This window comes from Kineococcus sp. AC630, assembly GCF_979255925.1.
Map to the genome: position 1 here is coordinate 1 of NZ_CEEDMJ010000028.1, position 51,084 is coordinate 51,084.

Genomic DNA, 51,084 nt, shown 5'->3' on the forward strand with positions numbered 1-51,084 from the left:
CCGGTCCTGCGGCTGGGCCCTCGTCTCGGCCGTGGGGGCGGGGTTCGGCGTCCTGACGATCCTCGTCTGGCTGGTCGACCTGCGCCTCGAGCGGGCCGGGCGGCCGGCTGCGGTCAGCGCTGCCGGCGCCGGTAGCCGATGATCCCGCCCGCGCCGGCCCCCACGACGACGATCGCCGCCGCGATGGCGATGAGGGCGCCGTTTCCGCTACCGGAGTCGGGCTTGGAGGGGTCGACGGTCCCGGCCGTCGAGGTGCCCGGGCTCGGGGCGGCCGTGGGCACGGGTTCCAGGGTCGTGGTGCCCGTCGGGGTCGCCGCCCCCGTCGCGGTGAAGGTGAAGCTGCCCGAGATCGGGTGCCCGTCCGAGGACGTGACCCGCCACTGCACCTCGTAGCTGCCCGCGGGGAGGTCGCCGGTCAGGGGCTCGGTGATCGTCTCGTCCACGATCCGGGGTTCGCCGGAGGAGACCACGCCGGCCGGGCCCGTGACCTGGACCTGGGTCCCGAGGGCCAGCGGCGCGGACGACATCGTCAGCACGACCGCGTCGGGCGCCACGTCGACCGTCGAACCGTCGGCGGGGTCGGTCGACTCGAGGCGGTCGTGGGCGGCGGCGGGGCCGGCGGTGAGCACGGGCAGGACGGGGGTCAGCAGCCCGACCAGGAGCAGCACCCCGGCGCGGCGCCGGCCCGGGCGCTGGGTGGCGTGGCCCGTCGTGGCGCGGGCGGTCCGTCGGTCGCTGAACGTCTGCACGGGGACAGACTACGGAGCGTCGTTGCGGAGCTCGGACGGTCCGGCGGAGCGAACGAGTGCCCCGGGACACCTTGACGCCACGCGCTGTAGCCGGTTGGCTGCACCCCGTCGTCACTGAATCACCGAACGTCACTCGATGCACACGACACGTCAACCGTCGCTCCTGTTCCACCCTGGAGGCCGTCATGGTCGTCCCCCGTCCGCACCCAGCCGCAGGACCGGAGGGCGGCCGGCGCGGCCCCGTCCGGCTCGCCCTCAGCCTGGGGACCGGCCTCGTCCTGGCCCTCGTCCCGACGCTGACCGCGAACGCCGCCCCCACGCCCACCCCGGCCGCCTCGGCCTTCCGGGACGGCGACTACGTCGTCACCCTCGCCCAGGACCCCATCGCGAAGTACGACGGTTCCCTCCCCGGCCTGCCGCAGCTGAAGTCGGCCGGTGGCGACCTGGACATGACCCGGTCGACGACCCAGCGTTACCGCGACCTGCTGCTGTCCGCCCAGACCAAGGTCGCCGACAGCGTCGGGGTCGCCCCGCTGCAGCGCTACACGGTGGCCCTCAACGGGTTCTCCGCCAAGCTCACCGGCGCGCAGGCGACCAAGCTCGCGGCCACCGCGGGGGTCGTCTCGGTCGCTCCCGACGTCGAGCGGCACCTGGTCACGAGCAGCGCCGAGGCCTCGGCCGCGGCGAGCAGCGTGACCACCACGACCAGCGCTGCGACCGGCGCCACCAGCACGGCCGCCGCCCCCGCCCGCACGACCGCGGACTACCTCGGCCTCACCGGGGCCGACGGGGTCTGGAGCCGGCTCGGCGGTGTGCAGCAGGCGGGCCGGGGCGTCGTCGTCGCCGACCTGGACACCGGGCTCTGGCCCGAGCACCCCTCCGTCGCCGGCGCGGCCCTGCCCACGGGGGCCCCCGCGGGTGACCCCTACGGCGCCTACCGCAGCGGCGGCACGATCCGGATGGCGAAGGCCGACGGCGGCACCTACACCGGGACCTGCGAGACCGGCCAGCGGTGGACCGCCGCCTCCTGCACGACGAAGGTCGTGGGTGCCCGGGCGTTCTCCGACGGGTACACCGCGGTGCACGCCCTCGGTGACGGCGAGTTCACCTCCGCCCGCGACAGCGACGGCCACGGCACCCACACGGCCACGACGGCCGTGGGCCGCAACGGCGTCCCCGCCACCATCGACGGCGACTCCTACGGGGACGTCACCGGGATCGCCCCCGCCGCCGCGCTGGCCGTCTACAAGGTCTGCTGGACCGGCGACGACGGGACGAACGGCTGCCAGACCTCCGACCTGATCGCCGCGATCGACCAGGCCGTCGCCGACAACGTCGACGTCATCAACTACTCGATCGGTTCCGGCGCGTCGACGACGGCGGCCGACCCCGTCGAGATCGCGTTCATGGTCGCCGCCTCCGCCGGGATCTTCGTCTCCGCCTCGGCCGGGAACTCCGGCCCGGCCGTCTCCACCACCGACCACGCCAGCCCGTGGGTGACGACCGTCGCGGCCGCCACCTCGGTGCTGCGCGAGGGCACCGTCGTGCTCGGCGACGGCCGCAAGTTCGTCGGGGCCCGGTTGACCCAGGAACCGCTGCCCACGACCCGCCTCGTGCTGGGTTCCGACGTGGCCGCCGCGGGGAAGACCGCCAACGACGCCGCGATCTGCCTCGCCGGGTCGCTGGACCCGGTGAAGACGAAGGGCAAGGTCGTCTTCTGCCAGCGGGCGGTGACGGCCCGCGTCGACAAGTCCGCCGAGGTCGCCCGCGCCGGTGGGGTGGGGATGGTCCTCTACAACCCGACGCCGAACTCGCTGGAACCCGACGCGCACGCGGTGCCGACGGTCCACCTGGACGCCGGGGCGGGCAAGACCCTCCTCGGGTACCTGCGGACGCACCGCACCAACGCGACGGTGTCCTTCCAGCCCGGCAACACCACCCGCACCCCGACGCCGGCCCCGCAGATCTCCGCGTTCTCCTCGCGCGGGCCCGCACTGGTCGACGGCGGCGACGTCCTCAAGCCCGACCTCACCGCCCCGGGTTCCGGCGTCGTGGCGGGGTACTCGCCCGTCGCGGACGGCGCGCGCGGCAACCTGTTCGCCCCCGAGTCGGGAACCTCGATGTCGGCCCCGCACGTCACGGGCCTGGCGGCGCTGTACTACGCCGCGCACCCGGAGTTCACGCCCATGATGGTGAAGTCGGCCCTCATGACGACCGCGCGGAACCTGCTCGGCCCCGACGGCACCCCGGCCCGCGACCCGTTCGCCGGGGGCGCGGGTTTCGTCGACCCGACGAAGATGCTGACCCCGGGTCTGGTCTACGACTCGACCCCGGTCGACTGGTTGCGCTACCTCGAGGGTTCCGGCGTCGCGACCGGGACCGGCGTGGGTGCGATCGACCCGAGCGAGCTGAACCAGGCCTCGATCGCGGACGGCGACCTCGCGGGGGCCCGCACCGTGACGCGCACGGTGACGGCCACCACGGGCGGGTACTACTACGCCACGGCCGAACTCGCCGGGTTCGACGTCCAGGTCCAGCCCAGCGTCCTGAAGCTGGACGCCGGGCAGAGCGCGCAGTTCCGGGTGACCGTGACCCGCACGACCGCGGCGCTGAACACCTGGGCCTCGGGTTCGCTGACGTGGAAGGGCGGCGACGACCTCACCGTCCGCTCGCCGATCGCGGTGCGACCGATCCCGCTGGCGGCTCCGGCCGAGGTCGCGGGGACCGGCGCGAAGGGTTCCGTCCAGGTCGGTGTCACCTCCGGTTTCACCGGTGACCTCGACCTGACCACGACCGGCCTCGTGGCCGGGAAGCGGAGCGCGGGCTCCGTCGCCGTCGGGGACAGCGTCGAGTTCCCCGTGACGATCCCGAAGGGCACCACGTTCAGCCGTTTCGACCTGCGCGGGGAGGCCGGGTCCGACGTCGACCTCTACCTCTACTCCGCCGCCGGGAAGCTGCTCGACCTGTCGGCCTCCGCGTCCACCGACGAACGGATCGACGACTTCGTCGATCCGGGGAACTACGTCCTCGTCGTCGACGGCTACGCCCCGGCCCCGGGGAAGTCGTCCATCGGGTTCACGTTCACCTCCTTCGTCCTCGGGCCGGACGCGAAGGCGGGTTCGCTGACCGCCACGCCGGACCCGTTGCCGGTGCGCACCGGTCGCCAGGCCACGTACACGCTGTCCTGGTCGGGGCTGGCCGCCTCGACGCCGTACCTGGGGACGGTCGGCTACGGCGACACCACGCGGTCGACGGTCCTGACCGTCGGCTGACCCTCCGCGGTGACGAGACCGCCGTCCCCACCCGGGGCGGCGGTCTCGTGCGTTCACGTCGAGGGTGTCTGCCCGCGCGTGCCGCCGTCGTGATGGAGCAGGACCGGTGCCGTCGGGTCGAGCGCGGGTGGCAGAGTGGGGCCGTGCAGCAGCAGAAGGCCGAGCCGACCAACACCGGGGCGATCGCTGGCGTCGTCGCCTCCGTCGCGGGGCTCGTCGTCTCGCTCGCGTTCGCCCCGCTGGGACTGGTCATGGGGGTCGTGGTGGTGGTGCTGGGAGTGCGCGCGCTGCGCTCCGGACACCCCGACCGCGGCTGGTGGACCGTCGCGCTGGCGCTCGCCGTGCTCTGCACGGCGTCGGGAGTCTTCGGGACGGTCGTCGGGTTGGCCAACGTCCGCGGATGAGGCCGCTCATCGTCACGGCGACGTTCGACGTCGCGACCCAGGCGAGCTTCGACCGGCTGCGTGAGCGGTGGTTCCCGCCGGAGCGCAACCAGCTCGCGGCCCACCTGACCCTCTTCCACGCCCTGCCGGGGGAGGCCCTCGACGACGTGTGCGCCGCCGTGGACCGCGAGTGCGCGGGTGCCGCGCCCCGGGCCGAGGTGACCGGGGTGCGGTCGCTGGGGCGCGGCGCGGCCCTCGTCCTGGACTCACCCGGGCTGGCCCGGGTCCGGGCCGGGCTGGCCGCGGAGTTCGCGGACCGCCTGACCCGGCAGGACGGCCAGGGGTTCCGCCCGCACGTCACGGTGCAGAACTTCGTGACCCCCGAGGTGGCCCGTTCGACGGTCGAGGAACTCAGCCGGGACCTCGTGCCCTGGACGGTGCGGGTGAGCGGTCTCGCGGTGCACCGCTACCTCGGCGGCCCGTGGGAACTCCTCCGGGAGTCCCGCTTCACCGCGGTGTGATCAGACCTCCCGCGAGGACGCCAGGGGTTTCGTGCACAGGACGTCGGGACAGCTGAGGTAGCCGAGCCGGGCCCAGAACCGCAGTCCCGCCTCGTTCTCGGGCATCACCAGCAGGTTCACCCGGGGCAGGCCGCGCTGGGCGAAACGCCCCTCGAGCTCCGCGACCAGGGCGGCGGCGAGTCCCCGCCGGCGGTGGGTGGGGAGCACGGCGAGGCGGTGGATCCAGCCGCGGCGGGCGTCCGTGGTGCCGACCACGACTCCGACGATCCGGTCCTCCACCTCGGCGACGAGCAGCAGTTCCGGCGCGTTCGCGCGGATCGCTGCGAGTTCGTCGGCGGGGAGGGGTTCCCGACCGCAGGCGGCCCAGACCGCCTGGACCCCGGGCAGGTCCGCGGGCGCGAAGGTGCGGATCACCGGCCGGCGAGCTGGACGGCGGAGGGCAGGGCGGCCAGCACCGCGTCGATCTCGTCGGCGGTGCTCGTCGGGCCGAGGGTGAAGCGCACGGCGGTGCGGGCGAGGTCGGCGTCGATCCCGGTGGCCAGCAGCACGTGCGAGGCGTCGTCGGAGTCGGCGGCGCAGGCCGACCCGCTGGAGCAGACGATCCCGACCTGCTCGAGTTCCGCGAGGACGGTCTCGCCGCCGACGCCCGCGAAGCAGAAGGAGGCGTGGCCGGGCAGGCGCCGGGTGCGGTGACCGGTGAGGCGGGCCCCCGGGACCGTGGCCAGGACACCCTCGATCAGCCTGTCCCGCAACGAGGTCAGCCGGGCGACCTCGGCCTCCCGGGCGGTCGCGGCGGCGTGCAGGGCGACGGCGGTCCCCACCGCGGAGGCGACGTCGGAGGTGCCCGAGCGTCGGCCACGTTCCTGCCCGCCCCCGTGCAGGACGGGCGCCAACGGGACGACGCCGCGGACCCAGAGGAACCCGGCGCCGCGCAACCCGCCGAACTTGTGCGCCGACGCGGACAACGCGTCGACGCCGAGTTCCGCGACGTCCAAGGGCAGGTGCCCGGCGGCCTGCACCGCGTCGGTGTGGAACGGGATCCCGAACGCGCGGCAGCGGGTCGCGATCTCGGCCAGCGGCTGCACGGTCCCGATCTCGTTGTTGGCGTACATCACCGACACGAGCGTCGTGTCCGGGCGCAGCACGGCGTCGAGCGCGGCCAGGTCGAGCAGGCCGTCCCCGTCGACTCCGACCACGTCGACCTCGAACCCGCTCTCCCGCAGGGCGGACGCCGTCTCCAGGACGGCGGGGTGCTCGATCGCGGAGACCACGACGTGACGGCCACGGGGATTCGCCGTGGCGATCCCCGTGATGGCCAGGTTGTCGGCCTCGGTGCCGCCGGAGGTGAACACGACCTCCCCGGGACGGGCCCCGAGGACCTCGGCGACGGCGTGGCGCGCCGCGTCCAGCCCCGCCTTCGCGGCCCGGCCGACCTCGTGGCTGCTGGAGGGGTTCCCGGTGACCTGGGTCAGGTACGGCCAGACGGCCTCGAGCACCTCCCGGCGCGGCGGTGAGGTCGCGGCGTGGTCGAGGTAGATCACGCGCTGACCGTGGTGTCGAGCCCCAGGTCCAGGGTGCGGGAGTTCTGGGTGAGCGCGCCCACCGAGATCAGGTCGACCCCCGTCTCGGCGATGGCGCGGACGGTGTCGGCCCGCACGCCGCCGCTGGCCTCCACGAGGGCCCGCGAGCGCTCCCGGACCAGGCGGACCCCCTCGGCCAGGTCGGCCAGGGAGAAGTTGTCCAGCAGGACGACGTCGACGTCGGCGGCGAGGACCGCCTCGAGCTGGTCGAGACGGTCGACCTCCACCTCGATGGTCGTCGTGTGCGGGACCTGCGCCCGGACGCCCTTGAGTGCGGTGGTGACGTCGATGCCCTGCGCGAGCAGCACCGCGAGGTGGTTGTCCTTGACCAGCACGGCGTCGGAGAGCGACCAGCGGTGGTTGTGCCCGCCCCCGGCCCGCACGGCCGCGCGTTCGAGCGCGCGCATCCCCGGGGTCGTCTTGCGGGTGTCGACGACGCGGGCGTTCGTCCCGGCGACGAGGTCGACGAACGTCGCGGTGTGGGTCGCGATCCCGGACAGGTGCTGCAGCAGGTTCAGGGCGACGCGTTCGGCGCGCAGGACGCCCCGGGCGGTTCCCCGGACCCGGCCCAGCACGTCCCCGGCTCCGAACCGGGTGCCGTCCCCGGCGAGTTCCAGGAGTTCCAGCGAACCGCCGGTGAGGTCCGCGGTCCGGGTGAAGGCCGCGCGGGCGCAGGCCGCACCGGCCAGGACGCCGGGTTCGCGGGCCACCAGTTGCGCGTCGGCGAGCGCGTCGGGCGGCAGCAGGGATTCGCTGGTGACGTCGCCCCAGGGGGCGTCCTCGGCCAGTGCGAGGGCGACGACGGAGTCAGGGGTGTTCACGGGATCCTCCGGAAGGACCGGCGCCGGGCGTGCCCCGGTGCGGTGGGGTGGTCGCTGCGGAAGTGCGCGCCGAGGCTCTCCTCCCGCGCGGTCGCCGCGGCGACCAGCAGGTGGGCGGCGAGCACGAGGTTGGCGTCCTCGCGGGTGTGGCGGGGCACGTCGAGGTCCTCGGACAGGATCTCGACGGGGTCCTCCTGCGGGGTGAGCAGTTTCATCGCCACGGCGAGACCGGCGTCGTCGCGCACGACACCCGCGTGCTCCCACATGGCCGACTGCAGGTCACGGCGGCCGACGTGGGACGCGACGGGCAGCGCGGCCCCGGGCATCTCGACGACCTCGTCCTCGGGGAACTCCGCCGCGGCGACGCCGTTCTCGCGGATGTCGCGCACGACCTGACCACCGGTGACGAGCGCCTCGAGCAGGGAGTTCGACGCGAGCCGGTTCGCGCCGTGGACCCCGGAGCAGGCGACCTCGCCCGCGGCCCACAACCCGGGCAGCGTGGTGCGCCCGACGGCGTCGGTGCGGATCCCGCCCATCCAGTAGTGCGCGGCGGGGGTGACGGGGATCGGTGTCGTCTCGGGGTCGATGCCGGACTCCCGGCACAACTGCGCGATCCCGGGGAACCGCTGCGCGAAGGGCTTCCCCAGGGCCGCGGCGACACCGGTGGCGTCGAGGACGACGGGTTTCCCGCCGTGCTCGGCCATCGCGGCGGCGATGGCCCGGGCGACGACGTCGCGCGGGGCGAGTTCGGCCCGCGGGTCCACCCGGAGGGTGAACCGTTCACCGGCGGCGTCGAGCAGCACGGCGCCCTCACCGCGCACGGCCTCCGACACCAGGAACGGGTGCGCGACGGCGGCGACCGTGGGGTGGAACTGGAAGAACTCCAGGTCCGCGACCGCCGCACCGGCGCGGAACGCGGCGGCCAGGCCGTCGGCCGTCGCGACCGGCGGGTTCGTGGTGTGGCTGAACAACTGTCCCGCCCCGCCGGTGGCCAGCACGACGGCACCGGCGTGGACGCGCAGGACGTGGGTGGCCCCGTCCTCCTCCGCGCCGGAGACGAGGTCGGCACCCACGACGCGGCCCCCGGAGGTCCGCAACCCGGCGAGGAAGGTCTGCTCGCGGATCGTCACGTCGCTGCGGCGCACGGCCGCGGCGAGCGCGGCGGAGATCGCCGCGCCGGTCCGGTCGCCGCCCGCGTGCAGGATGCGCGAGGTCGAGTGCGCGGCCTCCAGACCGAGCGCCCAGCCCCCGGAGGCGCCGCGGTCGAACTCCACCCCGCGCTCGGCGAGGACCCGCACGGCGGCCGGGCCGGCCTCGCACAACGCCTGCACCGCAGCGGGGGAGGACAACCCGGCGCCGGCGGCCAGGGTGTCGGCGACGTGCGCGGGGACGTCCTGCGGCCCGACGGCCGAGGCGATCCCGCCCTGGGCGTAGTGCGTGCTGCCGTCGCCGAGCTCCGTCTTCGTGGCCAGCACGACGCTGCCGTGGTGGGCGGCCTCGAGGGCGGCAGTGAGTCCGGCGATCCCGGCGCCGACGACCAGGACGTCGACGTGGAGCTCTTCCACGAGTTCGCGACGGCGGTTCACGGGTGGACGGCCAGCATGCGTTCCACCGCCGTGCGCGCGTGGCCCGCGACGTCGGCGGCGACGCTGACCTGGTTCACGACCCGGCCCTCGACGAGGGACTCCAGCACCCAGGCGAGGTAGGCCGGGTGGATGCGGTACATCGTCGAGCAGGGGCAGACGACCGGGTCGAGGCACTCGATCGTCAGGTCGGGCCGGGTGTCGGCGAGGCGACGGACCATGTTGACCTCGGTCCCGATCGCGAACGCGGTCCCGGCCGGGGCGGCGTCGACCGCCTTCTGGATGTACTGCGTGGAACCCGCCTCGTCGGCGGCGTCGACGACCTCCATCGGGCACTCGGGGTGGACGACGACGCGGACGTCGGGGTTCTTCGCCCGGGCCTGCGCGATCTGGTCGACGGTGAACCGCTGGTGCACCGAGCACCACCCGCGCCAGAGCACGACCCGGGCGTCCTCGAGGGTCTCCGCGGAGTTTCCGCCGTGGGGTTTGCGCGGGTCCCACACGGGCATCCGCGCGACGTCGACGCCCATGGCCTTGGCGGTGTTGCGGCCCAGGTGCTGGTCGGGGAAGAACAGCACGCGCTGTCCCCGCTCGAAGGCCCACTCCAGGACCTCGCGGGCGTTGGAACTGGTGCAGACGATCCCGCCGTGGGCGCCGCAGAAACCCTTGAGCGCGGCCGCGGAGTTCATGTAGGTCACCGGGATGACCGGCACCCGGCCGTCGGCGTCGGCCTCGGTGCCGTAGAGCGCCTCGAGCTGCTCCCAGCAGGCCTGCACGGAGTCGATGTCGGCCATGTCGGCCATCGAGCACCCCGCGGCGAGGTTCGGCAGGATGACCGGCTGGTCCGGGGTGGTCAGCAGGTCGGCCGTCTCGGCCATGAAGTGCACCCCGCAGAAGACGACGAACTCCGCCTCCGGGTGCCGCTGCGACTGCTGCGCGAGCTGGAAGGAGTCCCCGACGAAGTCGGCGTAGCGGACGATCTCGTCGCGCTGGTAGGCGTGGCCGAGGATCGACACGCGCGGTCCCAGGGTCGCCTTCGCCGCCAGGATCCGGCGGTCCAGCTCCTCGGCCGGCAGCAGCCGGTACTCGGCCGGGATCTGCTGCTGCACCGGGGAGTCGGCCGGGGCCGGGTCCTGGCGGGAGGCTCCCGCGCCGTAGGTCGGCAACGGCAGGGGCCGGCCGGGGACCGCGTCGAACTGCCACGGGGCGGTGGGCAGGTCGGGGTCGCAGGTGCTGTCCGCGCCACCGGGGGCGCGGGTGAGCAGGGCGATCTGCGTGGGGACGGACGCCATCGTGACGGGCCTGTTTCTCGAGGAGTTCCTGTGAACGTTGCCGGAGCGCTACGCGAGCGGACCGGCGGTCATCAGCGGGCCGGCGACCCCGTCCGGGACCACCGCCCGGTACAACGTCGGCGGCCGGTGCCGGCCGCCCGTCTGGCGTTCCCCGGTGGACACGACGGTTCCCGAGCTCTCGACCTGGCGACGGAAGTTCGCCGGGTCGAGGGGGCGCTGCAGGATCGCCTCGTGGACCTCGCGCAGCTGCGCCAGGGAGAACTGCTCGCCCAGGAAGTGCAGGGCGACGTGCGCGTGCTGGACCTTGGTGCGCAACCGCCACAGCGCGTACTGCACGACCTCGTCGTGGTCGAAGGCGAGGCCCGTGCAGTCGTCGGCGGAGGTCCAGCGGACGTTCTCGCCCTCGACCGCGGCCGCGGCCTCGTGGTTCCTGACCAGGGCGGAGTAGACGACGGAGACGACGCGCTGACCGGGGGAGCGGTCCGGCTGCCCGAACGTGTACAGCTGCTCCAGGTAGCTCGGGCGCAGTCCCGTCGTCTCGGCCAGGGTGCGCCGTCCGGCGTCGCTGAGGCTCTCCGTCGTGCGCACCCAGCCGCCCGGGAGCGCCCACTGGTCGGCGAAGGGGGCGCGGGTGCGGCGCACCAGCGGCAGGTGCACCCGGACGTTCCCCTCCCGGTCGGGCAGCAACGCGAAGATCACCGTCGACACCGCGACGAGGATCGCCTGCTGCTCGGTGGTGCTCATGGAACACGGCCCCGGTCTCAGTAAGGGTGGTTCTGACAGTAACTCTGCCGGGTCGAACTGTAGGACACGGGTGGGGCACGCCACAAGCCGCCCCGTCGCCCGGGTCCGCTCCGGCGCGCCGGCGGTCGAGAACTTCTTCGGAATTCGGCGTGACAACGGCGCGGGAGCGGTCTTACCGTTGACCTACACGGGAGAGGAGGTGGTCCGAAGAATGGTTTCTCTTGGGACGCGTGAGGTGGCTGCCCGCTAGCAGCTGCGTGAACGGACGCGGACCGCTCTGGTCGCCCCGCGCAGCGCGGCGAGATCACGGCAGTCACCGGGTCCCCGGGCGCCGGTCTGTCCAACCGGCCCGTACCGTGACGGCGAGCGCCGTCAGGGGGGCGGAAGCGCCCGGGGACTTCCCACGTCCCCGTCCGCTGCGCTGAAGTAGCCCCGGGACACGACCTATCCTGACCGGGTGAGTCCACCGCCGGCGCGATCCGGCCCCCCGAGTCCCGGCCCCGCACCGACCCGCCGCCGGTTCCTCGTCGACACGACGCCCCTGCGCGAGGTCCCCGCGTTCCGCCGGCTGTGGGTCGGCCAGTCGCTCGCCGCCATCGGCACCCAGCTCACCGTCGTGACCGTCGGGTTGCAGGTCTACTCGCTGACCTCCTCGACCTTCGCCGTGGGACTCGTCGGGATCTTCGCCCTCGTCCCCCTCGTCGGGCTGGGGCTCTACGGCGGTTCCCTCGTCGACGCCCACGACCGCCGGCGGGTGGCGCTGTTCGCCTCCGTCGGGCTCTGGCTCCTCTCCATCGCCATCGCGGCCCAGGCCTGGGCGCACCTGGATTCCGTCGGTCTGCTCTACGGCCTCGTGGCGCTGCAGAGCGCGGCGTTCGCGATCAACAACCCGGCCCGGTCGGCGATCGTCCCCGGCATCGTCCCGCGGGCGGTGCTGCCCGCGGCCAACGCGCTGTCCGGGATGACGAACGCCATCGCCCTGACGATCGGGCCGCTGCTGGCGGGACTCCTCGTGGGGGCGTGGGGTTTCCAGGCCGCCTACACCGTGGACGCGGTCACGTTCGTCGCCGCGCTGGCCGGGGTCCACGGGTTGCCCGCCATGCCTCCCGAGGTCCTCGGGGGGTCGCAACGCCCGGGACTCCGGTCGGTGCTGGAGGGGATCCGGTTCCTGGGGACCCGCCCGAACATCCGCATGACCTTCCTCGCCGACCTCTGCGCCATGGTCTTCGCCATGCCCCGCGTCCTCTACCCCGCGCTGGGGGCGGCGGAGCTCGGCGGCGGGGCGCGGACGGTCGGGATCCTCGGTGCGGGGTTCGCGCTGGGTTCGGTGCTGGCCGGGTTGTTCTCCGGGCCGCTGGGGTCGGTGCGCCGCCAGGGTGCGGTCGTCATCGGCTGCGTCGCCGTCTACGGCGTCTCGGTCGCCGCGTTCGGAGCGGTGCTCGTCCTGGTCCCGCAGGGGGTCTCCGCGAAGCTCGTCCTCTGCGTCCTGCTGCTCGCCGTCTCCGGTGCCGCCGACGCCGTCAGCTCGATCTTCCGCGGCACGATCCTGCAGGTCGCCACCCCCGACGCGCTCCGCGGGCGGTTGCAGGGGGTGTTCATCGTCGTCGTCGCGGGCGGACCGCGCCTGGGGGACCTCGTCCTCGGGTCGACCGCCTCCGGCGTCGGTGAGGGTTTCGCGGCGCTCGCCGGGGGGACGGCCTGCGTCGTCGCGGTGCTCTCCCTCGCCCGCTGGCAACGGCGCTTCCTGCACTACGACGCCCGGAACCCCCGACCCTGAGCCCCGACCCTGAGCCCCGACCCTGAGCCCCGACCCTGAGTCCCGGTCGTTCAGCCCTTGACGCGGGCGTAGTCCTCGAGGGCGACCTGGCGTTCGTGGGCGTGGTCGACGATGCGCTCGGGGTACCCGTGCTCGTAGCCGCCGGGCGCGTCCCAGGGGGTGTGCGCGGACTTCCCCGCGAGGTGGCGCAGCTCCGGCACCCAGCGGCGGACGTAGCTGCCGTCGGGGTCGAACTTCTGGCCCTGGGTGATCGGGTTGAAGATCCGGAAGAACGGCGAGGCGTCGGTCCCCGACCCCGCGACCCACTGCCAGCCGTGGTTGTTGCTGGCGAGGTCCCCGTCGCGCAACCAGTGCATGAACTCCCGCGCCCCGGAGCGCCAGTCGACGTGCAGGTCCTTGACGAGGAAGCTCGCGACGATCATCCGGACCCGGTTGTGGACCCACCCGACGGAGCGCAGCTGGCGCATCCCGGCGTCGACGACGGGGAACCCCGTGCGCCCTTCGGCCCAGGCCGTGAACGACTCACCCACGGGTTCGTAGTTCATGGCCGCCAGTTGCGGTCGGTAGTACTCCCGGGCGGACTCCGGGCGGTTCCAGAGCACGTCGGCGTAGAACTCCCGCCAGCACAGTTCCGTCCGGTAGGTCTCCGCCCCCACCGACCGCTTCGCGCGCAACGCGGCCAGCAGGGTCCGGGGGTGCAGCTCACCCCACTTCAGGGCGTGCGAGAGCTGGGAGGTGCCGTCGTGGTCGGGGCGGTTCCGTTCGCCGTCGTAGTCGGCCAGGGCGCCGTCGAGGAAGTCGTGCCAGCGCGCGAAGGCGGCGTCCTCGCCGGCCTCGGGGAGCTCCAGGTCGCCCAGGTCCGGTTCGGCCGGCCAGTGGGAGCCGTCGACCCCCGCACCGTCGTGCACCCAGTCGACGTCACCGGGATCGGCGGCGGGCGCGGGCCAGCCGTGCTCGTTCCAGGCGCGTGAGAACGGGGTGAAGACCTGGAACGGCTTGCCGGAGCCGTTGAGGATGGTCCCGGGCCCGATGGCGTAGGGCGTCCCGGTGCGGACCAGTTCACGGTCGTGACCCGCCAGGGCCGTCGCGACCGCGTCGTCGCGCCGACGGCCGTAGGGGCCGGCGTCGGCGCTGACGTGCACCCGGCGGGCCCCGACCCGTGCGGCGACGTCGTTCACGACCTGCGCCGGGTCGCCCGCTTCGACCACGAGGTTGCCGTCCAGGGACACGTCGAGCGCCCGCAGCGAGCGGAGCAGGTAGGCGCGGCGGACGTCCCCGGAGGGCTTCCAGAGCGCGGGGTCGATGACGAAGAGCGGGAGCACCGACCCTTCCGCCGCCGCGGCGAGCAACGCCGGGTGGTCGCTGAGGCGGAGGTCCCGACGGAACCAGAGCACGCTGGTCCTCGGGTCACGGTCCTGTTCGCGGGCGGCCACGCCGGGACGCTATCCGCGCGTCCGCCGCCCCGCCCGGTGGAGGCCCGGTGGAGGTGGCGCCCCGACCCGTCGGACGCTCTGCGCGAACACGCCCCGAACGCCCCGGGGTCAAGGGTGCGACCACCGGTCGCGATGAACGATGATGGGCACCGTGAGCGATCTCATCGACACCACCGAGATGTACCTCAAGACGGTCTTCGAACTGGAAGAGGAAGGCATCGTGCCGATGCGCGCTCGCATCGCCGAGCGGTTGCACCACTCCGGCCCGACGGTCTCCCAGACCGTGGCGCGGATGGAACGCGACGGGTTGCTGCACGTGGGCACCGACCGACGGCTGGAGCTGACCGACGCCGGCAAGCAGAAGGCGATGCGGGTCATGCGCAAGCACCGCCTCACCGAGCGCCTGCTGACCGACGTCATCGGACTGGAGTGGAGCCTCGTCCACGAGGAGGCCTGCCGCTGGGAGCACGTCGTCTCCGAGGAGGTCGAGAAGCGCCTCGTGGCGATCCTGGACCACCCGCACTCCTCGCCCTACGGCAACCCGATCCCCGGCCTGGACGAGCTGGGGGAGGAGTGCTCTACCGAGGACTTCCGCTCCGGCGTGCAGTCGCTGAGCAGCCCCGAGCTCGAAGGACGCTCCGTCGTCGTCCGGCGCCTCGGCGAACCGCTGCAGACCGACGTCCCGCTGCTGGCCCGCTTCCACGCCGCCGGCCTGGTCCCCGGGGTCGAGGTCGTCGCGAAGTCGTCGGCCTCCGGCGTCGAGGTCGCGGTGGGCGAGGGTGTGGTGGACCTCACGTCGGCCGAGGCGTCGCACATCTTCGTCGCGCTCAGCTGACCCCGCCCCGACCCGGGACCCCCCGACGACGCGGGGTTCCGGGCCCGGGAACAGCCCGGACAGCCGCCTGCCCGCCCTCCCGCGGGTGATCTGTGACGGAGGGTGAAGGCCGACGTCACCCGTTCGGCCCCCGGCGTCGTCCGCTTCTCGTTCCCAGTCGTCACTCTCCGTAGATCAAGCCCGACGCGTCGTCACGTCCCCGGCACCAGTTCGTCACCGGGTCGTGACATTCGACCGTGGATCGGGTTATGGTCCACCCGCATCCTCGACAGCGCACGCGGATGCCCTCACGTGGACGCCGAGCCCTGCCACCACGCCGAGGTCCCCCGAGACATTTCATGGCAGGGGTGGGGGAACCACGTTTCCCGGGCGGAGCACGACCACCTGGTCGCGCCGAGTCCTTGGGGTGAAGCCGGTGCGAACCGGCCGGGGGATACTCCCTCCCGAACCCGACAGCTCACCTCGCAGGCGTCGGAGAGGCCACCACCTTGACGACTCGCGTCCAGGCGCGCCACCGCGCCGCCGTTCGTGCCCGTACCCCCCTGACCGACCTGTCCGACAGCGTCGCCCGCACCGCCGGCGGTGCCGTCCGCACAGGTGCGGTCGCCGCCGCCGCCGGTGGTCTGCTCGTCTCCGTCGCTCTCCCCGCGAGCGCCGTGACCAGTGCAGCCCCGGCCGCCGTCGGCTCGAGCGTCGCCTCGGTGGCGACCGCCGTCCCCGCCGCCTTCGGCGCCACCGCCGTCGGCGTCGTGTCGGCCCCCGCCACGGTGAGCACCCTGTCGAGCACCGCGACGTTCGCTGCCGCCCCGGCCGCTGCGCCCGTCATCGTCGCCGCCCCGGTCCTCACCCGGGCCACCCGCACCGCGGACGCCGTCCCGGTCGTGGCCTCCAGCGTCGCGGAGAACGCGATCGTGCCGGAGCCCGCGCCCGTCGTGGCGGCTCCGGTCGCGGCGCCGGCCCCGGCTCCCGCGCCCGCCCCGGTCCAGGCCTCGCTGGGTGCGCGCATCCTCGACGTGGCCGACGACTACGCCGGTGTCCCCTACGTCTACGGCGGTACCACCCCCGCCGGCTTCGACTGCTCGGGCTACACCAGCTACGTCTACCGCCAGGTCGGCGTCGAGATCCCCCGGACCGCCGCCGCCCAGAAGTCGGCCGCGGCCACGATCTCCCGCGGCGACGCCGTCCCCGGCGACCTCGTCTTCTTCAGCAACGGTTCCGGCCGTGCCTTCCACGTGGGCATCTACGCGGGCGGCGGGATGATGTGGGACGCGCCGCGGACCGGCAAGCCCGTCCAGCTCCGCGCGATCTGGAGCGACGCCGTCACCTTCGGTCGCCTCGCCGCCACCGTCTGATCGAGGTACGTCACCGATCGGCGAGTGATCGGCGCTCGGGCACGCAGGAACGGCGCTCGTCGCGTCCACCGTGAGAGGCTCCCGCCTCCGACGGTGGTGCGGCGGGCGCCGTTCTCGCGTTCGCGACCCGGCCGATCCGGGTCACCTCCCCGGTTCCGGCGCGCCCGGTGGGATTCACGGGAAAGTTGCTGACTCCACCACCCCTCGCGACGTAGGGTGCCGTCAACGACGACGGCACCCACGGAGGTCCGATGACCAGGCGTCACGGCGGCACAGCCACCGTGGTGCCCCACGCCCTCCAGCAGCACGCGGAGCACCACCACCACGTGCACCACCACCATGTGCACGTCGTCGCTCTCAGAGGCGCCCTCCCCACCGGGGACGGCGCCTCTCGTCGTCCCAGGAGGTGGATGTGCGCACGCTCGTGCTGAACGCCGGCTTCGAACCGCTGGCGGTGGTGTCCTTCCGCAGGGCACTCGTCCTCGTGCTCGCCGGGAAGGCGTCGGTGGTCCTCGCCGACGCCGACCCCGTCGTCGGCGCGACGATGAGCCTCGAACGGCCCTCCGTCATCCTGCTCACGCGTTACGTCCGCGTCCCGCGCGGCCAGGTCGTCCCGGTCAGCCGGCGTGGCGTCCTGCGACGCGACCACCAGCGCTGCGCCTACTGCCGCGGCCACGCGAGCACCGTCGACCACGTCCTGCCGCGCAGCCGCCGCGGCCCGGACAGCTGGGAGAACCTCGTCGCCTGCTGCGTGCGCTGCAACAACGCCAAGGGTGACCGCACACCCGAGGAGATGGGGTGGAGCATGCCGTTCCGGCCCGCCGCCCCGCGGGGCGCGTCCTGGGCCGTGCGGGGGGCCGAGACCCCCGACCCCCGCTGGGACGAGTTCCTCGCCACCGCCGCCTGACCTCGCCACCGCCGCCTGACCTCGGCCCCGCCGGCAGGACGACGGACGGCGTCCGGGGTTCCGCCCTGCGGATGACGAGGACGGCGCGGGTGGGTGCGACGCTGGGGGCATGGACGAGAACAAGAGGCAGGGCGAGTCGATCGACGCGGTGCTGCGGGGTCTGCTGAAGCAGGGCCGGCTGGACCCGGGGGCCGAACGCCTCGCAGAACAGGGCATCGACCGGCTGAAGGCGTTCCTCGGCTCGACCCCGGGGGCTCGGACCACGACCGGGACCGAGGTTCCCGAGGACGCCGAGGTGGTCGTCCCCGGCGGGCGGGAGATGCTGATGCACACGATCCCGCTGCCCGACGGCACCCGGGTCGAGGTCCTGGTGCCGGAGCGCCTCACCCGGGCCGAGGCCGATCGGGTCGCCGGTGTCCTCACCGCGCTGGCCGTCGATGAGTGAGGTGGCGGTGGAGACGATCGACGTCGAGGTGACCGGGATCGTGCGCCTCGGGCAGTTCCTCAAGCTCGCCGGCGCCGTCGACTCCGGGGGGGAGGCTCGCGAGGTCCTCCAGGCCGGGGAGGTGACGGTCAACGAGGAGCCCGAGGACCGCCGGGGTCGTCAGCTCTCCGACGGTGACGTCGTCGCCCTCGGCGAGGGGTCCTGGCGGGTCCTCGTCAACTGAGGGTCAACTGAGGGTCAACTGAGGGTCAACTGAAGCTCAGCCGAGCACCCGCACCGGGCGGCCCGCCCGCCACGCCGTGACGTCCTCGACGGCGTCGAGGTACATCCGGCGGTAGGAGTCCTGCGTCACGTACCCCGTGTGCGGGGTCAGGACGGTGTTCGGGGCCTCGCGCAGCGGGTGGTCGAGGGGCAGGGGTTCGACGTCGTACACGTCGAGCCCCGCCCCGGCGATCGTCCCCGCGTGCAGGGCCGCCACGAGCGCGTCGGTGTCCACGACCGGGCCCCGCGAGGTGTTCACCAGGAACGCCGTGGGCTTCATCGCGGACAGTTCCGCCGCACCCAGGAGACCGCGGGTGCGCTCGGAGAGCCGGGTGTGGACCGAGACGACGTCGCTGCGGCGCAGCAGGTCCGCCTTCGAGACGGGTTCCACGCCGAGCTCCCGGGCCTGCGACGGGTCGAGGTGCTCCGACCACGCGAGGACCTCCATGTCGAAGGCCTGCGCGATCCGCGCGACCCGGCGGCCGAGGTTGCCCAGCCCGATCGTGCCGAAGGTCAGCCCGGCCAGGTCCAGCCCCACGCCCAGCTGCCAGTGCCCCGCCCGGAGGCCCGCGTCCTCGGCCGGGACCCGCCGGGCCAGGGCCAGCACGAGGGCCCACGTGAGTTCGGCCGTCGGCGTCGCGGTCGTCGGTGTGCCGGCCATCCCCGTCCCGCAGACCAGGACCCCGTGGCCCGCGGCCGCGGGCAGGTCGATCGCGGCGTTGACCATCCCTGTCGTCACCAGCAGGCGGAGGTCGGGCAGACCGGCGAACTCCGCCGCTCCGAACGGTGTCCGCTCGCGCATGGCGACGACGACCTCCGCGCCGGCCAGGCGTGCGCGCAGGGCGTCTCCCGCGAGGTGCTCGTGGACGAAGTCCACCTCGCCCAGACCCGAGAAGTCGGCGAACCCCGCGGCCACCCGCTGGTAGTCGTCGAGGACCACCACGCGCCGGTTCACCCGCGCCCCAGCCCGTCGATCGCGGTGACCTCGTCGTCGGTGAGGGCGAAGCCGCCGACGTCGAGGTTGGTGGCCTGCCGGCCGGGATCACCCGACTTGGGGATCACGACCACCCCGTGCTGCACGTGCCAGCGCACGACGACCTGCTCGGCGCTCACGCCGTGCGCCTGCGCGACGGCGGTGAGGACCGGGTCCTGCAGGCTGGTCGCCTTGAACGGGGAGTACCCCTCCAGGACGATCCCGCGGTCGAGGTGACCCTGGAGCAGGTCCGCGTCGAAGAGCCGCGGACCCCACTTCACCTGGTTCACCGCGGGGGTCACCCCGGTGGCCGCGGTGAGCTCGTCGATCTGGGCGAGGGAGTGGTTGCTGACGCCGATGGCGCGGACCTGCCCGCGCTGCTGCGCCGCGACGAACCGTTCCCAGACGTCGGGACGGGCCCGGCCCTCCGGCGGCCAGTGGATGAGCCACAGGTCGAGGACGTCGCGGCCCAGCAGTTCGAGGCTGCGGGCGAGGAACTCGTCCTCCCGGCCGGCGTGGTCCTGGCGCAGCTTGGTGGTGACGACCACGTCGTCACCGTCGTCGTGGCCCGCGATCGCCCGGCCGACCTCGGCCTCGTTCTCGTACATCGTCGCGGTGTCCAGCAGGCGGTACCCGAGGTCGAGGGCGCTGCGCAGCGACCGCTCACCCGCGGCACCGCGCAGGCCGTAGGTGCCGAGCCCCACGAGGGGCAGGTCGAGCGTGCCGTCGAGGGTCCGGACGGGAGTGCGGGGAGTGCTCACGCGGGGACGCTACGACCCGCGGGAGCCTCCCGCACCCCGCTCAGTCCTTGAGGCCGGCGTTCATGTCGGCGTTCATGACGTAGCGCTGGAACACCAGGTAGATGACGACGAGCGGCACGATCGAGATGACCGAGGCGCCGAGCAGGACCGACCAGTTGACGTTCTGCGCCCCGACGATGCTCTGGATCCCGATCTGGAGCGTGAACTTGCTCGGGTCGTTGAGGACGATGAGCGGCCAGATGTAGTCGTTCCAGCGCCACTGGAAGGAGAAGATCGCCAGGGTGATCATGATGGGGCGGGCGATCGGCAGCATGACGCGGACGAAGGTCGTCAGCTCGCTAGAGCCGTCGATGCGGGCCGCTTCGAGCAGCTCGTTCGGCACCGTGGAGAAGAACTGCCGGAACATGAAGCAGCCGGTGGCGGTGATGATCGAGGGGACGACGATCCCGGCCAGGTGGTTGTAGAGCCCCAGGTCGCGGATGACGAGGAACGACGGCGACAGGATGACCTCGGTCGGCAGCATCGTCGTGGCGAGGATGCACATGAAGAACGCCTTGAGCCACCAGTTCTGGTACTTGGCCAGGGCGTAGCCCGTCATCGCGCTCGCCAGCACCGTGAGGACGGTGGTGCTGACCGCCACGATGAGGGTGTTGGTGAAGTAGCCCGCGAAGTTGAAGCTCGTCCAGGCCTGCTCGTAGCCGGCGAACGTGGGGTTCTTCGGCAGCAGCGTCAGCGGGTAGGAGAAGAGGTCCCCCGCCGGCTTGAACGAGGACAGGACGAACCACAGCACCGGGAAGCCGTAGAGCACGGCGAGCAGCCACAGCAGGACGGTGGCCCCGACGGTGCGGCCCGGCGAGCCGCCCTCGCGGATCCGGGTGCTGCGGCGCAGAGCCGGTGCCTTGGGGCGCGGCAGCGAGGAGAGAGCCATCTCACGCCTCCCGGCGTCGGTTGACGAGGACCTGGAGCAGGGCGATGCCCATGAGGACGGCCATGAGGACGAACGAGGCGGCGCTGGCGTAGCCGATCTGGCCCTGCTGGAAGCCCGTCCGGAAGATGTACTGGACGACGAGGTTGTTCTCCGTGCCCGGTCCACCGCCGTTCAGGGACTGCAGCAGCGCGTACTCCTTCATGGCCCCGAGGCTGCCGAGCAGGATGACGATGAACGACGTCGGGGCGATGCTGGGCAGCGTGATGTAGCGGAACCGCTGCCAGGACGTGGCCCCGTCGATCGAGGCGGCCTCGTAGTAGGAGGTCGGGACGTTGCGCAGCGCCGCGACGAACAGCAGCATGTTGAAGGCCGTCCCGCCCCAGGCGCCGGCGATGGCGACGATGACCAGCGACAGGTTCGCGTTGGACTGCCACGGGACGGCCGAGCCGCCGAGGGAGGTGATGAGGAAGTTCACCAGCCCGAAGTTCTCGCCGAAGATCCACCGCCAGATGACCCCGGCGACGATGGGGGAGATGAGCCAGGGGATGAAGAACAGCACGCGCGCGACGGTCTTGCCCTTGGCGTGCGGGCTGGTCAGCAGCGTCGCCATGGTCAGCGACAGCACGTAGTTCAGCGGCACCGACATGACGGCGAACAGGACCGTCCGGCCGAACGCCGAGTAGAACCCGGCGTCCCCGAGCAGTTTCTGGTAGTTGGCCAGGCCCACCCAGGGGGCCGAGCCGACCCCGGTGTAGCTGGTGAAGGAGTAGTACAGCCCCGTCAGCGCCGGCCAGACGAAGAACAGGAAGAACAGGACGACGTTGACGCCGACGAACAGCAGGGGCGCCAGGCGGTAGCGCGCCGCCCGTCGGCGGTTGGAGCGGCCCGCGGAGGGTCGCGGAGCCCGCACGAGGGCGGCGGGGTCGGTCCCGACGGCGGCGGGGACCGGACCCGGTGCGCTGGGGGTCATGGAACCTCCTGGGGGATGGTCCCGGACCCGGGTGCGAGCCCGGGCCCGGTCGGGTGACGTCAGGCGATCTGCTCGTTCAGCAGCTTGACGATGTTGTCCGCGGTCTGCTGCACGGTCTGCTGACCGTTGATGGCCTTGCCCATCTCGTCCTTGGTGGGGTCGGTCGTGATGGCCTTGCCCGCCAGGGTCAGCTTCTCACCCGCGTCGCTGCCGGAGGTGGAGATCGCGTCGGCGAGCTCGATCTCCTTCTGGTAGAGCGCGTAACCGTCGAGAGCGGCCTGGTTGGTGCCGGGGTAGGTGATGGCGAGGTCGTTCTCCACCGGCAGCCAGCCGTTGGTGGCGGCCACCTTGGCGTAGTTCGTCGGGTCGAAGAGGAATTCGACGAACTTCATCGCCGCGTCCTTGGTGTCGCCGTTGTCGAAGGCGACGATCTTGCCGCCGCTGTTGATGTCGGTCGCCTGCGTCGGCTGGGCGGGGGTCGGCACCGAGGCCCACTCGAACTGGGTGATGCTCTCGGCGAAGTCGGCGACCTGCCAGACGCCGGAGAAGTAGGCGACGACCTGGCCGCTCTTGAACAGCGCGTTCGGGTCCGCTCCGGAGGTCCAGACCGACTTGGGCATGACCACGTCGTCGTTGATGTCGACGAACTTCTGCAGGACCTGGACCGTCGCGTCGTCGACGCTGTACTCGGTGCCCTTGGAGTTGAGCTGGAAGCCCTTGGCCCCGTGCTCGTAGACGAAGGCACGGATGCGGGCGGGGGAGGCGTCGTAGACGAGGTCGTACTTGGCGCCGGTGGCGGTGCGGACCTGGGTGGCGGCGGCCAGGAAGGCGTCCCACGTCCACGTGCTCGCCGGATCCGTCGGGTAGGCGACACCCGCCTTCTGGAACAGCGAGGCGTTGATGAACAGCCCGGCGGCGGTGATGTCGGACGGGATCGTGAGGATCTTGCCGTCGTCCGTCTTCTGGTAGAGCTTGGTGTCGATCTTGTTCGTCGAGCTGGTCGCGATGGACGTCAGGTCCTGCAGCTTGTTGGTCCAGATCGGGTCCAGCGACGGGGCGCTCGCGACGTCGGGCAGCGAGTCGGCCTGCGCGGCCTGGCGCAGCTTGGTCTGGTAGCCGTCGTAGGGGACGTTGACGATCTCGACCGTGATGCCCTGCTTGGTCTTGAACTCGTCCGCGAGGTCGTAGTAGCCCTTGGCCTGGGCGTCGCTGGCCGACAGCCAGAAGGTGATCTTCTTGGCGTCCCCGCCGCCGCCCGACGCGGAGTCCCCTCCGCCGCAGGCGGTCAGAGCCGAGCCCGCGGTGGCCGCGGCCAGCGAGCCGAGGAGGATGGAACGACGACTGGTGGTGAACTCGCGCATGGTTGGACGTCCTCGTCTCCGGTCACGAACCGTCCCCTCGACTCCGGCGGTGGAGCCCGGCCCCGGGGACCGGGGGAGGTGACGGCGCTGCCCCTGGGGAGCAGCAGCAGTCCCGGCAAGTTAGGCGGAAAGCCCTTACCTCGTCAAGTGCCGAGAGCCGCTGGAGTCGGGATGACTTCACGTCAGAACATGTGCACACTGACGTCCGTCGGACCGCTGCCCCCGCGTACGTCGGGACGACCCCTCACCCCAGCGCCCGGAGGACTGATCGCGTGCACCCCGACCCCGCTCCCGAACTCCTCGACCGCGGGTTCACCGACCTGCTGGTCGCCGACCTCGACCGCAGGGTCGCACAACTCCTCGCCGGCCGGGCGGGAACGCTCAGCCCGCTGGCCCACCGCGAGACGACCGCCCGGCTGAAGTCCCTCGTGGCGGCCTGGTCCCACCCGGGTTCCGAGCACCACCACGACGACCGGCTGCTCCCGCCGGCCGACGGGCTGCTGGGACAACTGGCCGCGGCGCAGACCCCCAGCGGCCTCTTCGACAGCTCCAACCTCGCCTCCCCGCCGGACACCGCGTTCACGGTCAACGACCTCTGCCTCACCGCCGAGCTCGCCGGCCGGGAGGAGGCGCTCACCGGGATCGCGGACGGGCTGCGCGAGATCGGGCGCCGCACGCTGCCGCCCCTGCTCACGGGCGGCGTCCACACCCCCAACCACCGGTGGGAGCTCGCGAGCGCCCTGGCCCGCCTCGACGCGCTGCTCGGCCACGAGCCCGCCGTCCGCGCGCGGGTGGAGGAGTGGCTGGCCGAGGGCGTGGACCAGCAGTCCGACGGGATGTACTCCGAACGGAGCCCGCTCTACGCCGGTGCCGTCACCAACCCCTCGCTCCTGGTCCTCGCCGACCTGCTGGACCGCCCCGACCTGCTCGACCCGGTGCGGCGCAACCTCGAGGCGTTCCTGCCCCTGCTCGACGAGGACGGCCTGCTGGAGAGCGTCCACTCCCGGCGTCAGGACCAGCACGAGGTCGGCCACCCCGGTACCGCGTTCGTGCTGCCCTACCGGCGCTTCGCCCTCGAGGAGGACCGCCCCGACTTCGCCGCCGCGGCCCGCTCGCTGCAGCGCCACGGTGTGGACGGTCGCCACGGCCTGCCCGAGGTGATGGCCCACCCGCGGCTGGGGCTCGCGCTGCCCGCGGGACCCGAGGAGTGGCGCTGGAGCGGCGCTGCGTTGCTGCCGGACTCCGGCCTGGCGGTCGAGGCGAGCGGTCGCACCCGCGCCGTCGTCTTCGGCGGCAGCGACCAGCCCGCGGTGCAGAGCGTCCGGTCGGGAACGGCCAACACCGCCACCTTCCTGCGCTTCCGGCACGGGTCGGCCGTCGTGCAGTCGCTGCGCCTCTCCAGCGACTTCTTCGGGCTCGGGCCGTTCCGCAGCGAGACGCTGGAACCCCGCGACGGCGGCGGGTACGTGCTGCGCCAGCGGTTGCGGGCCGGCTACTACCAGCCGCTGGCGGCGGCCGACCGCGATCCCCTGGGCGCGTACCCCCTGGGGGACGAGGGCCGCTTCCACGCCGCGATGGCCTTCGAGCGGCGTGCCGTCGACGCCGTCGAGCTGGACACCGAGGTCGAGGTCCTGCCCGGCCCGGACGGGGTCGAGGTGGTCGTGCGTACAGCCGGGGCCGCGACGTCCTTCGCGCTGGAACTGTCCCTGCGCCCGGGTGGCACCCTGGAGGGCGCCGAGCAGGTGTCGGCGGACACCTACCGGCTCACCGGTGAGCGCTGCCGCTGGACCGTGGGGAGCGACGTCCTGGAGATCGGCCCGGGCGGCGGGGACGGTCCCGCCCAGCCGGCCCACTACTCGGGCGGAGAGCAGTACGAGTACCTGCGGGGCGGTCACGACGCGGAGGGGGTGCGCCTCTACGTCACCGGCCGGACCCCGGGGACGGTGCGGCTCTCGCTGCGGGTGCGCTCGGAGGGACTCGAACCCCCAACCAACCGGGTAGAAACCGGTCGCTCTATCCATTGAGCTACGAGCGCTGGTGCCGCCGTCGTGGCCGGCGCGCCCACCCTAGCGAGTGGGCGCGGGCCACAGGGTACGTCCGGCGGCACCCGTGCGTCAGACGGGTGCCAGCACGGCGCGGACCTCGTCGGGGGTGAGCTCCGTCGCCGGGGCGAAGGCGTCCCCGGCGACGTAGGCCAGCAGCGAACGCCGGAAGGCCGTGGCCGCGGGGGAGTCGTCGAGGGTGAGCGTGCAGACGACGAGCCGGCCCGCCCCCACCCGGGTCTCCAGCAGGACCCCGAGGCGCCGGGCGGAGAACCAGGTGTCGATGGGCTGCACCAGCGGGCGCAGACCCGTGGGCAGCCCGTCCAGCACGAGGGCCTTGGCGCCGTGCAGCAGGTTCCACCACTGCCAGTCGGTGTGTCCCTGCGAGGGGAAGCCCGCGAAGAGCGGGTGCCCCGGGTCGTGGGTGATCCCCAGCGTGTGCGGAGCCTGGTTCCGCGTCCACGCGGTGTTCCAGAACACGGGGGTGAAACCCAGCTCGACCTCCGTGCGGACCCGGGCCGGGTCCGGGGTCAGCAGCACCGTCGCGCCCGCGGCGGTGAGGCGCAGCGCCTCCTCGACGTCGGCGGTCCGGGTCACCTCCGGCTCCGGGTCCGGCGCAGGAGCGTAGACCCACAGCGACCAGTCGTTCTCGTGGACGGTCCCACCGCTCGCCCGGACGCGGACCACGAGCCGCACCTGGCGGGTGCGTTCGCTCCACCCCGGCTCGAGCGTCACCGTGCCCAGCCGCGCGTCGTTGCCGTGGGGGACCTCGCCCCGGCTCAGCACCCCACCGGCCAGCACCGAACCCTCGGTGTCCTCCACCCGCCAGGAGACCTCCGCGTCCAGGACGCCCGGCCCGAAGTGGGCCACCTGGACGTCGAAGGAGAACGCCTCGTCGGTGCGCAGGGTCCGCCGGGGCAGGCGGGCCAGCGGCACGACGGGACCGCAGAACCGGGCGAACTCCGCGGCGGTGGCGTAGGGCTTCTCGTCCCAGAACGCGTCCAGGACCCCGACCAGGGCCGTGCCCTGACCCGGGAAGTCGTTGAGCCCCAGCAGGTGGAAACCCGCGAAACCCGGCGTCCGCAGCGCCGTCTCGACCTCCTCCTTGTAGCAGAGCAGCTGCAGGCGACCCGACGCGTGCAGGAACTCCTCGGCCTGGTCGGCCATCCCGCTGCGGCGCAGGAAGTCGGCGAAGATCCCGGAGTTCCTCGGCTGCATCAGCCCGGTGTACTTCGCGGCCTCCTGGAAGTCCGGGTACGCGCACCACTGACCGACCTCGTGGCTGACGACCGGTCGCGCTCCCGCGGTCACGAAGGCGGAGTGGTCCGACTCCGTCTCCGGCGGGGTGGCGTTGAGCCGGGAACCGAGTCCCTCCCCCCACCGGTGCAGACGGGGGTCGGGCACGTTGTCGAAGTCGTTCTCCGGGATCGCCGGCCACCCGGCGGCACTCGTCCACAGCCGGCGGGGATCGAGACGCCGGAAGTGCGCGACCCAGGCGCCCAGGAACTCCACGTCGCGCCCGGCCGGTTCGTTGCCGTGCGCCATGGCCACGAACGAGGGGTGGTTCCCGTAGGCCTCGAGGATGCGTTCGGTCTCCTCGTGGAGGAAGCGGTCGACGGGGCGCCCCTCGCCGAGCGCGGCGCCCTGGTTCGCCCAGACCGGGCCCTCGACCTGCAGGAGGACGCCCTCGAGGTCGGCGGCGGTGAAGGCCGCCTCCGGTGGGCACCAGGAGTGGAAGCGCACCAGGTTCAGGCCGTGCGCGCGGACGGTGCGCAGGACCCGGCGCCAGGGTTCCACCGCGGTGGGCGGGTACCCCGTCAGCGGCCACACCGCGGACTCCAGGGTGCCGCGCAGGAACGTCGGCCGGTCGTTGACGGTGACCTGCGTCCCCCGCACCCCCACCTCGCGCAGGCCGAAGGTGGTGCGCCGCGTGTCGTGGTCCCGGCGGTCGCGCACCGTCGCGAGCAGTTCCACGGTCACCTCGTAGAGGGCCGGGTGGAACTCGTCCCAGGTCTGCGCGTCCGCGCCGAGGGGCAGGTCGACGTCGAGGTGGCCACCGCTGCCGGTCATCCCGCGTTCGCCGAGGTCGCGGGGGTGGTCGGTGAGTTCCTGGGCCCCGTCGGAGTCGTAGCTCGCGGTCACGGGTGGCGGGACGTGCTCCCCGGGGACGTTGAACCGCCGTGCGGAGACGGTCACCGTCCCGTGGCCGACGCCGAGCGGTCCGCCGGCGAGGTCGACCCGGACGCGGGCGCTGCGGCGCGCGACGTCGGGGACGACGGTGACGCGCCGGATCGTCACGGATGGGACCGCCTCGAGGCGGAGTTCCCCGACGACCCCGTTCCAGTTCCCCTGGGTGTGGTCGCTGACGCTGTGGGCGTTCGGGCCGACGTCGACGACGGTGCGGTTGTCGATCCGCAGGGTCAGCACGTGCCGACCGGGTTGCAGCTCGCCGAGGTCGTGGCGGTGCGGGGTCGAGAGGCTGCGCTGCGGACCCGTCCGGCGGTCGTCGAGCCAGACGACGGACTCCCAGTGCACCCGCTCCAGGTGCAGGACGACCCGCCGCCCGGCCCAGTCCGGGGGGACGTCGACGGTGCGCTGGAACCACACCGCCCCGCGGTAGCACGTGTGCGGTTGCAACCAGAAGGGGACCGAGACGTGCCCGTCCTCGCGGTAGGGCGCGTACCGCTCGTCCTCGTAGAAGGACCGGTCGACGACGAGACCCGTCCAGGGGGTCTCGAGGGTGACGGGATCGCCGAACCCCTGCTCCTGGACGGACCCCGGCAACGTGAGTTCCCGGGTCGCGACGGCGTCCAGGACCGCGGGGCGGTACCAGCGTTCGTGCTCACCGACCTCGTCGGGGTCGAGGGCCGTGCGCCAGTGGCCGCTCAGGTCGAGGACGTGGTGATCGGGTACGTCGTCGGGCATCGTGGGTTCTCCGATCGGTGGTGGGTCGTCAGCTCTTGACCGCACCCGCGGTCAGCCCTTCGAGCAGTTGCCTGCGCAGCAGCACGAACACGACGAGGCTGGGGATCGCGGCCAGGACCGAGGCCGCGATGACCATGTCGATCTGGCGGCTCTGCGCGCCGTAGAGGGCCTGGATGCCCAGCGGGAGGGTGAACCGGTCGGGGTCGGAGACGATGACCAGGGGCCAGATGAAGCTGTTGTAGCTGTTCAGGAAGTTCCAGACCGCCAGCGCACCCAGCGCCGGGCGCATCAGCGGCAGGACCATCTGCAGGAAGGTGCGGAACTCCGAGCAGCCGTCGAGGCGTGCGGACTCGAGGATCTCGTCCGGGACGCTCTGCTCGATGAACTGCCGCATCATGAAGATGCCGAAGGCCGGGGCGACCCAGGGGACGATCAGGGTGACGAGGGGTTCGGTGACGCCGCTCTTGACCAGCACGATGAACAGCGGGACGACGATCACCGCGAACGGCACGGCCAGCGAGCTGAACATGACGTCGAAGAGGATCCGCTTGCCGCGGAACTCGTACTTCGCGAAGCCGAACCCCGCCAGGGCGCAGACGAAGACGGCCACGACGGTGGACAGCACCGCGACCAGCGTCGAGGTCGCGAACCAGGACCAGAACGGCTGGGTGGAGAGCAGGTTGCGGTAGTTCTCCAGGGTGGCGGGGGAGGGCAGCAACGACGGCGGGTAGCCGAAGATGTCACCCCGGGCCTTGAACGAGGCCGACAGCGCCCACAGCAGCGGGAACACGAAGACGGCCACGAGGACGACGAGGACGACGTAGAGCGCGACCCGGCCGGGGGTGAGCGGTCGGCGGGTCCGCTGCGGGCGGGGCGACGGCGCGCGGACCGCCGGGTCCTGCTGGACGGTGGTGCTCACCGGGTACCTCCCACTCCGAAGACACGGTTGGCCGTGCGGCCCAGCGCGAACACCAGGACGAACATGACGACGCCCGCGGCGGCGGCGTAGCCCATCTGCTGCCGCTCGAAGGCGGCGCGGAAGATGAACTGGGCGACCGACAGCGTCGACTCGCCCGGACCGCCCTGGGTCAGCAGGTACGGTTCCTCGAAGATCTGGGCACTGCTCACCAGGGTCGTGACCGCGACGAACGCGGTGACCGGTCGCAGCACGGGCAGGGTGACGGCGAAGAACGTCCGGACCGGTCCGGAACCGTCGAGGGCGGCCGCTTCGTAGAGTTCCCGGGGGACGTTCTGCAGACCGGCGAGGAAGAAGATGGTCATGTAGCCCGTCCACTTCCAGACGACGAGCAGGACGACGCTGAGCTTCGCCCACGACGGGTCGCCGAGCCAGTCGATGCCGCCCCAGCCGAGGACGCCGCGGAAGAAGGCGTTGAACAGGCCGAACTCCCGGTCGTAGAACAGGGTGAAGACCAGGGCGATGACGATGGGCGAGAGCACGACCGGGGTGAAGTAGGACAGCCGGAACAGGTCCCGTCCGCGCAGTCCGCGGGCGTTGAGCGCCTGGGCGATGAGCAGGGCCAGCGGGAGGACGACCAGCATGCTGACGGCGACGTAGATCGCGGTGTTCCCGACGGCGGTCCAGAAGCTGGTGTCGGTGAACAGCCAGCGGTAGTTCTGCAGACCGACGAAGGTCGGGCTGCCGATGCCGGCCCAGTCGGTGAGGCTGAGGTAGGCCCCGACCCCGATCGGGACGATCATGAAGAGGCCGTAGAGGACGAAGAACGGGGAGATGAAGACGTAGGGGGCCCGGCTGGGGGTCACACCCGTGCTGGTGGGGGTGACGGTCGTGGTGGGCGGGGCGGTCGTGGTGGTCATTCCCAGGCCTGCTTCCGGTAGCTCTCGACGGAGTCCGCGATGGCCTGCGCGGCGGTGGTGCGCCCGCGGATCGCGGCCTGGACGGGCCCGGCGAGCGCGGACTGGAGGATCGCGTAGTTCGGGCTCTGGTAGAACGCGGGAAGGTCGGTGGCGGCCTCGCCGAGGACCTCGAACACGCGCTGACCCCCGAGGTAGTCGTCCTCGATGGCGAGCAGTTCGGGGTCGGAGTAGAGGGACCGGAAGGTCGGGAGGTAGCCGGCCGCCCTGTAGCGCAGCAGCTGTCCCTCACGGGTGAGGTAGGTGGCGGTGAGGAGTTCCTTCGCCGCCTCGGTGTTGACCTTGTCCTTGGTGACGGCGAACCCGGTGCCGCCGGAACTGGAGGCGATGTGCCCGCCGCCGGCGAAGCGGGGGGCGACGCGCATGCGCCACAACCCCTTCTGGTCCGGGGCGTTGGCCTGCAGGCCGTAGGCGTTGTACCAGTTCGGCATGAACGTCCCGATCAGCTGCCCCTGCTTCAACGCCGCCGCCAACGGGGCGCCGTAGGCGTCGGGGAGGTTGATGAGCGCCCCGCTGGCGACGCCGCGGGCCATCCAGTCGACCGTCTCCACGGCCTCGGGGGAGTCCAGGACCAGCCTCCCGTCCGCGTCGAAGAACCCGCCCCCGCGTTGGAGCAGCCACTGCAGCAGGGAGTTCGCGGTGTCGCCCGGGGTGCCGGTCCCGACCATGGCCAGCGACTGCCCGGTCCTGCGGTGCAGCGCCGCGCCGACCTCGAGGAGGTCCTCCCAGGTGTCGACGTCGGTCGGGAGACCGTTCTTCGCGAACTCGTCCTCGCGGTACCAGTAGATGCTCAGGCAGGTGTCGGACTCGATCGCGTACACGCCACCGTCGACGGAGTAGGGCTGCCGGCGCAGCAGGTCGTCGCCGTACTGCTCGAGGTCGTCGGTCCAGTCCACGAGGATGTCGCCGGCGACGCCGCTGCGCATGACGCGGTTGAACTGCCCGACCTCGATACCCGTGAGGTCCGGGGTGCCCTTGCCGACGATCGCCTGGTTGATGAACCGGGTCATGACGTCGCCGGCGGCGCTCTGGGTGACCTGGACGTCGTAGCGGAACGGGGACGTCGTCGAGAGTTCCTCGGCGGACTCGGTGAACGTCTTCACGTACCCGGGGTCGTGGGTCCACATCTGCAGGTCCACGGCGCCGGACGACGCCGCGGGACCGTAGGCCGCGTCCGCGCAGCCGGCGAGGGAACCCGTCGCGGCGAGTCCGGCACCGGCCAGGAAGGTCCGGCGGGAGGGGGTGGGCTGGGGCCATCGGGTCTGCATCGCGTCCTCGTCGACTCGGGGGGTGGGTGTCACGGGGGACCACGCCGTGGGTCCGACGTCGTCGTCCGCCCACGCCGTGACGCTACGTCGCACGGAGTTCCCGCAACCATGGGTGATCCGACTCAGACCATGGACGAAACCCCGGTGGCCACGACCACCCGCGCGATCCGCACGACCTCGACGGAACGGACGTGGACACCGTCCGGCACGTCCCGCACGGACGGGTCCACGAACACCCCCGTCGCCACGCGCCACGGTAGGAGTTCCAGGTCGAGACCGTCGCGACTCACCGGGTCCCGCCACGGGGTCAGGTCGAGTTCCCACACCCGGCCGTGCCAGAAGTGGTCGCTGACCACGACCCCGTCGACCACGGCCCGGCCGACGTCACCGGTCCAGTCGACCCGCAGCAGCACGCGGTCGGTCCCGGTGAGGAGTTCCGGCGGGACGTCCACGTGGACCCGGGCCGCGCCGGAGAAGTCGGTGGGGGCGCTGAGCCGGTCCGCCGGTCCGCCGCGACGGGGCGCGGGCGGGGCGGGGGCGATCGGGTGCAGGTCGCGCAGCAGGGTCACCGTGCCGCTGCCGGCCACCGCCACCGTCCACGTGGACCACGGGTCCTCCGCCCGGCCCGTCAGGACCGAGAGCGTGACCGCGTCCCGGTCGGTGTGCAGGACGAGCCCACCCTCGCCCGCGTATAGCGGGGCGTCGCTGAGGACGAGGCGCCGCGCGCCGTCCAGGTCGAGGGCGTAGAGGCGGTTCGCGGTGGCCTCGTCGAGCACCACCACCCGCACGCCGGGGAGTTCCACGACGCACGAGGGGCCGGGTTCCCGGGTGAGCGCGACGACGGTCGCGCCGTCCCGCAACTGCGCGCGAGCGGTCCCGGACACCGCCGGCCGCCCCTCGAGGACGAGTTCGACGGGAACCCCGTCGGTGGCGACGAGGACCACGAACGCGTGCCCGGCCACGGTGGTCCGGGTGAGGACCTGCGCGGTGGCGCTGCGCAGGACGAGCCCGTCGGCGAGGGGGTAGCGGACCGGCCACGCCACCGACACCCCGGCGGGGAGGTCGACCGGGCGGCTGGGCAGGGTCACCGCGCCGTCGTCGAACTCCACGGTGAACCGGACCCCGGGTTGCGCCGCGAGGGGTCGGCGCGCCGGTTGGTAGGTGGTGACGAACACGTACCCGCGTCGGCCGTCGGAGCGCACCGCCCAGCGCAGTTCCGCGGGGTCGTCGCTGCCGCCGCCGACGACGGTGGACATCGCGGCCAGGGCCGGACCCTCCTCGGCGAGCCACAGGTGCTGGCGTCGCAGCAGGTGGTGGTGCCGGCGGACCTGCCCGTGCTCGCCGATCGGGGCGGCGAAGTCGTAGCTGCGGGTGGGGACGTCGTTGGGGTACCCGGTGGCGTGGGACTCCTGCTGGGTCCCCTCCGCCCCGGTCCGCTGGGTGCCCCCGGCGTAGACGTAGTACCCCTGCCAGACCGAGCCGCTGCCGATCTTCGCCAGGGCCAGCGCGGCGACGTCCTCGGGGGTGACGAGCGGTCGCCGGTGGTACGCGACGTGCATGCCGCCGCCGAGTTCGCAGGTGGCGAAGGGGAACGCGGTGTCGTCCGTGGGCGCCACCGCCGCGGACGTGGTCCCGTCCAGGGCGGCCCGCACGTCGGCCCCGACGCTGAGGTCGTCGCGGTCCTCGGTGTAGCGGAAGTGCAGGCGGCCGTAGGCCGGCCAGTCGGTGCCGGCCTCCTCCCAGAACCCGTCGGCGTAGGCGCCGTAGACCGGGAGCAGCGTGTCCGGGACCTGCGCCCCGCCCCAGCCGGTCGCGGTCCAGACCGGCACCCGGAGCCCGAGCTCCTCGGCGGTCTCGCGCAACCGGGCCAGGTGCTCCGGCTGGTCGTAGAGCTCGTTGTCGATCTGGACGGCCACGACCGGGCCCCCGGACGCGTGGGTCAGGTCGGCGACCTGGGCGGTGGTCTCGGCGTAGAAGCGGCGGGCGAGCTCGAGGTAGGCCGGGTCGTTCGTCCGGGTCGCCAGGTCACGGGCCACCAGCCAGTCCGGGAACCCGCCGTGGCGGGACTCGCCGTGGGCCCACGGGCCCAGCCGCAGCACGACGTCCAGGCCGTTTCCGGCCGCGGTCACCACGAAGGCGCGCAGGTCGAGGTCGCCGTCCCAGCGGAAGTCCCCGGGGGCGGGTTCGTGGGCGTTCCAGAACACGTAGGTGGCCACCGAGGTCAGCCCGCCGGCCCGGGCGTGGCCCAGGACCTCGGACCAGCGTTCCCGCGGCACGCGGGAGAAGTGGACCTCGCCCGTCACGGGGAACCACGGCCTGCCGCCCCGTTCGAGCCGGCCGCTGGTGACCTCGATGCGGTCCGGGGTGCCGGCGGGTTCCCCCAGCGGGAGGTGCCCCCGGCGGACGTCCGCGGGCCTCCCGGCGCGCAGGGTGCGGGTGGGGTGCGCGACGTCGGCGTCCATGACGGCTCAGGCTAGGTGCGCGCCCCGGTGGGGAACCATGGGTGATCCCGCGCCGGGGATGGACGAAACGCTCACGCGGTCCGGGCGCGGAACGCCGTCGGCGACTGGCCGTGGGTCCGGCTGAACTGGCGGGAGAAGTACAACCCGTCGTCGTAGCCGCAGGCGGTCGCGACCTCCGCCACGCTCAGCGACGTGCCGTCGAGCAGTTCCCGGGCGCGGGCCATCCGCAGGTCGCTCTGGTAGCGCAGCGGGGAGGTCCCGACGTGCTGGCGGAACAGGGTCCCCAGCTGCGAGGGACTGAGCCCGACCATCGCCGCGAGGGCGTCGACGGGGGTACGGCGCGGCGTGGTCGCCCGCAGGTGCTCGACGGCCCGTTCCACCGGGCTCAACGCGGGGCCGCGGGGCCGGCGCCCGGTGGCGATCACCTGCGTGAGCGCGTGGAACGCGGCCCCCGAGGCCTGGACGAGCCCCCCGGCCGTCCCGGTGTCGAGGGCGTCCAGCACCCCCGACACCAGACTCGTCAGCGCACCGGGGTCGCGCAGGTGCGAGACCGGACCGCCCGCCGCGGAGGCCGCCGCGGTCAGCAGGTCGTCGGTGTCGGGGCCCGTGACGTGCATCCACCACAACGTCCACGGGTCCTCGCGGTCGGCCCCGTACTCGTGGGCGACCCCGGCGCGCAGCAGGACGGCGTCGCCGCGGTGCACGGGGTGGGAACCCTGCGGGGTGCGGCACCAGCCCGCACCGTCGGTGCAGAAGAGCACGACGTGCTGACGGGCACCCTGCGGGCGGCTGCGGCCGTGGTCGGCGGCGCGGGGGAAGAACCCGGCGTCGGTGACCAGCAGCCGGTCCGTCACGGGGCGGGTCGTCGCCTCCCGCACGACGGGCCGGGGGAGGACGAACATCCGCTGCCCGGCGAAACCGTCGCGCACCGGAACCACTTCGTCCATCCGGCCATGCAACGCGGTTCCCCGGCCGGGGTCAAGCGAGCCGCCGTCCGGTGGTTCGTCCATGCCCACCGTCGATCGGGCCATGGCGCCGGCGCCGTGGCCCGGCCTAGCGTGCTCGACCGTGGAGCAGAGAGCAGTCCCGGCCATCACCCTGCCCGAGGTCCCTGACGAGCTGCAGCCGGAACTGGCGGCGGGCTCGGCCGTGGCGTGGAACGCGCCCCTGACCATCCGGACCTACGAGGCGGGTGGACCCAGCCCGTTCCCGATGTACCTCGACCGCCGCGTCTACCAGGGCTCCAGCGGCACGGTGTACCCGCTGCCGTTCGTGGAGCACGTCGCCGACGAGGGCGTGGACCGGGAGTGGCAGGCGGTCCACCTGGAGAACCGCTACGTGCGGCTGGTGGTGCTGCCCGAACTCGGCGGCCGGATCCACGTCGGCCACGACAAGGTCACCGGGTACGACTTCTTCTACCGCAACGACGTGGTCAAACCCGCGCTCGTCGGGCTCGGTGGGCCGTGGATCAGCGGCGGGGTCGAGTTCAACTGGCCGCAGCACCACCGGCCCGGCACCTACCTCCCGGTCGAGATGACGATCGAGCACGACGAGGACGGGACCGTCACCGTCTGGTGCGGTGACCACGACCCGTTCCACCGCATGGCCGCCCAGCACGGGGTGCGGTTGCGCCGGGACAGCTCCGTCGTGGAACTCGCGGTGCGGTTGCACAACCGGACCAGCGAACGGCAGTCGTTCCTGTGGTGGGCCAACGTCGCGGCCCGCGTCCACGAGGAGTTCCAGTCGTTCTTCCCCGAGGACGTCCGCCACGTCGCCGACCACGCCCGGCGGGCGGTCACCGCGTTCCCGCGGGCCGATCGCCCCTACTACGGGGTCGACTACCCGCAGCGGGCCCGCGAGGAACCCGGCGCCGACCGGATCGACTTCTACCGCAACATCCCCGTCCCCACCTCGTACATGGTCATCGACTCCCAGGGCGACTTCTTCGGCGGGTACGACCACGCCGCCGGGGCGGGCTTCGTGCACTGGGCCGAGCGACGGATCTCCCCCGGGAAGAAGCAGTGGACGTGGGGCGACGCACCGTTCGGGCACGCCTGGGACGCGCAGCTGAGCGACGACGGCGGTCCCTACGTGGAACTCATGGCCGGGGTCTACACCGACAACCAACCCGACTTCAGCTGGTTGCTGCCGGGGGAGACGAAGACGTTCGTGCAGCACTGGTACCCCGTCCCGGCCGTCGGCGTCGTGCACCAGGCCACGCCCGACGCCGCGGTGCACGTCGAGCGGGGTTCCGCGGTGGTGGCGCGCTGCGCGGTCACCTCGCCCCGGCCCGCCGCCGAACTCCGGATCCTGCGGGACGGCGAGGTCGTCGCCGCGCGGACGGCGGACCTGGTGCCGGGGGTTCCCGCGGAGCTGACCTGGGCAGGGTCCGGCGGGGGACTCGGGGTGGAACTCCTCGACGCGGCCGGTCGCGTCCTCGTGCGCTGGGCTCCGGTCGAGGGCGGCGAGGTCGAGGCGGGCGCCGGCGAACCCGAGGTCGCGGAGGAACCTCCCGCTCCCGAGGCGACGGGGTCGGTGGAGGAGTTGTTCCTCACCGGCCTGCACCTCAGCCAGTACCGGCACCCGACGCGGTCGCCGGTGCCGTACTGGCGCGAGGCGTTGCGCCGCGATCCCGGCGACGTCCGGACGAACCTCGCGCTGGCCGACCGGGCCTACCGCGCCGGGTCCTACGAGACGGCGCGGCGGGGGGTCGAGACGGCGTTGCGCCGCCTCACCCGCCGCAACGCCAACCCCCTCGACGCCGAGGCGTACTACCTGCACGGTCTGGTGCTGGCCCGGCTCGGCCGGGTCGAGGACGCCGAACGGGCGTTCGGGAAGGCCGGCTGGGACGGCACCTGGGCCGCGGCCGCGGGTCTGGAACTCGCCCGGTCGCTGGCGCGCCGGGGTCGCGACCGCGCCGCGCTGCGCGTCCTGGACACCCTGGACGGCGTGGTCGGTCACGACACCCGGCGGATCGCGGTGCGGGTGCTGCTCTGGCGTCGGACCGGGAACCACCGGGGTGCGGCCGAGGTGCTGCGGGCCGCGCTCGCGGTGGACCCGCTGGACGCGACGCTGCGCTTCCTGGACCAGCGCGAGCTCGCCGACGACGCGGGTCTGCTGCTGGACGTCGCGCTCGACCTGCGCGCGGCCGGCGAGCACGGGCAGGCCCTGCGGTTGCTCGAGCGCGTCGCCGCGGTCCCCGCCGGTGCCGCCGGGAACTTCCGGCCCGTCGCGGAGTACACGGCCGCGGTCGTCCACGCGGAACTCGGCTCCCCGGTGGAGGCGGCGGCGGCGCGCGAGCGGGCCCGGCGCAGCGACCCGACCCTGGCCTTCCCCGCCGGCCTCGACGCGCACGACGTCCTGCTCGCCGCCCTCGACGCCGATCCCGCGGACACCACCGCGGGGTTCCTGCTGGGGAACCTGCTCTACGCCCACGGCCGTCGGGTCGAGGCGACGGAACTCTGGGAGGCGTGCGTCGCCCGGGGGATGCGTCACCCCGTCCTGCTGCGCAACGCGGGCCTCGCCGCCCACAACGTCTCCCACGACGACGAACGCGCCTGGGCGCGCTACGCAGCGGCGGTCGAGGTCTCCGGTGCGGACGCGCGGCTGCGCTACGAGCAGGACCAGCTGGCCGTCCGGCTCGGCCACGACCCCGCGCAGCGCTTCGCGCGTCTGCGACCGGTCGAGGACCTCGTCCTGACCCGCGACGACCTGACGGTGGACTACGTCGCGCTGCTGCTCGACCAGGGGTTCGCGGCGCGGGCCCGCGAGATCCTCTCGACCCGCCCGTTCCACCCCTGGGAGGGCGGCGAGGGCCGGGTCGTCGCCGCCTGGGACGCGACCGCCGCCGCACTCGGCCTGGACCCCGGTGACCCCCCGACCTCGCTCGGCGAGGCCCGCCCCCTCCACCCGGCCCCGGCGGCCGTGGGCGCCGACGGCGCCACCGACTACTTCGCCACCAGCCTCCCGGACCTCCTGCTCTTCGCGCGGGAGGACGGGGACGGGTGGTGAGCGTCCCGGGACGGGCGTTCCACCTGGTGGCCGCCGGGTACGAGGCCGACGTGGTGAGCGTCGGGGCGACGCTGCGCCGGCTGACGTCCCGGGGTCGCGACCTCGTCCTGCCCTTCGAGGCGGCCCAGGTGCGGCCGGCGATGTCGGGCACGCTGCTGGCGCCCTGGCCCAACCGGGTCGGCGACGGTCGCTACGTCTTCGGGGGTGCGACGCACCAGCTCGACGTGAACGAGGTCGACCTGGGCAACGCCACGCACGGCCTGGTCGCGTGGTCGGACTTCGACGGCCACCAGGACGGGCCGGACCACGTGCGGCTCACCACGACGATCGAGCCCCGGCCGGGCTACCCCTGGTGCGTCGACCTGTCGGTCGACCTCACCCTCGGGGAGCCCGGGCTGCGCCAGGAGGTCACGGCCGTCAACCGCAGCGGCTCGCCCGCGCCCTTCGGGGTGGGCGGACACCCGTACCTGCTGGCGGGGCCGCCGGGGGAGCGGGCGCTGGACGCCTGGTTCCTGGAGGTCCCCGCCGAGCGCGTGCTCACGACCGACGAGCGCCGGCTGCCGGTGGGGGAGGTCGCCGTCGCCGGCGCGCTCGACTTCCGAGCGCGGCGGCCCGTGGGTGACGTCGTCCTCGACCGGTCCTTCACGGGGCTGCGGACGGGGCCCGACGGCCTCGTGCGGGTCCGGCTCACCGACGCCGGGGGCCGGGGCGCCGAGCTCGTCCTCGATCACCGCTGCCCCTGGGTCCACGTCTACTCCGCCGACCTCTCCACGGGAGCAGCCCACCGCGCCGCGCTCGCCGTCGAACCCCTGACCTGCCCGCCGGACGCGTTCCGTTCCGGCCGCGACCTCATCGGCCTGGCCCCGGGGGCCTCGACCACGGCGGGCTGGACGATCCGGGCCGTGGGTGGCGGCGGGGACGTGGCGAGCGACTAGCCTGGGGCCCGTGGCGGAATTCATCTACGTGATGTCCAAGGCTCGCAAGGCGCACGGGGACAAGGTCATCCTCGACGACGTCTCGATGTCGTTCTTCCCCGGCGCGAAGATCGGGGTCGTCGGGCCCAACGGTGCGGGCAAGTCGAGCGTGCTGAAGATCATGGCGGGGCTCGACCAGCCCTCCAACGGCGAGGCCCGCCTCTCGCCGGGCTACAGCGTCGGAATCCTCATGCAGGAGCCGGCCCTCGACGAGACCAAGACCGTGCTGCAGAACGTCCAGGACGGTCTCGGCGAGCTCAAGGTCAAGATGGACCGCTACAACGAGATCACCGGTCTCTTCGAGGACCCCGACGCCGACTTCGACGCCCTCATGTCGGAGATGGGCCAGCTGCAGGAGGAGCTCGACCACGCCAACGCGTGGGACATGGACTCCCAGCTCGAGCAGGCCATGGACGCGCTGCGCTGCCCGCCGGGCGACTCCGACGTCTCGGTCCTCTCCGGGGGGGAGAAGCGTCGCGTCGCCCTGTGCAAGCTGCTGCTCGAGCAGCCCGACCTGCTGCTGCTCGACGAACCCACCAACCACCTCGACGCCGAGTCGGTGACCTGGCTGGAGCAGCACCTCGCGAAGTACCCCGGTGCCGTGCTGGCCGTGACCCACGACCGCTACTTCCTCGACAACGTCGCGCAGTGGATCCTCGAGCTCGACCGCGGCCGCGCCTACCCCTACGAGGGCAACTACTCCACCTACCTGGAGAAGAAGCAGTCCCGCATGGAGGTCCAGGGCAAGAAGGACCTCAAGCTGGCCAAGCGCCTCAAGGACGAGCTCGAGTGGGTCCGCTCCAACGCCAAGGGCCGCCAGACCAAGTCCAAGGCGCGCCTGAACCGCTACGAGGAGATGGCCGCCGAGGCCGAGCGCACGCGCAAGCTCGACTTCGAGGAGATCCAGATCCCGGCCGGTCCCCGGCTGGGTCAGGTCGTCATCGAGGCGAAGGACCTCAAGAAGTCCTTCGGTGATCGCACCCTCATCGAGGGTCTGTCCTTCTCGTTGCCGCGCAACGGCATCGTCGGCGTCATCGGGCCCAACGGCGTCGGGAAGACGACGTTGTTCAAGACCATCGTCGGCCTCGAGGACCTCGACTCCGGGGACCTCAAGATCGGCGAGACGGTCAAGCTGTCCTACGTCGACCAGTCCCGCGGTGGCCTGGACGCGTCGAAGTCGCTGTGGGAGACCGTCTCCGACGGCCTGGACTACATCCAGGTCGGCAACCAGGAGATGCCCTCGCGGGCCTACGTCTCGGCGTTCGGCTTCAAGGGTCCGGACCAGCAGAAGCCGGCCGGCGTCCTCTCCGGCGGGGAGCGCAACCGCCTCAACCTGGCGCTGACGCTCAAGGAGGGCGGCAACGTCCTGCTCCTGGACGAACCCACCAACGACCTCGACGTCGAGACCCTGGGGTCGCTCGAGAACGCCCTGCTGGAGTTCCCCGGGTGCGCCGTCGTCGTGAGCCACGACCGCTGGTTCCTCGACCGGGTGACGACCCACATCCTGGCCTACGAGGGCACCGAGGAGAACCCGGGGAACTGGTACTGGTTCGAGGGGAACTTCGCCGGCTACGAGGAGAACAAGGTCTCCCGCCTCGGGCCGGACGCCGCGCGCCCGCACCGCGTGACGTACCGCAAGCTCACCCGCGACTGACGGGAACCTCCACCGGCGAGGGGGGTGCGGCGGCGACGACCCGGTCCCGCCCACCCTCCTTGGCCGCGTAGAGCGCGGTGTCGGCGCGGGCGAACAGCTCCGCCGGGTTCTCCAGCCCGTCCCAGCGCGCCACCCCGGCCGAGAACGTCTGCCCCGCCGGGGTGAGCCCGCGCAGGCCGTCGACGAGGGCGAGCGCCGCGTCGGGGTCGTGACCCAGCAGCAGCAGCACGAACTCCTCCCCGCCCCAGCGGCCCAGCATCGCCGCCCGGCCGGGGCCGACGGCGGCGCGCGCGGTCTCCAGACCGGTCCGCCACCCGGCCGCGGCCGCGACGAGCAGGCTGTCGCCGGCCTGGTGGCCGAAGGTGTCGTTGAAGGACTTGAAGCGGTCCAGGTCGAGGACCGCCACGTGCAGCGTCGAACCCTCCCCGCGGGCGCGGGTCTGCAGGCGCTCCAGCTCCGCGTCGCTGGTGCGACGGTTCGGCAGCCCGGTCAGGGCGTCGGTGCGGGCCAGGGCGGCGAGGCGGGCGGTCTGCCCCTCCAGGTGGCGCAGCAGCCCCGACATGCGCAGCACGACGAGCAGGAACAGCACCACCGAGGACAGCGCCACCGCCCACGCCTCCAGCTCCAGGCCCAGCGCGAGCTGGAGCATCAGCATCCCGGGGGAGACGAGGCTGGCCAGGGTCAGGGCGGTGAGGCGACCGCGGGTGAAGCGGGTGTCCCCCTCCCCGTCCACGACGTCGGTGAGGCGGCGCATCGAGGGGTGCAGGGCGGCCGCGGAGAAGGCGACGTAGCCCAGCAGCCAGGGCAGGGTGATCAGCCCGTGGGCGTCCGCGCCGGTCATCGTCGTGTACTGGTAGGCGCAGTCGGCCACCAGCAGCAGCGCGTTGGCGCCGACCAGCCAGCGGAACGCGACCGTGCGCGCGCCCCCCGTCGTGAGCAGACGCACCAGCAGGGCCAGCAGCAGCACGTCGCCCAGCGGGTAGGCCGCGGCCAGCACCTGCGCGACGCGGGAGCCCTCCGCGGCCGCCAGCCCCGGACGCATCAGCAGGACCCAGCTGACCAGGACGAAACCGACGGTGAAGATCGCCGAGTCGATGAGGCCCTCGCGGTCGCGGCCGCCGCCGCGGGCCCGCACGAAGCGCCAGAACCCGGCGGCGATGAGGACGTAGCTGGTGAGGTACAGGACGTCGGCGGGCGAGGGGAACGGTGAGACGTGCAGGACCCAGGTGTAGGCGGCCCACAGCAGGTCGGCGCAGGCCCACACCCCGATGCCGGCCGTGACCAGCCACCAGCCGCCGGCGGCCCGCGGGGCGTGGCGCCGCACCCCCGCGGCCATCGCCGCCACGCACCCGAAGCTGACGACCGTGTACAGGACGTCGTGGCCGACCCCGGCGGGCAGCAGCACGCAGAGGACGGAGAGCAGGGTGGCGACGATCAGGTGCACCCGGAACAACGTGTCGGGACGGCGGGGGGTCACGGTGGTGGATCGGCGCCGCGGCGGGCGCCGCTGAGGTGGGGCCACCCGTTCGGCCCTCTCCTGCGGGCGCCCGGACGCGCGCGTCAGCCCGCCGGCAGGTACCGCCGCGTCGCCGTCCCGTTGAGGTCGTGGTCGCCGATGGCGCGGCGGCGGTGGATCGCGGGGTTGTGGGTCGCGATCGTGCGGGCGTTGCGCCAGTGCCGGTCCAGCCCGAGGTCCACGTCGACGGCGGAGGCACCACCCACCTCGAACAGGTTCGCCGTCGCGTCGACGACCAGCGGCAGGACGACCTGCTGGGCGCGGTAGACCTCCAGCTGGGCCTGCAGCAGGACGTCGTGGTCCCCGTCGGCGAGGTGCCTGCTCAACGCGGCGTCCAGGGTGCGGGCCGCGCCGAGGACGATCGCCCGGGCCGCCGACGCCGCGCTGGAGAGCCCGCCGACCTCGGCCTGCACCAGGTGGTGCTCACGGGGCAGGGCTTCCCCCGCGTAGCCGAAGATCCGCCGACGGCCCCGGACGTAGTCGACGGTGTCGTCCAGGGCGGCGAAGCCGATCCCCGCGACGACCGCCAGCAGCACCAGCTGGAAGAACCCGAGCACGTACGTCTGCGCGTCGCCGTCGGGATCGATCCGCCGCACGTGCCCGGGGTCGATCGCGACGTCGGTGAACGTCGTCGTGCCGCTGCCGGTGAGGCGCTGCCCGAAACCCCTCCAGTCGTCGACGACCTCGACCCCGCGCGCGCCGGTCGGGACGAAGACCTGGACGCTGTCGCCGTCGAAGGCGGCGGAGGTGTCGATCCAGTCCGCGTAGATCGACCCCGTCGTGTAGAACTTCCGGCCCCGCAGCCGCAGACCCTCCGGGGTGCGTTCCAGGACGGTGGAGAGGTCCGAGGTCGTCGAGGCCTCCGAGACGGCGTTGCCGACGAGGTCACCGTCCAGCACCCGCTTCCACCAGCCCTCGCGCGCCCCCGGGTCGGCCTCGAAGTACTGCTTCTCGACGAACGCGAGGTGGCCGCGGAAGACGTGGGCGACGTTGCAGTCGGCCCGGGCCAACCGGATCAACCGCTCGAAGAGGACCTCCAGCGAGGCCCCCTCGCCGCCGACCGACGCGGGGACGTGCGCGTTCGGGAACCCCGCCGCCGCGAGCTCGCGGACGAGTTCGGCGGGCAGTTCGCGGTCACGTTCGCGCTGGGCCGCCCCGGCGCGGACGCGGGTCAGCAGTTCCTCGAAGGTCTCCTCGCTCAGCACGGCGCCACGGTGCCACACCGCCACCGAGCCCGGTCCGAGCGCCCGACGTCAGCCCGCGGACGGGACCCGCACCATGCCCTCCTGGGCGACCGTCGCGACCAGCCGGCGCTCGCGGTCGTACATCCGACCCGTCGAGAGACCCCGCGCGCCGGAGGCGTTCGGGCTCTCGACCACGTACAGGAGCCACTCGTCGGCGCGGGCGGGGCGGTGCCACCACATCGCGTGGTCGAGGCTCGCCACGCTCGTCCCCGGGCTCGACCAGGCCAGCCCGTGCCGGCGCAGCACCGGTTCCAGCACGCTGAGGTCGCTGGCGTAGGCCAGCGCGCCCCGGTGCAGCAGGTCGTCGCCCGGCAGGGGCGCGTCGAGGCGGAACCACACCGACTGGTGCGCCCGGCGCTGCGGGTCGGCGCTCCCGTACAGCGCCGGTTCGACGTGCCGGATCTCGACGTGGCGGCCGCGGCCGATCTGGCGGGCGCGCGGGTCGTCGACCGCGTCCAGGATCTCGTAGTCGCTGCGCAGGTCCTCGGGCTCGGGGACGTCGGGGGCGGGTTCGAAGTGCTCCAGCCCCTCCGAGGCGGTCTGGAAGGAGGTGATCCCGGAGAGGATCGGCACCCCGTTCTGGGTGGCCTGGACCCGGCGGGCGGAGAAGGACCGCCCGTCGCGCAGGCGCTCCACCGAGAACGCGACCGCGACGTCCGGGTCGCCGGGACGCAGGAAGTAGGCGTGCAGCGAGTGCAGCCGCCGGTCCTCACCGACGGTGCGGCCGGCCGCGACGGCGACCTGGCCCAGCACCTGTCCGCCGAACAACCGGGCGCGCCAGTGCGGGAGGTTCGGGCCGGTGAACACGTCCTGTGCGTCGTCGGCCGGCTGGACGTCGAGCACGGGCAGCAGGGGACTGGTGGTCACCCGCGCACGCTACCGGGAGCGGGGGTAGCGTCGGCGCGTGCTCGCCGCCCGCGCCGTCCGCGCCCTCGAACCGGGGTCAGACGACCCGTTGTCCGCGCTGGAGGTGGCCGACGCCCCGGCCGCCGGGGCCCCACCGGGCTGGGTCCGCGTCACCGTGGCGGCGGCCGCCCTGAACCGGCACGACCTGTGGAGCCTGCGCGGGGTCGGGTTGCCGCCCGAGCGGCTGCCGATGGTCCTGGGCTGCGACGCCGCGGGGACGCTCGACGACGGTTCCGAGGTCATCGTGCACGCGGTCGTCTCCGACGAGGACTTCCGGGGTGACGAGACCCTCGACCCGCGGCGGACGCTGCTCTCCGAGCTCCACCCCGGCACCCTCGCCGAGCACGTCTGGGTCCCGCGCCGCAACGTGCTGCCGCGACCCGCCGGGTGGAGCGTCGAACGGGCCGCGTCGCTGGGGGTGGCGTGGCTCACGGCCTACCGGATGCTGTTCACCCAGGCGCGGGCCGTCCCCGGCCAGACGGTGCTGGTCCAGGGAGCCGCGGGCGGGGTCTCCAACGCGCTGATCACCCTGGGATCCGCTGCGGGACTTCGGGTCTGGGTGACCGGACGCACCCCGGAACGGCTCGAGAAGGCCCGTTCCTGGGGGGCGGCGGCGACGTTCGCGAGCGGGGAGCGGTTGCCCGACCGGGTCGACGCGGTGTTCGAGACGGTCGGCAGGGCGACCTGGAAGCACTCCGTCCAGGCGCTGAAGCCCGGCGGCTGCATCGTCGTGTCCGGCGCCACCACCGGCGGCGACGCCCCGGCGATGCTGGAGAACGTGTTCTTCAAGCAGTTGCGGGTCCTGGGTTCCACGATGGGCACCCGCGACGAGTTCGAGCGCCTGCTGCAGTTCTGCGTCACCGCCGGTCTGGAACCCGAGATCGACTCCGTCCACGCCCTCGCCGACGCCCGGGACGCGTTCGCGCGTCTGGACTCCGGCGAGGCCGTGGGGAAGGTCCTGGTCCGACCCTGACCTGACGACTCCCGTCAGGGGAGGCGGAACCAGGCGGCGGTGTCGGTGGGGACGCGGTCGGCGTCGAGGTCGCCGCTGGCCACCAGCAGGGTGGCTCCGGCGGGCACGGCGACGGGGTCCGGGCCGAGGTTCGCGACGACGAGGACGTCGGCGCTGGTGAAGGCGAGCACGTCGCCGCCGTCGATCTCGTGCCAGCGCAGGGTGCCGCGCCCGAGGTGGAGTTCCCGGCGCAGGGCGATCAGCGTGCGGTACAGCTCCAGCGTCGACCCGGCGACACCCGTCTGGGCGGCGACGGACAACCGGCCCCAGAGTTCCGGCTGCGGCAGCCAGCTGGCCGGACCCGAGCCGAAACCGTAGGACGGTTCCCCGCCCTCCCAGGGGATCGGGACCCGGCAGCCGTCGCGGCCGGTGTCCTCGCCGTTCGTCCGGGCGAACGAGGGGTCCTGACGGACCTCCGCCGGCAACGTCGTCACCTCCGGCAGACCGAGTTCCTCACCCTGGTAGACGTAGGCGCCGCCCGGCAGGGCGAGCATGAACGTCGTCGCCGCGCGGGCCCGGCGCAGACCGAGCTCGGCGTCCGGTTGCGGGTCGTCGGGACCGACACCGCTGGTGGGTTCCTGCCCGGCGGGGTATCCGAGGCGGCTGGCGTGCCGGACGACGTCGTGGTTGGACAGGACCCAGGTCGCCGGGGCGTCGACGGTCTCGTGCGCGGCCAGCGTCGAGGTGATGACGGCACGGAGTTCCGTCGCGCGCCACGGGGCCCGGAGGTAGTCGAAGTTGAAGGCCTGGTGCATCTCGTCGCTGCGCAGGTAGCGCGCGAGACGTTCCGGCGGGGTGACCCATGCCTCCGCGACGAGCATCCGCTCACCCGGGTAGGTGTCCAGGACACGACGCCAGCCGCGGTAGATCTCGTGCACGCCCTCCTGGTCCCACATCGGGGGACGCTCGCCGGTCTCCGCGGAGCCGTTCAGCAGGGCCTGGTCGTGGTCCCACTCGGGCAGGCCGTCGGCCTTGACCAGCCCGTGGGCGACGTCGATGCGGAAGCCGTCGACCCCGCGGTCCAGCCAGAACCGCAGGACGTCCTCGAACTCGGCGACGACCTCGGGGTTGGTCCAGTCCAGGTCGGGTTGGCTGGAGTCGAAGAGGTGCAGGTACCAGGAACCGTCCTCGACGCGCGTCCAGGCCGGACCCCCGAACACCGAGCGCCACGAGTTCGGCGGGGCGTCACCGTCCCCCTCGCGGAACAGGTAGCGCGCCCGTTCGGGCGAACCCGGCCCGGCGGCCAGGGCGGCCCGGAACCAGACGTGGTCGGCGGAGGTGTGGTTCGGGACGAGGTCCATCACCACGCGCAGGCCGAGTTCGTGGGCGCGCTCCGACAGCCGTCCGAAGTCGTCGAGGGTCCCGAACCTCGCCTCGATGCCGCGGTAGTCGGCGACGTCGTACCCCGCGTCCTTCTGCGGGGAGGGGTAGACGGGGGAGAGCCAGACGGCGTCGACGCCGAGCCCGGCCAGGTGCGGCAGACGCGCGGTGATGCCGGGCAGGTCGCCCATGCCGTCACCGTCCCCGTCGGCGAAGCTGCGCGGGTAGACCTGGTAGATGACGGCGTCACGCCACCAGGGGACGCTGTTCGGTTCGCTCACCGGTCCATCCTGCCGCCGGGCGGGGAGCGGTGCACCGTGGCCCCGGCCCCGCCGGGGGCGCGGCGCAGGGTGAGGAAGAGGCGGTGGCAGGTGATGACCACGCCGACCCAGGCCAGGCCCAGGGCCCAGCCGACGAGCACGTCGGTGAGCCAGTGGTGACCGAGGAAGACGCGGCTGAGTCCCATCGCGAGCGCGTAGGCGATCGCGAGGACCACGGTGAGCCGGCGCGCCCACCTCCGGTGCAGGCGACGCAGCAGGAGGTAGGCCACGATCCCGGCGAGGGCGACGGCGTTGAGGGAGTGCCCGCTGGGGAAGGAGAAGCCGAACTCGTAGGGCGGCACGGCGTCGGCGTGCGGCGGGCGGGCCCGGGTGACGGCCGCCTTGCCGGCCACCGTCAGGGCCAGCGAGCCGAGCATCGTGGTGACCACGAGCACGGCGGGTGTGCGGTGGCGCGCGACGAGGGAGAGGACGGTCGCGGCGGTGACGGCCAGCACGGGTGCCCCCACCGGGCCGCCCACGTGGGTGAAACCGGTCACCAGCGAGTCCAGCAGGGGCGTGCGGTGGCGCATCGCCAGCGCCAGCGCGGGGTGGTCCAGCTCGGCGACGCCGTCGTCCTCCACGACGCTGTCGTAGACGCCGTCGACGAGCGCGGCCAGGACCGCGGTCAGCAGCAGGCCGACGCCCAGGGTGAGCAGGAGCACCTGGTGGGGGGCGAAGCGGTGCCCGAGGGCGAGGGCGAGGCGGACCAGGCGGCGTCCCGCGGCGGTGGGCCAGTGGGTGAGGTCGCGCCGGCCCACGAAGTCCTGGTCACGGCCCTCGGCGAGCTGCCGCGTCGCTCCGGATTCCGCCCGGCCGGTCGCGTCGTCTGCTTCGTGCGGTGTCAACGTGCTCCACCCCGGTCGTCGATCTCGACGGGGCGCCGGTGCGCGCCCCACCGGAGCGACTGTGGCACGACGGGGCGTGGGGGGCCGCCCGAGGCTCAGGCGGCCAGGTCGCCCCCGGTGGGCGGGTCGAGGCGGTAGCGCAGCAGGTCCAGGTGGCCCCGCAGCTCGGCGGGGAAGCGGTGGCCGAACTGGGCGAACCAGCGCTCGAGCCGGCCGACCTCGTCCAGCCACGCGGCCGGGTCGAGCGCGAAGAGTTCCGCGAGGTCGGCCGCCGGGACGTCGAGTCCGGCCACGTTCACACCCGACGGGGTCGGTACCAGGCCCACGGGGGTGTGCCGGGCGTCCGCACTGCCCTCCAGCCGTCGGCAGATCCACTCCACCACGCGGGAGTTCTCGCCGAACCCGGGCCAGAGGAACCGGCCGTCGTCACCGCGGCGGAACCAGTTGACGGAGAACACCTCGGGCAACCGCGTGAGCCGGTCCCGCATCGAGAGCCAGTGCGCGAAGTAGTCGGCCATGTTGTAGCCCGCGAAGGGCAGCATCGCGAACGGGTCGTGCCGCAGCTCACCCACGGTCCCCTCCGCGGCCGCGGTCCGCTCGCTCGAGATCGCGGCCCCCATGAACACGCCCTGGCTCCAGTCGCCGGCCTGGGCGACCAGCGGGACGTTCGAGCGGCGACGGCCACCGAAGAGGATCGCGTCGATCGCGACGCCCTCGGGCGCGTCGAACTCCTCGGCGATCGAGGGGCACTGCGCCGCGGACACCGTGAACCGCGCGTTCGGGTGCGCCGCAGGGCTCCCCGACCCCGGGGTCCAGGACCGGCCCCGCCAGTCGGTCAGGTGGTCCGGGGCCTCCTCCGTCATCCCCTCCCACCAGACGTCACCGTCGTCGGTGAGGGCGACGTTGGTGAAGATGACGTTCTCGCGCAGCATCTCCATCGCCGTCGGGTTGCTCGACCAGCCCGTGCCCGGTGCGACCCCGAAGAACCCGGCCTCGGGGTTGATCGCGCGCAGTCCACCGTCCGGACCGGGACGCATCCAGGCGATGTCGTCGCCGATGGTCTCGACCCGCCAGCCGGGGATCGTCGGGCGCAGCATCGCGAGGTTCGTCTTGCCGCAGGCCGAGGGGAACGCCGCCGCGAGGTGGAACACCCGCTGCTGCGGCGAGGTCACCTTGAGGACGAGCATGTGCTCGGCCAGCCAGCCCTCGTCGCGGGCCATCACCGAGGCGATCCGCAACGCGAAGCACTTCTTCCCCAGCAGGGCGTTGCCGCCGTAGCCGGAACCGAAGGAGAAGATCTCCCGGGTCTCGGGGAAGTGCGCGACGTACTTGAGGTCGTTGCACGGCCAGGCGACGTCGTCGCGGTGCCGGCCGGCGGCGTCGACCAACGGCATCCCGACGCTGTGGACCGCGGGGACGAACGGGGTTCCCGGGGTGATGGCCGCGAGGGCGGGCGACCCCATCCGCGTCATGGTGCGCATGCTGACGACGACGTAGGGGGAGTCCGTCACCTGGACCCCGAGCTGCGAGATCGGGCCGCCGACGGGGCCCATCGAGAACGGGACGACGTACATGGTCCGGCCGCGCATCGACCCGGTGAACACCCCGGCGAGTTCCTCGCGCAGCGCCTCCGGCTCGCGCCAGTTGTTCGTCGGCCCCGCGTCCTCGCGACGGTGCGAGGCGATGAACGTGCGGCTCTCGACCCGGGCGACGTCCGAGGGGGCGGAGCGGGCGAGGAAGCTGCCCGGACGCAGGTCCGGGTTCAGCGGGACCAGGGTGCCGGCGGCGACCATCTGCGCGGTGAGACGGTCGAACTCGGCCTGCGACCCGTCGCACCAGACGACCTCGTCGGGCTGGGTGAGCCGGGCGGTGGCCCGCACCCAGCTGAGCACGGCCTCGTTCGCCGTGGGGGTCCCCGAGAGACTCACGCTCTCCGGGGTCGTCCCGCTGCTGTTCTCACGCGTCACTTCGGTCGTCACGTCGGCGTGCCTCCTCGAGATGGGTGCTGGTCCGTGTTTCGACCCTGACGGCGATCGAGCAGTCGAACAACGGTCCGGACCCGTGAAGAAGAGCAATTCTTCACGTACGGTGAAACGCATGCCTCGATTGCGCGTCGCCGCCCTCGAACCGCTCACCGACCCGGCGCTCGCCCCGGTGGAACCCGAGACCGGACTCGACGCCCTCACTGTGGGCCGCCGGATCCGGCACCACCGCGGGGTCAAGGGCTGGACGCTCGCCCAGCTCGGCGAAACCGTCGGCACCGCCCAGAGCCAGCTCTCGCAGGTCGAGAACGGCAAGCGCGAACCCCGGCTCTCGCTCATCACGGCGCTCGCCCGCGCCCTCGAGGTCACCCCCGCCGAACTGCTCGACCCCTCGCCCCCGCCGACGCGACGCGCCGCGCTGGAGATCGAGCTCGACCACGCGCAACGCTCGCCGCTGGCCCGCACGCTCGGCCTCCCCGAGGTGAGCGCCGGCCGGAAGCTCCCCACCGACGCCCTGGAGTCCCTCGTCCGGCTGCACCGCGAACTGGCCCGGCGCCACGACGCCTCCAACGCGACCCCCGAGGAGGCCCGACGCGCCAACACCGAGATCCGCCTGCTCATGCGGCGCACCGACAACCACCTCCCCGAGATCGAGGAGCTCGCCGAGGACCTCGTCCGCAGCGCCGGGTACACCGTCGGCGCGCTCACCCACCGCCAGGTCGCGCGGATGGCCTCCGACCTCGGGTTCAGCATCATCCACGTCGAGGACCTGCCCCACTCCACCCGCACCGTCACCGACCTCGCCCACGGCCGGATCTACCTCCCGCCGGCCTCCATCCCCGGCGGGCACGGGCTGCGATCCCTCGCGCTGCAGGCCATCGGGCACCGCGTGCTCGGGCACGAACGCCCCGCCAGCTACACCCAGTTCCTCCGGCAACGGCTCGAGATCAACTACTTCGCGGCGTCCTGCCTCCTCCCGCGCGCCGCCGCCGTGCAGTTCCTGTCGGCCGCCAAGGCCGACAAGGACCTCGCCGTCGAGGACTTCCGCGACGCCTTCGGCGTGACCCACGAGGCCGCCGCGCACCGGCTCACGAACCTGCTGACCTCCCACCTCGGGATCCCCCTGCACTTCCTGCGCGTCGGCGAGGACGGGGCCCTGTACCGGGGGTACGAGAACGACGGCGTGCCCTTCCCCCAGGACGCCTCCGGCAGCATCGAAGGACAACCGGTCTGCCGCCGCTGGACCGCACGGACGGTGTTCGACGTCCGCAACCGCACCACCGAGAACTACCAGTACACCGACACCCCCGCCGGGACGTTCTGGTGCTCCAGCCAGACCGGGAGCAGCGGGGACGGAGGGTTCTCGATCACCGTCGGCGTGCCCTACGCCCACGCCAAGTGGTTCCGCGGGCGCGACACCCGGGTGCGGACCCGGAGCACCTGCCCCGACGGGGACTGCTGCCGCCGCCCACCCCTCGACCTCGTCGAGCGCTGGGCCGACGCGGCGTGGCCCTCGGCGCGCCTGCACGCGCAGACCCTGGCCCCGCTGCCGTCGGGACGTTTCCCCGGAGTGGACGACCGCGAGGTGTACTCGTTCCTCGCCTCGCACGCGCCCACCTCGGCGGGGTGAGGATCTGCTCGGTCTGGTGCCGGGCGGTGCGATGAAGGGGGTGGCGGATACTCCGTTCGCGCGAGTTCGCGCCTCGCCTCACGATCGTCGATCGGCGCTCACTCCGGACATCCGCCACCCCCTTCACCGCAC

The 51,084-nt window shown here is 73.1% G+C and carries 40 protein-coding genes, 1 tRNA gene and 1 riboswitch; of the genes, 14 read left to right on the plus strand and 27 right to left on the minus strand.

Annotation, left to right across the window (positions count from 1 at the left end):
* Positions 1 to 113 precede the first annotated feature (113 nt).
* Positions 114 to 749, minus strand: coding sequence for a copper resistance CopC family protein (locus AC0I8G_RS22495; protein WP_471731923.1), 636 nt, complete (start codon positions 747 to 749; stop codon positions 114 to 116).
* Positions 750 to 934: 185 nt separating this feature from the next.
* Here AC0I8G_RS22495 and AC0I8G_RS22500 point away from each other — a divergent pair, with 185 nt between their 5' ends.
* From AC0I8G_RS22500 to AC0I8G_RS22510, 3 genes are all read left to right on the plus strand, one after another.
* The gene (locus tag AC0I8G_RS22500; protein WP_471731924.1) at positions 935 to 4,021 is read left to right on the plus strand and encodes a S8 family serine peptidase; all 3,087 of its coding nucleotides are present in this window, start codon (positions 935 to 937) and stop codon (positions 4,019 to 4,021) included.
* Between the two features lie 143 nt (positions 4,022 to 4,164).
* Positions 4,165 to 4,425, plus strand: coding sequence for a hypothetical protein (locus AC0I8G_RS22505; RefSeq protein ID WP_471731925.1), 261 nt, complete (start codon positions 4,165 to 4,167; stop codon positions 4,423 to 4,425).
* Entirely contained in the window at positions 4,422 to 4,925 is a 504-nt protein-coding gene (locus AC0I8G_RS22510) for a 2'-5' RNA ligase family protein (protein ID WP_471731926.1), read from the plus strand. The genes AC0I8G_RS22505 and AC0I8G_RS22510 overlap by 4 nt, the downstream gene beginning before the upstream one ends.
* On the opposite strand, the gene AC0I8G_RS22515 is transcribed toward AC0I8G_RS22510, so the two are convergent.
* From AC0I8G_RS22515 to AC0I8G_RS22540, 6 genes are read right to left on the minus strand one after another with little or no spacing between them, the layout of a single operon-like run.
* A complete protein-coding gene (locus AC0I8G_RS22515) occupies positions 4,926 to 5,339 on the minus strand; it encodes a GNAT family N-acetyltransferase (protein ID WP_471731928.1) in 414 nt (137 codons plus the stop codon).
* The gene (locus tag AC0I8G_RS22520; protein ID WP_471731930.1) at positions 5,336 to 6,466 is read right to left on the minus strand and encodes a cysteine desulfurase family protein; all 1,131 of its coding nucleotides are present in this window, start codon (positions 6,464 to 6,466) and stop codon (positions 5,336 to 5,338) included. The genes AC0I8G_RS22515 and AC0I8G_RS22520 overlap by 4 nt, the downstream gene beginning before the upstream one ends.
* Positions 6,463 to 7,326, minus strand: a complete 864-nt coding sequence (nadC, locus tag AC0I8G_RS22525; protein WP_471731931.1) for a carboxylating nicotinate-nucleotide diphosphorylase — start codon at positions 7,324 to 7,326, stop codon at positions 6,463 to 6,465. Before nadC ends, AC0I8G_RS22520 begins: the two co-directional genes overlap by 4 nt.
* Positions 7,323 to 8,912: an L-aspartate oxidase gene (nadB, locus tag AC0I8G_RS22530; protein ID WP_471731932.1), complete on the minus strand. Its 1,590-nt coding sequence runs from the start codon at positions 8,910 to 8,912 to the stop codon at positions 7,323 to 7,325. Before nadB ends, nadC begins: the two co-directional genes overlap by 4 nt.
* On the minus strand, positions 8,909 to 10,201 hold the full coding sequence (nadA, locus tag AC0I8G_RS22535) for a quinolinate synthase NadA (protein ID WP_471731934.1): 1,293 nt from the start codon (positions 10,199 to 10,201) through the stop codon (positions 8,909 to 8,911). The genes nadB and nadA overlap by 4 nt, the downstream gene beginning before the upstream one ends.
* Positions 10,202 to 10,249: 48 nt before the next feature.
* A complete protein-coding gene (locus AC0I8G_RS22540; RefSeq protein WP_471731936.1) occupies positions 10,250 to 10,945 on the minus strand; it encodes an NUDIX hydrolase in 696 nt (231 codons plus the stop codon).
* A gap of 457 nt (positions 10,946 to 11,402) precedes the next feature.
* Here AC0I8G_RS22540 and AC0I8G_RS22545 point away from each other — a divergent pair, with 457 nt between their 5' ends.
* A complete protein-coding gene (locus AC0I8G_RS22545) occupies positions 11,403 to 12,722 on the plus strand; it encodes an MFS transporter (protein WP_471731938.1) in 1,320 nt (439 codons plus the stop codon).
* Positions 12,723 to 12,772: 50 nt separating this feature from the next.
* Here AC0I8G_RS22545 and AC0I8G_RS22550 read toward each other — a convergent pair whose 3' ends face one another.
* Positions 12,773 to 14,155: a cryptochrome/photolyase family protein gene (locus AC0I8G_RS22550; RefSeq protein ID WP_471731939.1), complete on the minus strand. Its 1,383-nt coding sequence runs from the start codon at positions 14,153 to 14,155 to the stop codon at positions 12,773 to 12,775.
* A 151-nt stretch (positions 14,156 to 14,306) separates the two neighbouring features.
* Between AC0I8G_RS22550 and AC0I8G_RS22555 the strand changes: the two genes are divergently transcribed.
* The 5 genes from AC0I8G_RS22555 to AC0I8G_RS22575 all read left to right on the plus strand — a co-directional run bounded on the left by AC0I8G_RS22555 (position 14,307) and on the right by AC0I8G_RS22575 (position 17,917).
* Positions 14,307 to 14,990, plus strand: a complete 684-nt coding sequence (locus AC0I8G_RS22555; protein ID WP_328295296.1) for a metal-dependent transcriptional regulator — start codon at positions 14,307 to 14,309, stop codon at positions 14,988 to 14,990.
* 304 nt (positions 14,991 to 15,294) lie between these two features.
* A riboswitch (cyclic di-AMP (ydaO/yuaA leader) is annotated at positions 15,295 to 15,476 on the plus strand.
* 2 nt (positions 15,477 to 15,478) lie between these two features.
* Complete coding sequence (locus AC0I8G_RS22560; protein ID WP_471731941.1) at positions 15,479 to 16,342, plus strand: C40 family peptidase; 864 nt, start codon at positions 15,479 to 15,481, stop codon at positions 16,340 to 16,342.
* A gap of 412 nt (positions 16,343 to 16,754) precedes the next feature.
* Positions 16,755 to 17,249 carry an HNH endonuclease gene (locus tag AC0I8G_RS22565; protein ID WP_380157485.1) on the plus strand — a complete coding sequence of 165 codons (495 nt, stop codon included), beginning with the start codon at positions 16,755 to 16,757 and terminating at the stop codon, positions 17,247 to 17,249.
* Positions 17,250 to 17,358: 109 nt separating this feature from the next.
* Complete coding sequence (locus AC0I8G_RS22570) at positions 17,359 to 17,694, plus strand: hypothetical protein (protein ID WP_328295299.1); 336 nt, start codon at positions 17,359 to 17,361, stop codon at positions 17,692 to 17,694.
* 7 nt (positions 17,695 to 17,701) lie between these two features.
* Positions 17,702 to 17,917: an RNA-binding S4 domain-containing protein gene (locus AC0I8G_RS22575; protein ID WP_471731943.1), complete on the plus strand. Its 216-nt coding sequence runs from the start codon at positions 17,702 to 17,704 to the stop codon at positions 17,915 to 17,917.
* Between the two features lie 36 nt (positions 17,918 to 17,953).
* Here AC0I8G_RS22575 and AC0I8G_RS22580 read toward each other — a convergent pair whose 3' ends face one another.
* From AC0I8G_RS22580 to AC0I8G_RS22640, 13 genes are all read right to left on the minus strand, one after another.
* The gene (locus AC0I8G_RS22580; RefSeq protein ID WP_471731944.1) at positions 17,954 to 18,910 is read right to left on the minus strand and encodes a D-2-hydroxyacid dehydrogenase family protein; all 957 of its coding nucleotides are present in this window, start codon (positions 18,908 to 18,910) and stop codon (positions 17,954 to 17,956) included.
* Positions 18,907 to 19,689 (minus strand): aldo/keto reductase, encoded by a 783-nt coding sequence (locus AC0I8G_RS22585; RefSeq protein ID WP_471731946.1) that lies wholly within the window; start codon positions 19,687 to 19,689, stop codon positions 18,907 to 18,909. The genes AC0I8G_RS22580 and AC0I8G_RS22585 overlap by 4 nt, the downstream gene beginning before the upstream one ends.
* 40 nt (positions 19,690 to 19,729) lie before the next feature.
* Positions 19,730 to 20,617, minus strand: coding sequence for a carbohydrate ABC transporter permease (locus AC0I8G_RS22590; RefSeq protein ID WP_471731947.1), 888 nt, complete (start codon positions 20,615 to 20,617; stop codon positions 19,730 to 19,732).
* Position 20,618: 1 nt separating this feature from the next.
* Positions 20,619 to 21,587 carry a carbohydrate ABC transporter permease gene (locus tag AC0I8G_RS22595; protein ID WP_471731948.1) on the minus strand — a complete coding sequence of 323 codons (969 nt, stop codon included), beginning with the start codon at positions 21,585 to 21,587 and terminating at the stop codon, positions 20,619 to 20,621.
* A gap of 59 nt (positions 21,588 to 21,646) precedes the next feature.
* Entirely contained in the window at positions 21,647 to 22,948 is a 1,302-nt protein-coding gene (locus AC0I8G_RS22600) for an extracellular solute-binding protein (RefSeq protein WP_471731949.1), read from the minus strand.
* A gap of 182 nt (positions 22,949 to 23,130) precedes the next feature.
* Positions 23,131 to 24,843 (minus strand): hypothetical protein, encoded by a 1,713-nt coding sequence (locus AC0I8G_RS22605; RefSeq protein ID WP_471731950.1) that lies wholly within the window; start codon positions 24,841 to 24,843, stop codon positions 23,131 to 23,133.
* A 67-nt stretch (positions 24,844 to 24,910) separates the two neighbouring features.
* Positions 24,911 to 24,983: transfer RNA gene (locus tag AC0I8G_RS22610), tRNA-Arg, on the minus strand.
* Between the two features lie 79 nt (positions 24,984 to 25,062).
* Positions 25,063 to 27,915 carry a glycoside hydrolase family 2 protein gene (locus AC0I8G_RS22615; protein WP_471731951.1) on the minus strand — a complete coding sequence of 951 codons (2,853 nt, stop codon included), beginning with the start codon at positions 27,913 to 27,915 and terminating at the stop codon, positions 25,063 to 25,065.
* Between the two features lie 28 nt (positions 27,916 to 27,943).
* On the minus strand, positions 27,944 to 28,834 hold the full coding sequence (locus AC0I8G_RS22620) for a carbohydrate ABC transporter permease (RefSeq protein WP_471731952.1): 891 nt from the start codon (positions 28,832 to 28,834) through the stop codon (positions 27,944 to 27,946).
* Positions 28,831 to 29,751, minus strand: a complete 921-nt coding sequence (locus tag AC0I8G_RS22625; RefSeq protein ID WP_471731953.1) for a carbohydrate ABC transporter permease — start codon at positions 29,749 to 29,751, stop codon at positions 28,831 to 28,833. Before AC0I8G_RS22625 ends, AC0I8G_RS22620 begins: the two co-directional genes overlap by 4 nt.
* Positions 29,748 to 31,076: an ABC transporter substrate-binding protein gene (locus tag AC0I8G_RS22630; RefSeq protein WP_471731954.1), complete on the minus strand. Its 1,329-nt coding sequence runs from the start codon at positions 31,074 to 31,076 to the stop codon at positions 29,748 to 29,750. The genes AC0I8G_RS22625 and AC0I8G_RS22630 overlap by 4 nt, the downstream gene beginning before the upstream one ends.
* A gap of 122 nt (positions 31,077 to 31,198) precedes the next feature.
* Entirely contained in the window at positions 31,199 to 33,538 is a 2,340-nt protein-coding gene (locus AC0I8G_RS22635; protein ID WP_471731955.1) for a beta-galactosidase, read from the minus strand.
* Positions 33,539 to 33,609: 71 nt separating this feature from the next.
* The gene (locus AC0I8G_RS22640) at positions 33,610 to 34,485 is read right to left on the minus strand and encodes a helix-turn-helix domain-containing protein (RefSeq protein WP_471731956.1); all 876 of its coding nucleotides are present in this window, start codon (positions 34,483 to 34,485) and stop codon (positions 33,610 to 33,612) included.
* 121 nt (positions 34,486 to 34,606) lie between these two features.
* On the opposite strand from AC0I8G_RS22640, the gene AC0I8G_RS22645 reads away from it, so the two are divergent.
* From AC0I8G_RS22645 to ettA, 3 genes are read left to right on the plus strand one after another with little or no spacing between them, the layout of a single operon-like run.
* Positions 34,607 to 37,549, plus strand: coding sequence for a DUF5107 domain-containing protein (locus tag AC0I8G_RS22645; protein WP_471731957.1), 2,943 nt, complete (start codon positions 34,607 to 34,609; stop codon positions 37,547 to 37,549).
* On the plus strand, positions 37,546 to 38,484 hold the full coding sequence (locus tag AC0I8G_RS22650) for an aldose 1-epimerase family protein (protein WP_471731958.1): 939 nt from the start codon (positions 37,546 to 37,548) through the stop codon (positions 38,482 to 38,484). Before AC0I8G_RS22645 ends, AC0I8G_RS22650 begins: the two co-directional genes overlap by 4 nt.
* 10 nt (positions 38,485 to 38,494) lie before the next feature.
* On the plus strand, positions 38,495 to 40,177 hold the full coding sequence (ettA, locus tag AC0I8G_RS22655) for an energy-dependent translational throttle protein EttA (RefSeq protein WP_328295314.1): 1,683 nt from the start codon (positions 38,495 to 38,497) through the stop codon (positions 40,175 to 40,177).
* On the opposite strand, the gene AC0I8G_RS22660 is transcribed toward ettA, so the two are convergent.
* The 3 genes from AC0I8G_RS22660 to AC0I8G_RS22670 all read right to left on the minus strand — a co-directional run bounded on the left by AC0I8G_RS22660 (position 40,164) and on the right by AC0I8G_RS22670 (position 43,804).
* Positions 40,164 to 41,654: a GGDEF domain-containing protein gene (locus AC0I8G_RS22660; RefSeq protein ID WP_471731959.1), complete on the minus strand. Its 1,491-nt coding sequence runs from the start codon at positions 41,652 to 41,654 to the stop codon at positions 40,164 to 40,166. The genes ettA and AC0I8G_RS22660 overlap by 14 nt on opposite strands.
* 83 nt (positions 41,655 to 41,737) lie before the next feature.
* A complete protein-coding gene (locus AC0I8G_RS22665; RefSeq protein ID WP_471731960.1) occupies positions 41,738 to 42,898 on the minus strand; it encodes an acyl-CoA dehydrogenase family protein in 1,161 nt (386 codons plus the stop codon).
* A gap of 48 nt (positions 42,899 to 42,946) precedes the next feature.
* Positions 42,947 to 43,804 carry an acyl-CoA thioesterase gene (locus AC0I8G_RS22670; protein WP_471731961.1) on the minus strand — a complete coding sequence of 286 codons (858 nt, stop codon included), beginning with the start codon at positions 43,802 to 43,804 and terminating at the stop codon, positions 42,947 to 42,949.
* A 37-nt stretch (positions 43,805 to 43,841) separates the two neighbouring features.
* On the opposite strand from AC0I8G_RS22670, the gene AC0I8G_RS22675 reads away from it, so the two are divergent.
* Positions 43,842 to 44,816 carry a zinc-binding dehydrogenase gene (locus AC0I8G_RS22675; RefSeq protein ID WP_471731962.1) on the plus strand — a complete coding sequence of 325 codons (975 nt, stop codon included), beginning with the start codon at positions 43,842 to 43,844 and terminating at the stop codon, positions 44,814 to 44,816.
* A gap of 14 nt (positions 44,817 to 44,830) precedes the next feature.
* On the opposite strand, the gene AC0I8G_RS22680 is transcribed toward AC0I8G_RS22675, so the two are convergent.
* From AC0I8G_RS22680 to AC0I8G_RS22690, 3 genes are all read right to left on the minus strand, one after another.
* Positions 44,831 to 46,456, minus strand: a complete 1,626-nt coding sequence (locus AC0I8G_RS22680) for a glycoside hydrolase family 13 protein (RefSeq protein WP_471731963.1) — start codon at positions 46,454 to 46,456, stop codon at positions 44,831 to 44,833.
* Positions 46,453 to 47,340, minus strand: coding sequence for a phosphatase PAP2 family protein (locus tag AC0I8G_RS22685; RefSeq protein ID WP_471731964.1), 888 nt, complete (start codon positions 47,338 to 47,340; stop codon positions 46,453 to 46,455). The genes AC0I8G_RS22680 and AC0I8G_RS22685 overlap by 4 nt, the downstream gene beginning before the upstream one ends.
* 95 nt (positions 47,341 to 47,435) lie before the next feature.
* Positions 47,436 to 49,268 (minus strand): phosphoenolpyruvate carboxykinase (GTP), encoded by a 1,833-nt coding sequence (locus AC0I8G_RS22690; protein WP_471731966.1) that lies wholly within the window; start codon positions 49,266 to 49,268, stop codon positions 47,436 to 47,438.
* A gap of 169 nt (positions 49,269 to 49,437) precedes the next feature.
* Here AC0I8G_RS22690 and AC0I8G_RS22695 point away from each other — a divergent pair, with 169 nt between their 5' ends.
* Positions 49,438 to 50,952, plus strand: coding sequence for a helix-turn-helix domain-containing protein (locus tag AC0I8G_RS22695; RefSeq protein WP_471731965.1), 1,515 nt, complete (start codon positions 49,438 to 49,440; stop codon positions 50,950 to 50,952).
* Positions 50,953 to 51,084 lie beyond the last annotated feature (132 nt).

What these genes read in the sequence shown, in the direction of transcription:
- AC0I8G_RS22500 (WP_471731924.1), top strand. Translation starts at nt 935, where the DNA reads ATGGTCGTCCCCCGTCCGCACCCAGCCGCAGGACCGGAGGGCGGCCGG.
- AC0I8G_RS22510 (WP_471731926.1), top strand. Translation starts at nt 4,422, where the DNA reads ATGAGGCCGCTCATCGTCACGGCGACGTTCGACGTCGCGACCCAGGCG.
- nadA (WP_471731934.1), bottom strand. Translation starts at nt 10,201, where the DNA reads ATGGCGTCCGTCCCCACGCAGATCGCCCTGCTCACCCGCGCCCCCGGT.
- AC0I8G_RS22540 (WP_471731936.1), bottom strand. Translation starts at nt 10,945, where the DNA reads ATGAGCACCACCGAGCAGCAGGCGATCCTCGTCGCGGTGTCGACGGTG.
- AC0I8G_RS22570 (WP_328295299.1), top strand. Translation starts at nt 17,359, where the DNA reads ATGGACGAGAACAAGAGGCAGGGCGAGTCGATCGACGCGGTGCTGCGG.
- AC0I8G_RS22590 (WP_471731947.1), bottom strand. Translation starts at nt 20,617, where the DNA reads ATGGCTCTCTCCTCGCTGCCGCGCCCCAAGGCACCGGCTCTGCGCCGC.
- AC0I8G_RS22595 (WP_471731948.1), bottom strand. Translation starts at nt 21,587, where the DNA reads ATGACCCCCAGCGCACCGGGTCCGGTCCCCGCCGCCGTCGGGACCGAC.
- AC0I8G_RS22600 (WP_471731949.1), bottom strand. Translation starts at nt 22,948, where the DNA reads ATGCGCGAGTTCACCACCAGTCGTCGTTCCATCCTCCTCGGCTCGCTG.
- AC0I8G_RS22615 (WP_471731951.1), bottom strand. Translation starts at nt 27,915, where the DNA reads ATGCCCGACGACGTACCCGATCACCACGTCCTCGACCTGAGCGGCCAC.
- AC0I8G_RS22625 (WP_471731953.1), bottom strand. Translation starts at nt 29,751, where the DNA reads ATGACCACCACGACCGCCCCGCCCACCACGACCGTCACCCCCACCAGC.
- AC0I8G_RS22630 (WP_471731954.1), bottom strand. Translation starts at nt 31,076, where the DNA reads ATGCAGACCCGATGGCCCCAGCCCACCCCCTCCCGCCGGACCTTCCTG.
- AC0I8G_RS22635 (WP_471731955.1), bottom strand. Translation starts at nt 33,538, where the DNA reads ATGGACGCCGACGTCGCGCACCCCACCCGCACCCTGCGCGCCGGGAGG.
- AC0I8G_RS22640 (WP_471731956.1), bottom strand. Translation starts at nt 34,485, where the DNA reads ATGGACGAAGTGGTTCCGGTGCGCGACGGTTTCGCCGGGCAGCGGATG.
- AC0I8G_RS22695 (WP_471731965.1), top strand. Translation starts at nt 49,438, where the DNA reads ATGCCTCGATTGCGCGTCGCCGCCCTCGAACCGCTCACCGACCCGGCG.